This window comes from Runella sp. MFBS21 (assembly GCF_029433105.1).
Taxonomy (GTDB): domain Bacteria; phylum Bacteroidota; class Bacteroidia; order Cytophagales; family Spirosomataceae; genus Runella.
Map to the genome: position 1 here is coordinate 1 of NZ_JARNTW010000034.1, position 40,789 is coordinate 40,789.

Genomic DNA, 40,789 nt, shown 5'->3' on the forward strand with positions numbered 1-40,789 from the left:
GAAGGGACCATTAACTAAAAGATGGAGAGCATCAAAACGTGAGAAAAAGCAAAAAGTACAATTTTAGAAACTATTTCAGTGACCAAAAATGAATCCTAAATCTGTCAAGCTATTTCAGGGTGATACAGCTTTTTTAGGCTGATTTTGCGGAGGTGTACCGATTTAAACACTATCTTATTTCGGTACGCTTTTAGATATTCGTCTCCCCTTGATTTAAATAAGGACTTTGGGGAGCCCAGCCCCAAACACACAGTAGTCAATGTAGGTAATCAAAAGACCTTACCCTTCTTGCCCACTATTCAAAGGGGTGCATTTCAATTTTACGCTGCTTGTATTAGTAGCTGCGTGACAGAATTCTAATCATTAGACCTTTTACTGAATAATTTGTAATTCATCCGATTCAGATTGGTTTTATAGTACTCCAAAAGTTTTGCAGGCTCGTTTTTGGTTTCAGTGGACAACTTTTTGATTTTCAATATATGTTGATGTCATTTTGTTACCTGCGGCTTGACCCATCTGAATCATATTCCCGTCAATAGATGCATATACATGGCAATCGTTTTTTTCGCTTATCAGCCGAGGTGCCTTTTTTCAAGCTAGCGTGCATAATTTGCCCTTCAAGTTCTGTTCAAATTTTGGCAAAATCCTCCTTAGACTGTAAATCTGTTAGTTTGTCGTATTGTGTGTTAGTAAGGACAAGAAATTCTTTGCGAGTCATGTCAGTAAAAATTCATATTTTTACTGAAAAAGCGAAGTTAATCCAGCTAATACGTGAAGATATATGGTTTTTTTACCGGTATAGCGCGAAAAACGGAGTTTTAAAATGCACCCTTTTAAGGGGGTGAATCAATAAGTTTGTATCTAAAGTACTTACGCAAAATTAGGTGAGACTTTCCAAACGGTCCGCCGCGCGGTTTTGGGCTTATACTATTGATAATCAGAGGGGTTATAAACTTGGAAAGTCTATTTTTGCTCAATTACTTATACTATTCTTTAAATTAACGATGATTATTGGCATTGGCGGATGCAGTCGCTCAGGAAAAACAACCTTAGCCGAAACCTTAGTTTGGCACTATCGCACCCAAAATAAAACGGCGATTGCGCTTCATCAAGATGATTTTGTAAAAAAAATAAAAGAGCTTCCGCTGATTCAGAATCAAGCAGATTGGGAACATCCTGCTTCTGTTGACTTTGCGCTTCTCCAAAAAGCGATTATGTTTTTCAACGAATCGTTTGATGTGGTAATCTTGGAAGGAATACTCGTCTTTGCAGATGCTCAGATGAATCTGAATTATGATTGTTGTTTTTTTACCACTATCTCAAAAGAAACTTTCTATAAACGACGATTGGCCGAGACGCGTTGGGGAAAAGAGCCTGAGTGGTTTCTTGAACATGTGTGGGAAAGCTTCTTAAAATATGGTCAGCCGCCATTGAATATAGAAAATATGATGGTCTTAGATGGGGAAAATCCGTATCAAATGGAGAAAATAGAGGAATTTTTGCGACATATTGGCAATGGTCAGTAAATGAATAGTCATTTTGTCAGTAAAAAATGCAGTGGTATGTTGTTTGAACTATTCTAAGCAACAAGCCAACTAGCAAGATGAAAACGAAAATAGAAATTCCCCAAGATATTTTGACCGCCATAGATTTTGCCAATACCACAAATGGTGGCATGAGCGAACCTCAAGTTGTGGTTGCGCAACAAGAAGAAGGATATGATGTAAAAATAAAGGCAGCGGGCTTAGAAGCCGATAGCTTTCAGGTTGATGTGTTGAACAATCGATTGTGGGTGTATCATTTGTTGCCTCTATTTGCGGAGCGTCCAGATGGTATGGACAATCTACAGACTGTTCGTACGCTTGCCAATGTATTTTTACCTAATGATGTAGATTCAGAGCGCATTACGGCACGGTATGATTTTAAATCTCAACAGCTTCATATCCATTTACCTCATAAATATACCACCCGCAATTTCCGCCGACACATAGATATTGAATATTAAAACTAAAGAGGTCAAATGCTTAGCATTTGACCTCTTTAGTTTTTTGGGTTATGATATGTTATTTCTGTAGAATTTTGAACTCAACCCGACGGTTGACTTGCCGGCCTTCCTCGGTGGTATTGGGTACTTTAGGCTTCGATTCTCCATATCCTTTGCTTTGTACTCGGTCGGGTTCGATACCTTTTCCAATAAAATACTCTCTTACAGAATCAGCACGATCCTGAGAAAGTTTGATGTTGGCCGCATCACTTCCGACATCATCGGTATGCCCTCCAATTTCCAATACAAGCCCTGGGTTTTCGTTGAAAGTGAGCACCATACGGTCGAGTTCTGGGTTTGATTCTGGTCTGATTTCCGCTTTGCCAGTATCAAAAAATAAGTTGTTCAAAACCCCGACTTCATTTACTTGAATAGGCACAAGCGTGAGGTTGGTACCCGCTACTTCTCTATAATCTTTGACATTTGTTAAGTCAATGTTTTTTGCTTCCGCAATAAAATCCTTAGCCACCGCTCTCACACCATATTTCAAGCCTTTGGGCAGTACGATTTTGTATTCTCCCGTTCGTGGGTCAGTTTGGGCAGTTCCGACTTCCGTACCATCAGCCAAATTTTCGTAAATGATGCGAGCTTCGATAGGTTTTCCGGTTTTGGTATCTAATACTTTTCCGCTCAGCATTACGACTGGTTCGGGAGCAGGTACGATAGGAGGGGCGCTTGGTTCGTCGGATTTGATTTTAATCCTGACAATGTCTCCCTTGCCGAGCGTATTTTTTTTAGAAACCAAGTAGGCATAATCGCCCGCTGCCGTAATGGTATAATAAGCGTCATAACCATCCGTATTGATAGCGGGGCCTAGATTGACAGGTTTAGACCAAATTTTCCAAGATTTATCGATTCGTTTGGTATAATAAATATCATTGCTGCCTTGCCCGCCCGTACGGTCGCTCGAAAAATATAAGGTAGCCCCGTCGGAGGCCAAGAAGGGAGTAGTTTCCGTAAAATCATCCGTATTTACGTCTAAACCAAGGCTTTGTGGTTTGGTCCAAGTACCGTTTTTTTGAAGAAAACTCACATAAATATCATCTTTCGTGCTACGCTTTTTTTCGCTAAAAGCCATCAAAAGAGTTTTGCCATCATTCGACAAAAATCCACACATGTATTCGCCTTTGCTCATACTTTCGAGATTGGGAATATTGAGTTTTTGAGGTGCCGACCATCCATTAGCGGTACGTTTACTAAACGAAAACCCGCGTGTTTGATAAGCCCCTTTCTCATAAGCTCCCATAATGAGGAGGGTATTGCCATCGGGAGTGACGCTATATGCGCAGTTGTATTCTTCTTTGTTGAGAGGTTGGGTCATGCGGCGAGCCAGCCCCCATTGGTTGTTTGCTAATTCTGAATACCAAATGTCCTGACTTCCTTCGGGGCCGTGCGCATTTTGGGGGTGACTTACTCGGGCAAAAAACAAAGTTTTACCATCGGGAGAAATAACAGGGTTAATTTCGTTATATTCAGAATTGACGGAATTACCTAAATTTTCGATTTTAGGCTGAGAAAATCCCACAAAAGACTCAAAAAGTAAGACAAAAAGAAGTGAGCTTGGCTTCATTATAATTCACAAGTTAATGCATGATTTCACTTGAAAGAGCTAATTTCATACCATTTTAACGAATTTGCATTTAAAATTGATATTCTAATTGATTTTACTCCCAAACTTTGTGTAGAATCTAACTAATAGCTATGGAATCAATCCCATCTAAAGAGCCGACACCTGCGGCAGAATTGCCCCCCAAATATTATTTAGAATACTTTTTGTTTCTGGTCGAATTTGTTGAAAAGCTGTATGGTTCCATTTTAAATGAATCGGAAAGGCAACTCATTGATGATTTTCGAGCTTTGTCCGAAGATGCTCAATGTCTTTTTGTGAGGTTTAGCAATAGAAAAGGGCTCTTTTTTAGGACTGCCAAGCTGAAATATCCTGAAATAGAGGATATTCCTGCGGCATTGTATGAGCTAGAAGAGAAGGGTTTTATAGAAGCACTTACCCCCAAGCACGAGCCTTACGCGGAAGAGGTGGTAAATTTGTTTACCAAAGAAGAATGGGTAAAAATGGCTCCTCCTTCGGAGCTTTCTCTCAAACCCCTCAAAAAAGCAGATTTGATACGGTATCTGACGCATACTTATACGTTTGAATTGCTCGTAAATCGTATTGAAGATAATGTCATCAAAGTCAAATATGAGGTAGAGGTAATGATGCTAAAGTTCTTGTTTTTTGGCAACCGCTACGCCGATATGACCGAATTTGTGATAAGAGATTTGGGGAAGGTCAATTTTGAACGCTATCGAGACGACGCCTATACCGCACGCTTTGCTACTCGACAAGAGGCAGAAGACAAACTCATGGTATCTCTCACGGCGGAGCAGTTTTATGAAATGCAAGAAGAAGCCACACCAGCCGAAGAAATTTTTGATTGGTTTATGAATTGGCAAGCTTCGATTGGGCACTTAGGCGAAGTAGCACAGCCTTCTTATATAAAACTAATCAATAGAGTCGCAGCTTACCTCGAACGCCAAAAGCTTCCTGAGCAAGCCCTTACGGTGTATCAGCTTACTGACCATATTCCTTCCAGAGAGCGGCGGGTTCGGTTGCTACATCGTATGGGATTTGTAGAAGAAGCCATCGCGCTTTGTGAAGCCATAGCCCATGACCCTCAAAATGCCGATGAAAGATTTTTTGCCCTAGATTTTCAGGAAAAAATAAACAATGCCAAGAAAAAGGTCCGTAAGAGTGTTACGCGATTTTTGAAAGAATCAGATAGTGTAACAATCTCCCCTGATTTTCGGCATCGTGTGGAGCAGGGAGTCGCAGAGTATTTTGTCTTGAATGGTAAGCAAGCTCTTCATGCCGAAAACTACCCTTGGCGGGGATTATTTGGACTTATTTTTTGGGATATCATCTATGATACCAATGTACAAGCGATTCATCATCCGCTTCAACGAATGCCTTCTGATTTTTACCAACCTGATTTTTTTCGCAAAAGAGCGCCTCAAATTCGAGAAAGGTTATCACAACTTGAGTCTGTTGAGATGATAGCTCAAACTTTAGAAAGCACTTTTATCGAAAAGTTTGGGATTGCCAATGTCTTGGTAGATTGGAATGAAATTTTGCTGGAACTTGTAAAGCTAATAGCCCTTCACTTGACGCCCTTACAAACCCGGGCCATATTGCTAGAAATTGCCACCAATCTCCGAGAGAATACCCGTGGCTTTCCAGATTTGATGGTTTGGGATGAAAATGGATTAGAACTTGTAGAAGTAAAGTCACCTACCGATCACTTGTCGTCGCAGCAGCTACATTGGATGCAATTTATGGCAGATTTAGGAATCAAAGCACGTGTACTGAGAGTAGAGTGGGGAGATACAATAGAAACAGGAGACCTCTCTATTACCTAAAAAGAGACCTCCTGTGTTGTTATTTATACTTTCAAAAATACTTTTTTCTTGTACAAAAACCACAACATTAGCCACTCTACTATCACATACCCAATGGCGTAGAATACCTTTTGGTAAGGCTCAGAGAAGTACTTAACGATGCCTCTAAAGAGTCGCTCTGAAGTGTATTCAAAATCAATGAAATGTTGGGCCATGTAAATTAAAATGGAATTCATACCAATCACTGCCAGTATCCAAGCGTATCGATTCCAGCCTTGGATGTCGATAATCCAGTAAAAAATAGCTAACAGAATCAAGCTCCATCCGCCTACAGTCATCACAAAAGAGCTAGTCCAGAGGTTTTTGTTGATGGGAAAAACATAATCCCACAGTTTGCCGATGATGAGGAAAAGAATCCCGCCTATAAATAAGATGAGCACTTTTTGTTGGCGCGTAGTGGAGCGCTCATCTGCTCGAAGTAAGTTGCCTGCAAAGATACCAAGTAGGCCAGTGGCAATAGCAGGTATAGTCGAAATCAGTCCTTCGGGGTCATGAATATCACGATGCAAATGCCCCGGTATAAGCATATAATCTAAATAACTAACGGGATTGCACTCAATGGTCATATGACCAGCACCACATCCAGGCACTGGTACCAACATCACAAAAGCCCAATAGCCAAGCAAAAGTCCTACAAACCATATGTATTGGGTACGAGTATTGGTATAGAGATAAATAATCTGAGCAAACATCCCTGCTAAGCCTATACGTCCTAGCACACTCGGAAAACGCATGTCTTCTAAGGGTCTGATTTGAAGACCATTGTTGTAGATAATACCTAATAAAACCAGCGTCAATCCCCGTTGAATTACTTTACGAAGCAATTTGTTGCGGTCGTCGCCGCGTTCGAGACGAGAACCCAACGAATAAGGTGCCGATACGCCCGCCAAAAAAAGAAATAAAGGAAAGATAAGATCGTAAGCTCGAAATCCATTCCATTCGGGATGGGTGAGTTGCTCGGCCATAATGATAGCGCCTGTCCATCCAGTGGCTTTGGCGAGTAGGTGAAATATTTCTTCACCCCCTGCAATCCAAAACATGTCAAATCCCCGTAGGGCATCCAAAGAAAGCAACCGATGAGAACCTGTATCGGTAGAAGGTTTAGTCATAAAAGAAAATGATAGGTGGTTAAGAAAAGTACTTATTGAAGAACATCTGCATCGCTTTTTTAGTAATACGACAGATTTTGTATGAAATACTATCTACTAGCCTTCAAATTTTGAAGTTATATGAGAGCCATCACAATAGGGCTTATTGCTTGATTGTCCACAACGGCAAAATGCCGTCACTTTAGACTTCTTAGACTCATTGCCTTGGGTATCCTTGACGGTCAGATTCCCATATACAAGGAGTGGTCCATTGGGTAGCATTTCTACAACTGTATTACCTTCTACTGTAGCTTCACCTTCTATTTCTGCATTCATATAATAAGAAAGTGCTCCAGAAGGACATTTTTTTACTTGACCTATGATAGCTTCAGTAGTGTCTCCTTCGATAGTTACCCAAGGGCGTTTATGGCGGTCAAAAACAGTAGGAAGACCTTTAAAACAACGGGCGGAGTGAATACACATATGAGGTTGCCATACCACTGTTACTTCCTCGTTTGTGTATTTTTTGGTGATTTGATTTTCCATTTATCGTAGATTTTAAGTGAAAAAGAAAAGCCGTAAAAAACAACGAAATCTAATCAAATTCCACTTAAAATCTAGTAGCGACCGAAATTTAGGCGGGCATGCCCTCTTTCATACGTTCGGCGTTTTCAGCAATGCGAAGTTGCTCAATAAAATCGCCAATTTCGCCGTCCATTACGGTTGGTAAGTTATAAACAGTATATCCGATGCGGTGGTCGGTGACGCGGCTTTGTGGGTAATTGTAAGTGCGGATTTTGTCGGAACGGTCGCCACTTCCTACCAATGACTTACGCTGAGAAGATACTGCGTCATTTTGTTTTTTCAATTCCATTTCGTAGAGTTTCGAACGTAGCATATTCATGGCTCGCTCGCGGTTACCGTGCTGACTACGCTCTACCTGACAAACCACCACTATACCCGTAGGTTTGTGAGTGAGTTGCACTTTTGTTTCTACTTTGTTGACGTTCTGTCCACCGGCACCCCCTGACCGTGAAGTAATGATTTCGATGTCGGCAGGGTTGATTTCTACTTCTTCTACGTCTTCTACCTCAGGAAGCACCGCCACGGTAGCGGCTGAAGTGTGCACTCTCCCTTGTGATTCTGTTACAGGCACGCGTTGTACGCGGTGAGCACCCGATTCAAATTTGAGCTTACCATACACATCTTCGCCTTCAATACTCGCGATGATTTCTTTGTAGCCTCCCGTACTTCCTTCGGTAAAGTCCATGATTTCCATGCGCCAGCCCATGCGGTCACAAAAGCGCTGATACATTCTGAACAAGTCTCCCGCAAAAATCGCTGCTTCATCGCCACCTGTACCGCCTCTGACTTCAAGAATTACATTGTGGCTATCGTTAGGGTCTTTGGGAATCAACATTTCTTTCAGTGTGGCTTCCAGTTCTTCGGCCTGAGGCTGAAGTTCAGAAAGTTCGGCTTTGGCCAAGTCGCGCATATCTTCGTCGCTTTCGGTAGCGAGGAGTTCTTTTGCGCCTTCAATATCACTCAGTACTTTTTTATAAGCTTGGTATTTTTGGACAATTTTATCCAAGTCTTTGTATTCTTTGCTCAATTTTGAGAAGCGTTTTTGATCCGAAACTACTTCGGGCTGCACAATCTGCTGGGCTACTTCCTCAAAACGCTCTTTTATGGCCTCTAACTGTTCTAACATCGGTTGTCAATTGGTTAATTATGAATCAGTCAATGAAATACATCCCCAAACTGATTTAAACCACAAAGTTACGATTTTAACTCTATACTTAGATAGATTTTCAATGAGTGTGTTTTACTTTAAACAACACCTTAAGGTATATGGGAGAGGTATCATCTATTTTCTATTTTTTTAGACTTTTTTTAGTCATTATTTTTGAATAATAGTATGCTTGCATAATATTTTTTTCTACTTTTGACTTTCAAAAATATCCAATAGTATCCTTAAAATTGATAACTACATACATGAACCGGAGTATTAAAAAAGTAGCCGTCTTAGGCTCAGGCATCATGGGGTCGCGTATTGCGTGTCATTTTGCCAACATTGGTGTAGAAGTATTGTTGTTAGATATTATTCCCAAAGAATTAAATGCTGCCGAACAAGCCAAAGGACTTACCCTTGAGCATCCTGCTGTGCGCAATCGTATTGTGAATGATGCTTTTCAAAATACGCTCAAAGCTACGCCTGCGTCTTTGTATAGTCCCAAGTTTGCAAGTCGTATCAAACTTGGAAATTTTGACGACAATCTAGCCGAAATCAAAAACTACGATTGGGTATTAGAAGCCATTGTAGAAAGACTAGATATCAAACGCTCATTGTTTGAAAAGGTGGATGCGCTGCGCAAACCAGGTACTTTAATCACCTCCAATACCTCAGGTATTCCGATTCATTTGATGGCAGAAGGTCGTAGTGAAGATTTTCAAAAACATTTTTGTGGAACGCACTTCTTTAATCCACCACGCTATTTACGTTTGTTTGAAGTGATTCCAGGCCCCCAAACTAACTCTAAAATCATTGATTTTTTGATGCATTATGGAGAGTTGTTTTTGGGTAAAACAACAGTTTTGTGTAAAGATACGCCCGGTTTTATTGCCAATCGTCTAGGCATTCATGCCCTAGTTCAGACGGTGCGCATAGCCGAAGAAATGGGTTTGACGGTAGAAGAAGTTGATAAATTGACGGGTCCCGTAGTAGGCCGTCCCAAATCGGGAACGTTTCGTTTGTCGGATGTAGTGGGGCTTGATATCACCGTTAATGTATCAGGGAATTTAGCCAAAATACCCCACGATGAATCGCGGGCCGATTTTAATATCTCGCCTGTTATAGCTCAACTCATGGAAAGAAAATGGTTGGGAGATAAAACAGGACAAGGATTTTATAAGAAAACAAAAGATGAAAAAGGCAAAACGTTGATTTTAGCTTTGGATTTGAGCACACTCGAATACAAACCCTCGGTAAAAGTAAAGTTTGAGACGCTCGAAAAAACAAAGACTATCGACAATCTCAAAAAACGTTTTGGGGTGTTGCTCAAAGGCACCGACAAAGCGGGGGAGTTTTATCGGCGTACCTTTGCCAGTAGTTTCCGCTATGCCTCATTGCGTATTCCCGAAATCTCTGATGAGCTTTATCGCATCGATCAAGCGATTTGTGCAGGATTTGGCTGGGAACTTGGTATTTTCGAAACCTGGGATGCCGTCGGTGTACAAAAGATGGTAGAAATCATGGAGTCGTTGGAGGCTAAACCTGCTCAGTGGGTGTATGATATGCTAGCGGCTGGCAACGAAAGTTTTTATAAAGTAGAAAATAGCCGTAAGCTTTACTACGATATTCCTTCTCAGTCTTATAAACCTATTCCTGGTCAAGAGGCGTTTATCATTCTCGAAAACAAATCGCAAAATATCATTTGGAAAAATGCGGGCGCATCTATTTATGATTTAGGAGATGGTATTGCAGGAGTAGAATTTCACTCCAAAATGAACACTTTTGGGGCAGAAGTAGTAGAAGGGCTCAATCGTGCCTATGCGGTAGCCGAAAAAGATTTTCGAGGACTTGTGGTCGGAAATGAATCCAACGAAGCGTTTTCGGCAGGAGCCAACTTGGCGATGTTGTTTATGTTTGCTATCGAGCAAGATTATGACGAAATCAATCTGATGATTGCGCAGTTTCAGCAAACCATGATGCGGGCGCGGTATTCGTCGATACCCGTAGTGGTAGCACCTCATACCTTGGCTTTGGGAGGAGGATGTGAGCTGAATCTGCACGCCGACAAAGTAGTTGCGCATGCCGAAACTTACATGGGATTGGTCGAATTGGGTGTAGGATTAATTCCAGCCGGAGGAGGTACGAAAGAAATGGCCTTGCGCTGTTCAGATTTGTACCAAACTGGTGACCCTGAGTTGAATATCTTGCAAAATGCTTTTATGAATATCGCTCAAGCGAAAGTTTCTACTTCGGCCCAAGAAGCCGTAGAAATGAATTACATCAAAGCAGACCGTGACCAAATTGTACTGAATCGTAGCAGATTGATTGCAGAAGCCAAACAAGCCGCGGTTGATTTGGCCGAAAATGGTTATACTCAACCCAAGCATCGCACCGATATTAAAGTCCAAGGTAAAACGGGTATTGCCCTCTTTAAAGCGGGAATAGCTAGTATGCGTATGGCCAATTACATCACTGACCACGATGCCAAGATTGCGGATAAGTTGGCTTATGTGATTTGTGGGGGAGACTTGAGTTATCCACAGCAGGTGACAGAGCAGTATCTCCTTGATTTAGAGAGAGAGGCATTTCTTTCTTTAACAGGTGAGAAAAAAACCTTGGAGCGTATGCAAGGATTGCTTACCGGCGGAAAACCTCCAAGGAATTAATTCAGAAGATTTGAGTTTTTATACAGTCACGGTGCATTTGCGCCGTGACTTTTTTAATTTTGGGTAAATACACTTTGATATGAAAAACCTTTTACCAATACTCCAAAACATTGCTCAACACCTACCTGACCAACTTACCGATGCTGATAAAGAAACCTTGGAGAATATATACCAAAACTCTCTCCAAGACCTTGACCATCCAGAAGCCATGTTTGGTTTTGTATTGGCCAAAGCGATGCGTCAGCATTTATCAGGTGGACAGTCCAACGAACATATTTATCTTCAAAAATTTGAAATACCCCAAATTCGATTGTTCGAGTTATTGATTCAACAATTGCCCCTTGCTTCGCTTACTCAAACTTGCGCTAATGCGCTTTTAGTGTTGAGTTTGAAAAAATTTGAGAATCCTGTATTAATGGATATTGGTATTGGCACCGGAATGCAAATAGTGAATGTGTTGCAGGAGTTGGCAAAACAGCCTGATTGTCAGATAAAACAATTGACGGTGCTAGGGGTAGAGCCATTTGCGGAGGCACTTCAAACCGCCCAACACAATCTCACAAATCTATTACTTCCTTTTAAGGTCAACTTTGTTTCTCATCAGGCTTTGATTGAAAACATGACCTTTGTCCAAATAGAGACGTTATTACCCACACATTATGATACTTTGGTAATCAATGCCTCCTTTGCGTTGCATCATATACAGAAAGCAGCCGACCGCGAAAAAGTTTTTAGTTATATTCGGAAGTTATCACCAGAGGTTTTTATCTTGTCAGAACCCGTATCTGACCATTTTGAGCCTCACTATGGTACTCGTTTTCGCAATGCAGCACTTCATTATGGGTTAGTTTTTGAAGTGATAGATACATTGGAAATTACACCTAAAGAAAAAGCGGCTCTAAAACTTTTTTTTAGTCGGGAGATAGATGATGTATTGGGCCAAGCCGAAGAGCTCAGAGTAGAAAAACAATACGCTACTTCACAATGGCTACAACTTTTCAAACAAGCAGGATTTGTGCTCCAAAAGCCTCTTCAATCGTTTGAAACTCAAGAGATGCAGGAGGTAGTATTGAAGGTAGATTTATCTGAACATTATGCCGTGGTTTTCAAAAATGAGGAAATAACTAATGTATTTTATGCCCAGCCATTTTAACCCTAAACTTTCGCTATGATTTCTCGCCGCCAATTTTTACTTGCTACTTCTCTCGTGCCTTTTCTACAAAAAGAAAGGCAAATCATGACTATCAACGGGGCAATGAGTACTAAACAAATGGGAAAAACACTTATCCACGAACATCTGTTAGTAGATTTTATTGGAGCAGACCAAATCCACTCGGGACGCTGGAATCGGAAAGAAGTATTGGAGGTGGTATTGCCGTATCTATTGGAAGTAAAAAAACAAGGCGTAAAAACACTCTTTGACTGTACACCTGCATTTTTGGGAAGAGATGTAGTTTTACTGCAACAAGCAGCTCAAGCAAGCGGCCTTCAAATCCTAACAAATACGGGATACTATGGAGCAGTGGATAATAAATATTTACCCAAATGGGCATTTGAAGAAACCGCAGAGCAGTTGGCCGCACGATGGTGCGCCGAATTTGAAAAAGGAATAGAAGGAACTACCATAAAACCAGGTTTTATAAAAATAGGCGTAAATCCTGCTCCCCTTTCTGACCTTCATCGGAAGCTTATACGTGCAGCAGGGCTCACCCATCTCAAAACAGGGCTGACTATTTGTTCACATACTGGACCAGCCGTAGCGGCATTTGAAGAAATAGAACAACTACAACAGCTAGGGGTGCATCCTAGCGCTTTTGTGTGGGTACATGCCCAAAATGAAACAAACAAAAACTTTTATACCAAAGCCGCTCAAATGGGGGCTTGGGTAAGCTTAGATGGGATAGGATGGGGAGACTGGGAAAAATATGCTATATGGCTTGATTTGCTCAAATCCAACAAACTCTTGCATAAAGTGCTGATTTCGCATGATGCAGGCTGGTATAAGCCTGGAGAGGAAAGGGGAGGAGAGTTTGTAGGGTATAGCTCTATTTTTGAGAAATTATTTCCGATACTTAAGACAAAGGGATTTGACAATGGCGATTTTGAGCAATTGTTGGTTCACAACCCTGCTGAAGCTTTTAGCCTTAGAGTAAGAAAAATATAATAACGTCAGAATTCTTCCTCAAAAATCACCGTTTGGCTAGTGTTTTAGCCACTGATAAAGACTTTGTTTGATTACTTGGTAATACATAGTACCTTTGAATCAACAATAACAGCCAAAGAAACAAAAAAAACAGTCATTAAAACATTTTAAATACCTAAAGCCATGACAACGAAACAATTGCACAGAATCCCTTCGGAAAGTAAAATAGGTGGTGTAGCCGCTGGTTTAGCCGATTACTTTGGGATAGATATTACTTTGATGCGTATTTTGTGGATAGCGTCTTTTTTCGCTTTTATTCACGTACCTGTCATCATTATTTACATTGTTTTTTGGGCTATCATGCCTAAAGGTACTCGCCAAAATACTACATCTAACCTAGTAGAAGTGCCTCAGAGTTAAAAAAGAATCAATAAAAAAAGCCGAGCATTGCTCGGCTTTTTTTATTGATTCTTTAGTTTATTGACAAGCCATCCGGTCATTCGTTCGTGCTGCTCAGGATAAGTCCAGTGACCTGTTTCGAGAGCTAAGTACAAATCTTTGGGCGCTGAAATCACATTGTAAGCCGCATACATAGAAGTAGGAGGGCATGTCTCGTCATTGAAACCCCATGAATAATAACCAGGGACTTTGACTCTACGAGCAAAATTAACGACATCATAATAGCCAAGCGTGGTGATTTTTTCTGGTTTATTATTGTAGGCAAGTGCATTTTTGTCAAAGTAATGAGGCCATCCACCCGCTCTTCCTTTCAAATAGCCAGTTACATCCGATAAGGCTGGATAAAAAGCTCCCAACCATTTGACCCTATTATCAAGCGCCGCCGTAATGATAGACAAAGCACCACCTTGACTCCCGCCTGTTACGGCGAGATTAGTACCATCAAATTGTGGCAAACTTGTCAAGAAATCATTGGCACGAACACAGCCAAGATAGACGCGTTTGTAGTAAAAACGGTCACGATCATCAGAACCGTAGTTCATATAGCCATTAAAAGCACCTGCCCCCAAATCTAGATAAACAGAGGGGTCCATTGTAACTGGAATGCCATGAATCCCGATTTGTAACGTAATGATTCCTTTGGTAGCATTGGCAATGTCTCCTGCATACGCTCGTACCCCCGCGCCTGGAACATGCAAAAGTGCGGGATATTTACCTTCTTTTTTTGGAACACACAAAATCCCATACACCCGTGCTCCCATCCGGAAGTTTTGCAAATTGAGGTGATACACATTCACCGTTTCGGTACAGCGTTCGGGAAGTAGGGTCATTTTAGCATCCATGGGGATTTTGGCTAAATCTGCCTTAGCGGTTTCCCAAAAAGTATCAAAATCTGTAGGGTTTTCAACAGTGGGCTTGATAGTAAGAGGCTCAAAACCAGCCGTTGCCAGATTTTTGTATTCTTTACCGTCAATTTCTGCAATAGCAATACATCTTAAAAAACCACTTGTTTTCATTGTTCCCCCATCCAAGGTAATAGCCCCAGAAGGAAGTGTAATGGTTTCTTTTTTTGTAGGTTCCATTTTTTCTGGCCCAATTTCATAACGAATACGGGCATTTTTGACCAAGTTACCATTTTGAAGAACCGAAATCGTAAACTTGACATTTTCTCCTGTTTTGTAAGTCCAGTCAAAATGATCAGGAGCTACTATTACTTTATAGAGTTTTTCGGCAGGCTGTGCCCAAACGGTAAAGACACTGAGAAGGTAAATAAATGATAAACTAACTCTTTTCATGGGATATACGGATAAAGAAGTAAAAGATTAAGGAGCTGATAAACATAACCAAAAGACGAGGTCTCCATTTTTCTAAGCACAATTTGTACATTTGTCGCATTAAACCTAAAAAGAGTAACCTTGTCTTCTTCATCTATACGTATTGTGGTGCTGCCGGATGCTGGCGCCGAAAATCCTTTTCAATATGAGATGGTAAATTTTCTGAGGCAAAACCAAATGGAGGTTGTTATTGGTGAAAAATACGCCTTGGGAAGTACATATCAGGCCCTAAAAAAGCATAAGCCTACGTTTTTGTACTATGATTGGGTACACAGTTTTATTATTGGAAAGAGCTTTGGATGGTCGTTGCTAAAGTCGCTGGCTTTTGTTGTAGAGATTCTCATGGCCAAAAATATTTATAAAGTAAAGATTGTACACACGCTTCATAATCTTCAAAACCATGCGGGAATTTGGCTGGGCTTAGAACGAAAGATATATGGTTTTTTTCTTAGACAATGTAATCATATCAGAGTGTACTCAGAAGAAGTAAAACGCCAAGCCCTCTCTAAATTTGGGCTAAAAGAGCAGAGAGTATTAGTGATTCAAGATGTGCCGTATCATTATTATTATCCCAACCTAGTGGACAAACAAACAAGTCGAAAAAATCTTGGTATTGAAGAAGATAAGTTTGTGTATTTGTTTTTTGGAGAACTGAAGCCCTATAAAGGAATAAAAGATTTATTAACCGTGTATGGGGAGTTAGAAGAATCAAAAAATTGTCTTATAATTGCAGGGAAAAGTTACGATACCCAATACTGGGAACAGCTAACAGCAAAAGCGAAAGATAATACTAACATTCAATGGTTTCATCGTTTCATTGAAAAAGAAGAAGTACAGTTTTTTTTCAATGCTGCCGATGTAGTGGTTTTGCCCTTCATGCGAATCGACCATTCGGGGTCTATTGATCTAGCGATGTCTTTTAGTAAGCCCATTGTAACTTTGCGAACCGATGCCACGGAGCGTTTATTGGGCCACCAATTACCATTACTTTTTGATAACCACCGTTATTCCTTAAAAAATTGTCTACAAATTGTGAGAGAGAGCGATTTGGAGTCAATAGGAAGACGAAACTTTGAAATAGCTGATACCACAAATTATCAAGACCTTGTGAAGCTGTTTAAGCTGTAGGGAAGGTGTTGTTGTTTGATGTCTGTTGCTGCTAAGCCACACCGATTTTGTTAGTTGCAAGCCACACCATCAAATGATGCTAAAGACACCCAATCGTATGTTTACACATGATACCCTACAATTACTTTGTCCTAGGTCAGCTTCGTAGTGTGCGGCTCCAAATGCGAAGCATTCCTTACCGGTTAGGAAACAAGGTCCAATGCCCTATTTGTGGGCGTAGATACAAGGCTTTTATGCCATTTCGTTATCGGGCCAATGCTTATTGTCCAAGTTGCAAGTCTCTGGAGAGGCACCGTCTTGCTTACATTACTCTCAAGGAAAAGTTAGGCTTTTATGAAGCCCTTCCTAAAAAAGTACTTCATTTCGCCCCTGACATATGTTTATATGAGAGTATAAGGTCTCGACCTTATATTGATTATACTACGGCAGACAACATGACTACATTTACGAGTAGTATTACGGTGCGTCCAGATTATGTAATGTCTATCGACGACATTAAGTTTGAAAATGCTACCTTTGATGTGGTGATAGCGATTGGAGTATTGGTAATGGTCATTGACAATTCCAAAGCCCTTCAAGAGATACAGAGGGTACTCAAACCAGGCGGTTATGTAGTTTTACATGACCCTATTGATTACTCAAGAGCGCATTCCTTTTCGGATAAAGATATTTCTGCCGAAGAAAAACAGACGCTTTATCATGGACATGACCAGAGGTGGTATTATGGACAAGACTATGCGGATAGAATCAGAGCAGAAGGATTTGAAGTAGAGGAGATAACCGCCCAAAATGTTGATTATGAACGATATGGTATTCCTCCAAATGAGAGAATCTATGTTGCGACAAAGAAAAAATGAAGATTTTATTTTGTACAAATGCTTTTGAAAATGTAACCAATGGGCCGGTAAAGTTTGCCAATCTTATTTTGGAAATTAACGAAACTTTGCCAGCCCATGAGGTAAGAGTTCTGACAGAAGATGTGTCTGAAGAGCGGTTGGTGACTTTGAAATATGTTTATAAAGTAAGACTCAATATCCCCCGAATTTTAAAACCAATTGGGCAGATTTTGAGGTGGTTTGTTTACTACAACCACATAAAAAAAATTCAAAAAAGCTACGATTTTGATGTACTAGTATTCATCAATTCATTCAATGGAACATGGGCGAGTTTGGTTTCCACTAAGCCCACAGTAGGAATGATAAATGATGAAAAAAACATGCTCTCTACTTGGAAAAATTTCACTTTTAGTGCCTTATGGTTTAAAAGGTTTTTGTTTAAGCAATTTGAGCGGCTTTCAGCACATCATCACCAACTCATCATTGCCAACTCTCAGTTTCTAAAAAAACGAATTGAGACTACTTACAAAGTGTCCCCGGAGAAGGTCACAAAATTGTATAAGTCCATTGCGTTAGATGATGTTGAATTCAATCCTACCCGTAATTTTAAAGAACCCATCAAAATTCTATTTGTCAAAGCTGACTATTTAGTAGGCCAACTGCCACTTTTGGCCGAAGCCCTTAAACGCTTAGAGAAGTACCAATTTTTGTTGACAGTAATAGGGCCAGAACCTTGGTTTGAAGCGCATTTAAAGTCTTTTTTCTCCCAAATATTTCATGTAAAGTTAGAATACCTTGGTCCTCAGCCTCAAGACCGTGTCTATGCTTGCATGAGAAGTCATGATATTTTTTGTGTGCCTTCTTATACAGAAGCGTTTGGGGTAGCAAATATAGAAGCATTAGCGCATGGAATTTCGGTCATTAGCACATGGGTAGGGGGGATTCCTGAGGTAATAGACAATGGTAAAAATGGCTGGCTCATAGAGCCTTCAAATGCTCAGGATTTGGCCAATGCTATTGAAGAATGTATTCAAAATCCTACGCTTCGCTTAGAGAAAGCCCAAAATGGTAGGAATTTTATTCGAAAGTTTTCTAAAGACGAAATGTTACGCAACTTTGTAGAAATGCTCATGACTGTGGTAAAAGTATAGAGGAGTATCAAAAACAAAGAAAAGTATGCAGTGGCGTCATGTTTTTAAAAATCAGCAGCGGTGGGATTGGCACTTGGTCATGTTTTTTCTGAACGTATTTGCGGTTGTATATGGCTATGGACTACGTGGAGAGGCTTTTCAGGCCGCAAAAGTTTTGAGAGTGGGATTGGTAATGGTCTCACTAGGAAGCATTTTGTGGACTGGGCGCAATAAGAAATATTTATTTGACAGGCATAAAAGCTGGGTTCTATACATATTTTTGTTGCTATATTTTTTGGTGTCTCCTTTCAGTGTTGATTTTATACGTAGTTTACAACGACTCATTGCTTGGATTCCTTTTCTGATTTATATCAACTACTTTATTATTTATCTTTTTGAAAACTATTCTAAAGATGAGGCAAAAATTAAATTGCTTCAAATTTTTAGCCTAGCCTATTTCTTCCCTGTGCTAATTATGCTAAGCAATGGCGTCGCTTTTCAAACCGAAAATGCTTATGGTCAGAGTATTAGTAATTATAAGACAAATGTTTTGAGCTGGGCATGTACGGTATTTGTTATACTAAGTTTTGATTTGTATACTAATTACAAGATGCCTACTTGGCTTAAGTATACCTTTTTTGCAACGGGGGTGGTTACTTTGTGGGCGATTGTTTTGATGGGCTCTCGAAGTAGTTATGCGAGCTTAGGCCTTTCGACGATGATAGTGATTTGGCGGAGCAAGATTAGTTCTATCTACCTAAAAGGAGCTATCGGAGTTTGTATTGCAGGTTTTGCTTACTATATCATTACTAGCCCAAACTCAGTTGTAAATCTGCGTTCAGAGTACGCAACTATCCGAAATCAAAGAAAAGAGGTGCGGCTTGAATTGGCAGAGCATGCCTTTCAAATTTTTGAAAACAATCCCCGAGTCTTTTTTACTGGCTTTGGATTTGATAATTTTCAGGCAGGTTTGCAATATTATGCGGGTGTACAAACCGAATTAGCATCTCACAATTCTTATCTAGAAATCCTTTTTTCGGGAGGAGGTATCACGTTTGTTTTTTTTCTATGTTTTTTCGTTTTTAATGCTGCAATCAAATACTATAGGTTTGATAGTCAGTATTTTATATTTATGCCGCCTTTTCTTATTATTCCTTATTTTGAATCTAACCTCAATGCCGGACAGTTTCTGTTTTTTCCCTGGATGACTTTTTTGTTTTATTACTTACACGCCTCTTCCAATCAATATACATTGAGGCAAAATGGGTATGAAGAGCCCTTGAAAGAAGCTCATAGATGAAAAATCAAACCATGAGCTTCCTTGCTGACTATTTCTTTTCTTCTGTATTATCTCCTCCAAACAAACCTTTGATAAAGTCTGTTGCTTTGTCGATAGCTTCGCTTGCTTCTTCTTTCAAATCCTCAAATTTTTCTTGAGCTTCAGCCGCTAATTCTTCGGCTTTTAATTTTGCTTCTGCTAGAGCTTCTCCTGCCTCGGCTTTGAGTTCGGCGGCTTTTGCGGTGGCTTCAGCTTTGATTTCTTCTACATCAATGCTTTGAAGTTTTTCGGTGATTTCACCTTTAATTTCTTCATACTTTTCTTGAGCCTCAGAGGCTAGTTCTTGGGCTTTTGCTTTAGCTTGTTCGGCTGCATTTTTTAATTGGTCTTCCATTGGTTTTAAGTATTTGAGCGGTTAATAAAAGTATTATCACAAATTTAGACTAATACCAGTACGATTAGTAAGCAAAGATGTATTTTAATTTTCGCCTATAAATGTATATTTGTATAAAGCTAAAGTGAAGGATGATAAGAGTATGTTTTTTGAATTTGTTTTGAGAATCAATACTTTTGCAAGAAAATTGTCTAAAAACTAGATTTAACCCTCAAAAAAGCAATATAAAGTGGATATTTTCGAGAAACTACGTAACAACTGGGGGCCTATTGGAGCATCTGCCAAGGCCTTAAATAGCCATCATTATTTTTCTTTCCCTAAACTTGAGGGAGAACTTGGCCCTCACATGAGGTTTCGAGGAATGGACGTGCTTAATTGGAGCTTAAATAATTACTTAGGATTAGCCAATCACCCCGAAGTTCGTGAAGCAGATGCCAATGCTAGCGCTAAATGGGGACTTGCCTATCCTATGGGGGCTCGTATGATGTCTGGAAATTCAGATTATCATGAAGCATTTGAGAAAGAATTGGCGGAGTTTGTCGGAAAAAAAGATGCTTTTTTGCTCAATTATGGTTATCAAGGGGTGATGTCAGTGATAGAGTGTGTATGTGACCATCGGGATGTAATTGTATATGATGCCGAAGCCCATGCGTGTTTGATTGACGGTATTCGTTTACATAAAGCAAAAATGGGACAATACTACAAGTTTAACCATAATGATATGGAAAGCTTGGAGAAAAACTTGATTAGAGCCACCAAACTAGCCAATGAAAAAGGTGGCGGTGTATTGGTGATTACTGAAGGCGTATTTGGGATGTCGGGTAAAGTAGGTAGTCTGGATAAGGTAGTAGAGCTAAAGAAAAAATATAATTTCAGACTTTTGGTAGATGATGCTCATGGGTTTGGGACTATGGGCGAAAATGGAGGAGGTGTCGGTGAGATGTTCGGAGTTTCGGCGGAGATAGATTTGTATTTTTCAACCTTTGCCAAGTCTATGGCTGCGATTGGTGCTTTTGTAGCAGCAGATGACCCAGATATTATCATGTACCTTAAATACAATATGCGCTCCCAAACGTATGCCAAAGCCCTACCAATGCCGTATGTGGAAGCAGGGCGTAAACGTTTGGAGTTGATTAAAAACCATCCCGAACTCCGCGAAAACCTTTGGAAGATTGTAGCAGCTCTTCAAAATGGTTTACGAGAAAGAGGGTTTAACATTGGAGAAACTACGTCGCCAGTGACGCCGGTATTTATGCAAGGTCTGGAAGGAGGATTACCAGAAGTAACCAACATGGTGCGTGATTTACGCGAAAACATGGGGATTTTCTGTTCGATAGTAGTATATCCAGTGATTCCTAAAGGGCAGATTATATTGCGGCTCATTCCTACTGCAGCACATACCTTAGAAGATGTAGAGCGCACTCTCGAAGCATTTGATACCATGCGTGAGAAATTAGATGCAGGTGTGTATCGAGCCGATTTGGTGATAGAAGCCTAATTTTCATAGATTTTTTAGAAGCGGGTAGTTTTTGCACAAGACTCCCCGCTTTTTTTATGAATATATAAGGGGATTTTGGAAGGTAAGTACTTTTAATACAAAACTTATCATCTTATGAAATCCTTACTATCTTTTATGCTGATAGGGCTGTTGCACATCAGCTTTTGGAGTGCTGCTCAGCAGCCATTACGGTTAGGTGTGGTAGGGCTTACTCACGATCATGTTCATCAAATCTTACGAAGAGCTTCCCAAAAAGATGTAGAGATTGTAGGAATTGCCGAGCCTAATCAAGAGCTTGCCCTGCGTTATCTCAAGCGCTATCAACTTTCTGAGAAGTTGTGGTACCCCACTACAGAAGCCATGATTGCAGCTACTCGGCCAGAAGCGGTGTGCGCGTTCAATAGTATTTTTGAACACAGGCAAGTAGTGGAAATATGCGCGCCCAAAGGGATTCATGTAATGGTCGAAAAACCTTTGGCAGTCAGTGTAGCTCACGCTGACGCTATGATAAAACTAGCCCAAAAGCATAAAATCCATCTATTGACAAATTTTGAGACTACTTGGTATGCAAGTCATCAACGAGCCTTTGAGATGATTCATGAGCAAAAGGCTGTGGGAGATATCCGGAAGGTAGTGGTGCATGATGGTCACCGAGGCCCGAAAGAGATTGGATGTTCAAAAGAGTTTTTGGATTGGCTAACAGACCCTGTCATGAATGGAGGAGGAGCCGTGATTGATTTTGGTTGTTATGGTGCCAATCTCATGACTTGGTTGATGAAAGGAGAGCGACCCATTAGTGTATCGGCCATAACTCAGCAAATCAAACCCGATATTTATCCAAAGGTAGATGATGAAGCTACCATTATTGTGACTTATCCTAAAGCACAAGGGATTTTTCAAGCTTCTTGGAATTGGCCTTTTGACCGAAAAGACATCGAAGTTTATGGGCAGACAGGATACGTGGTTTGTGATAAAACTTTGCAACTAAAAGTAAGGACGGGAAATGAAGAAGAAAAGCGACAAATCGCTGCTTTGTCAGCACCCTACAATGACCCTTTTACTTATTTTGCGGCAGTAGTAAAAGGCGAAATCAAGCCTCAAAAAGACTTGTCATCTCCCGAAATCAATCGTATTGTGGTGGAGATTTTGGAGGCTGCTGTAAAATCAGCTAAAACAGGGAAGGTAGTGAAGCTATAGAAAAAATAAAAGTCGCTGATTTTTCAGCGACTTTTTGCTTTGTAGCGGGAACAGGACTCGAACCTGTGACCTCCGGGTTATGAGCCCGACGAGCTACCAACTGCTCTATCCCGCGATGTAATGGGACTGCAAAGGTAAGACCTTTTTCAGAAAAAACAACTATCTTTGCAAAAAAAATAAAAAAATATATCTCTGGTCATCAAAAAGAGATAGGTACTAATAGATTGAAATAATGGAAGCAGAGAATATATTGCCCCAAGTAAGTCCCAATCACCGTGCTGGATTTATCAGTATTGTGGGTAAACCCAACGTTGGAAAATCTACATTGATGAATGTATTGGTAGGAGAGAAGCTATCTATCATTACATCAAAAGCCCAAACGACTCGTCACCGTATTATGGGTATTTTGAATGGCGTTCATGAGGGTACTGATTTTCAATTGGTATATTCAGATACCCCTGGAATCATCAAACCTCAGTATAAGCTTCATGAGTCGATGATGGATTTTGTGCAAGGGTCTCTTGAAGATGCAGATATTGTGCTTTTTGTGGTGGATATTTTTGAAAAACATGACGAAGAAGATGTTTTGCAACGATTGGCACGTACCGAAGGTGCAGTGATTTTGGTATTGAATAAAACGGACTTGGCTACTCCTGAGCAAATCGAAGAAAAAATCGCTTTCTGGAAAGAAAAACTCTTTACGGCGGCTATTATTCCTATCTCTGCTTTAAAAGAAGAAGGTATCGATAAGTTGTTTGGAGCAATCATGGAATACTTGCCTGTGCATCCACCTTATTTTCCTAAAGATGAGCTGACTGATAAGCCCGAACGTTTTTTTGCGGCTGAGATTATTCGCGAAAAAGTCTTTTTGAATTATAAAAAAGAGGTGCCTTACAGTACAGAAATTTTAATTGAGGAGTTTAAAGAAAAGAAAGATATTATTGTCATCAGGGCGGTTATTTTGGTAGAAAGACAAAGCCAAAAAGGAATCATTATTGGTGACAAAGGCAGCATGCTCAAAAAAATAGGCATGGCTGCCCGAGAAGAAATGGAACAGTTTTTTGGTAAAAAGGTGTTCTTGGAACAATACGTAAAAGTTGAGCCTGATTGGCGCAACAAAATACAGAAGTTGAAGCAGTTTGGATACGAGAACTCCTAGAGGTAAGGTATCTAACAAAACTGCAAAACGCCAAACAGACACCCCACAGGGTGTCTCTACATTTTCATAACAATGTCAAATATAGTAGCAATAGTAGGACGCCCTAATGTGGGCAAATCAACGTTTTTTAATCGTTTGATTCAACAACGCCAGGCCATCATGGATGACCAAAGTGGTGTAACGCGTGACCGTCATTATGGGTATGCGTACTGGACAGAACAATATTTTACCGTCATCGATACGGGAGGATATGTAGTAGGCTCGGATGATATTTTTGAAGGCGCCATCCGTGAACAAGTAGAAATTGCGATGGATGAAGCCGACGTGATTGTTTTCATGGTAGATAGCATGACTGGCCTTACTGACCTAGATAAAGAATTTGCCAATGTGGTTCGCAAATCCAAAAAGCCAGTTTATTTAGTTGTCAATAAAGCCGAAACCCTAGAAAGAAGGCAAGCTTCTGCTGAATTTTATGAGCTGGGATTGGGTGAACCATACCCTATTTCGTCTCAAACAGGTCATGGTACTGGAGAGCTATTGGATGAGGTGGTAAAACATTTCAAAAACGCTGGAATAGAAGATCCCGATGCTGGAATTCCTAAAATTTCGATTCTTGGACGTCCTAATGTCGGAAAATCATCGTTTCTGAATGTTTTGACAGGAAAAGAAAGAAGTATTGTTACCGACATCGCAGGAACTACTCGCGACGCGATCAATACCCATTATAAAGCTTATGGCAAAGACTTTATTTTGGTCGATACGGCTGGGATACGTCGTAAGGCGAGGGTGAAAGATGCCATTGAGTTTTATTCAACTTTGAGGTCAGTCAAAGCCATGGAGGATTCGGATGTGGTGATTGTGATGCTAGATGCCAGCCGAGGATTAGAAGCCCAAGACCTCAATATTATCGGAATGGCCCACAAAGCCAAAAAAGGAATATTGATAATGGTTAACAAATGGGATTTGATAGAAAAAGATTCCAAAACGGCCGACAAACTCCGCAAAGAAATGCTTGAGAGATTAGCTCCGATGGATTATATGCCCATCATCTTTGCTTCGGTAGTAGACAAGCAGCGGATTTTCCAAGTAATGGAAAAAGCAATGGAAGTGTACGAAAACAAGACAAAGAAAATCACTACTTCTAAGCTTAATGAGATAATGCAGGTAGAGATCGAAAAATACCCGCCGCCAGCACACCGGGGCAAGCATATCAAAATCAAGTACATGATTCAGTTGCCAACGCCCTCACCTACGTTTGTATTTTTCTGTAATCACCCCAAATATATCAAAGAGCCTTACATGCGATATTTGGAAAATCGTATGCGCGAAAACTTTGATTTTGAAGGAGTGCCAATTACAATATTCTTTAGAGAAAAGTAAATTTCTTACATATCTATAAAATTAAAATCCCCTAATCTCTTAATGAGGTTAGGGGATTTTTAATAAACTACCTTAATTATTATTTGTTGATTTTCAACTCTTTCACTAGATCTGACCCGCCTAGTTTTTCGATACACCAAAGTACATAGCGGATATCGACGTTGATACAACGTTTGTATTTTTTGTCAAAAACAATGTCGCCCGACATTGCCTCCCAGTTACCATCAAATGCCAACCCAATCAATTCGCCTTTGGCATTGATAACAGGGCTTCCTGAATTCCCGCCCGTGATGTCGTTGTTGGTAATAAAGCCTACTGTAATGTCGCCATTCTCGGCATACTGACCAAAATCTTTGTTTTTATAGAGGTCCAAAAAGTTTTTGGGAAGGTCAAATTCATCATCACCAGGTTTGTACTTTTCTATAACGCCCGTCATGGTTGTTTTATAATTATAATGCACCCCATCACGTGGGTCATAGTCTTGTACATTGCCATAGCTCACACGTAGGGTGCTATTAGCATCTGGATATTCGACAAGGCTCGGATTCATTTCGCTTAGCCCTTTGATATACAAACGAGATAGTTTTTTATCAATTTCCTGAAAATCAGCATTGTATTTGGCATATTTCGAAAGGTAGTTTTTCCGAAAATCAGCAAAATATTTAAACGCCCAATCGTTTGATAAAGTCTCGTATTTAGGTGAGTCTAAGAATTTGTTGAAACGGTCTTTGTCCGTAAAAACACTTGTAAGATACATTTCTTGGGCAAACTTTTTAAACGATTCTTCGGGAGTACCCGCCGAAAACTTGTTTAAAATTTCTTTGATAATAGCCGGATGCTGATCTTTCGGAATATCATTATAAAAAGCCAAAAGAGTTTGGGCTACTATTTTTTGATCAGAAGGAAGGTTAAATGACTTAAAAAACTCTTCGCCTCTACTTCTGAAACGCTCAGTGATACCCTGGATTTTAGCGGGGTCTTTGAGTTGTTCTTCTGCCACGGCCATTGGTAAGGCTAATGCAGCAATATGAGCTCCTACAATCCCTTGATTCAAATAGGTAGAGTGGGTCGCGTATGGCTCATAAGACGCGTAAGCTACTTGCCATTGGTCAAAAATATCTTCATAGGCGGGCTTTCCTTTGGCCCAAGTTCTAAACTGATTTTCCAAAGCTACTTTTTGGTCGTACACTTTTAGACGAACTAGCTGTTGGGTCTGACCGATAAAATACTTCCAATAATTGGCGATACTAGCATATTCCGAGGCCAAAGCAAGTTTGGTCGCGACGTCTTTATCCATTTCTTCTTTCCAAGCTTTCAGCCTAATATCGCGATTTTTGATGATGCCTGGGTTGACTTTGTCGATAGCGAGCTTGATACCCATCGAAGTTTCATAACGATTGGTGCGTCCAGGAAAACCAAATACCATCGCAAAATCGCCAGGTTTGATACCTTTTAAAGAAATAGGTAAGAATTTTTTTGGTTTGTAAGGGACATTGTCTTTGGAATAATCCGCCCCTTTATTGTCTTTGTTGGCATAAATCCTAAATACCGAAAAGTCACCTGTATGGCGAGGCCATTCCCAGTTGTCGGTATCGCCACCATATTTACCGATGCTTTGGGGAGGCGTCCCTACCAATCGGATGTCAGAAAATTTCTCAAACACAAACAAATAATAGGCATTTCCTTTGGCAAATTCTTTCACAGAAGCATTGTAGGAAGTCCCGTCAGTGGCTTTTTGAGAGATTTCATTGCCGAGTTGATTCACTTTTGAGGCTCTTTCTTTTTCGCCTAGCCCTTCAAGTTTTGGTAAGATTTGTTCGGTTACGTCCTCCATTCTTACCAAAATATCAATATAAAGCCCTTCTACGGGGCGTTCTTGGGCATTTGATTTTGCCCAAAAACCGTTGTCTAGTATATTGTCAGCAGGAGTAGAAAGCGTAGCAATGGCATCATAGCCACAGTGGTGATTGGTAAAGAGAAGCCCTTTGTCAGAAACAATTTCGCCAGTACAAAACCCTCCCCCCATTCTGACTATTGCATCTTTAAGACTGGCATTGTTGATGTCGTAGATGTCTTTGGCGGTAAGTTTGAAGCCCTGTTTTTTCATTTGTGCTTCATTTTTCCCAATCAGAGAAGGAAGCCACATCCCTTCGTCGGTAGGGTCAGAAGCAAAAGACACACTTGCTCCTAAAAGAAAAGAGAAAAGTGTAAGTTTTAATTTGTTCATAAAGAATGATTATTGGATTGTTGAAAAGTAAATACTTGAGAAATTAATGAAATAAAATCCCAAGTAGTATTCCTCCAAATACAATGATATAAGGAGGGGTTTTGGTTAGTTGTAATACGAGAAAAGTCCCTATAATAGTAAAAACCGCCGTAGTATCCGTGGCGGTTGGGATAAACATCCTGATGGCTGCCGCCGCCGTAAGCCCTACACTAGCGGCGTTGATTCCTTCAAGTGATGCTCTGACTCCCCTGTATTTTTTGAGTTCGTTCCAGAATCGATAAACAAAGAAAATAAGAAAGGTGCCTGGCAAGAAAATACCCATCGTAGCTCCGAAACTTCCCCATAGCTGTCCCGATACACCTTCTGTACGCATAGATAGTGCACCAATGTAAGAGGCCACCGAAAAAACAGGGCCAGGTACAATTTGTGCAAAAGCCATACCTGACAGAAACTCCTGCCGTGTGAGATATTGCTTAAACTCCACAAATTCGGTGTAAAGCATGGTGTTTAGTACTTGACCTCCTCCAAATACAAGACTGCCGTTCCGATAAAAATTCTCGAACAAACGGATAGGAAGAGAGTGGGTAATTGCCCCTAAAATCGCTGCAAAAACCAATACCCCCAGCCATAAGAAAAAATTAGCCCATTCGATATGAATGGGAGCTTTGTCCATTTTGGTGTGTTTTTGGTATTGCAAGGATGTGGCTAACCCGCCAAGTACTATCACTACAGGAGTCATGTAAGGCGAAGGAAAACTATATGCTATGACTGTCGAAATTACCAATATAATCCAGTGAGAGGAGGTTAGGATAACCTTAGCGCCAATATTAAACCCTCCATAAACTAGAAAAGCAATGGCCATAGGCTCCACAAATCGCATAAAAGCGATGGATATATGTTGATTTTGGAGGTAATTAATTCCAAACCCTAGAGCTGTCATGGCAATCACTGCTGGTAGGGACCATACCAAAAGCGTCAAGTAAGCTAAATTAGGACCACCTATCTTAAAGCCTAGCGCCGTAATGGTCTGAGTAGAAGTAGGGCCGGGTAAAATTTGGCAAAGCGATTGTAATTCTAGAAGTTCGGCTTCCGTCAGATAACGTCGTTTTTTGACAAATTTGTCCAAAAACATAACTAAATGCACTTGTGGCCCCCCAAAACAGGTCAAAGCCAGTATCGCCACATCTTTGAGAAAGATGAGGTACCGAATCCGTTTGACGGGAGGGTGCAATACTGGTTGAAACACGATAAAAGAAATAAGTGTGATGGAGTGCGACTACGTCATTAGCTAAAAGTATTAATATATGATTTTCTAAGCTTTTTTTAGACCAAGTTCGATGAGGCGTTCGTTCAGAAACTCACCAGCGGTCATATCTACGTACATTTTGGGATGAGATGCATCCACACAACTTTCCAAACAAGTCAAATGCATATCGGCACGTGGGTGCATAAAAAAAGGAATAGAATAACGAGACGTGTTCATTTTTTCACGTGGAGGATTGACAACCCGGTGAATCGTAGATTTGAGATGGTGATTGGTAAGGCGGTCAAGCATGTCACCTACATTGACCACAATTTGATCTGGAAGAGCTGTGATGCCAATCCATTTTCCATCTCTGCGAAGTACCTCTAGGCCTTCGGCACTTGCACCCATAAGCAACGTAATAAGGTTGATGTCGCCGTGAGCGGCTGCTCGCACGGCTCCGTCAGGTACGGTAGTAGGATCTAAAGGAAAATAATGGAGGGCCCTCAAAATACTATCACCATTACGAACTTTATCTTCAAAATAATTTTCGTCTAATCCTAAATAAATGGCAATCGCCTTGAGGAGAGTTTTACCCGTATTTTCAAAAATTTTGTATACCTCAAGACCATAAACTTCAAACTCGGGAGTTTCGGTAGGAAATACATTGTGTGGCATATCGCCTTCGGGTTGGGGCTGCCCTATATGATAAAATTCTTTAAGATCAGCTACTTTAAAGCCTTTGGCTTTTTCTTTACCCTTTCCAATATACCCACGTTGACCGTGTAACTCAGGAAATTCATATTTACGTTTTATTTCATCGGGTTTTTTAAAAAAAGCCTGAACAGAATCGTAGAGTTTCAATCTTAGGTCTTCGGTCAATCCATGATTTTTGATACAAACAAAACCGATATTGTTGAAAGCGGCTCCTAAATCTTGCACAAATTTAGCTTTGAGCGTATTGCTACCGGAAGTAAAATCAGAAAGATCTAAGGATGGAATTTCGTCTAGAAGTGTACTTTGTTGCATGGTTCTCAGATGTTGATAGTATAGATTTTAAACAGTAATACTTGGGCCACAAAAAGCCCAGAGCCAACCATCCTAAAATCAAAAAGAATTGTGTAATGCAAAGTTTGAAAAAACAAACGGTTTATTCAAACATGAAATAAATACTAACGGTATGAGAAGTAAGACGGCGAATACTGCTACCTGCGGTATTTTGGTTGAGATTGACGATTCCGTGCGAAAAACGAATCTCAGGAGAGAATTTGGTATAAGCCAAAAATTGCTCGAAACCAAAACCATAATCAATGCTCAAATCAACGCTTTTGGCATTGAGGCGGTCAGAACCTTGCTGGAGCCGTCGCCTTACATTGGTTTCTAAACCCAACGTGACACCTCCAATCATGTACATACGGGAGTTTTTACGACGTTGAGATTTGTATTTTAACAGAAGAGGAATCTCAAACCAAGTAGCTTCCCGCAATTCTTTGCGCTTAGTACCTCCGGCGTATTCGTATTCAAGAACTCGGTCATAAAGAGCTACCGTAGGAGTCGTACGAATATCCCAGTGCTCGTTGAGGTAGGCATTTACCACAAAACCCATACGAAAGCCGGCTGTTCGAGGAGAAGTGATTCGACTTGTGGTATCTTGAGTGAGGAAATCGTCTCCATGCACAAAATGAAATCGAGTCAAAGGTAAGCCCATCAAATATCCAAAGTGGATGGGTTTATCATCATAGTATTCTAGATTTTTGCGGAAATATTGCATCGTTTGGGCCTGACTGGGAATCAAAGGACCTAAGCCCAATAATAAAACGCCTATCAGCAAGCCATTACGTTGAGTAATAAGAAGGCGAGTTTGGAAGGCCATTCTTATTTTTTTCCTACATAAATCGAACAAATCCCAAAAGTGAGTGGTATACATTTTGTGTGTTTAAAGCCCGCCTGTTCGTAAATTTTCAAGAAGTCATTTCCATCAGGAAACGCTTGCACCGACTCGGGAAGGTAAGTATACGCTGAAGTATCTTTTGACACCATTCGTCCTATAATCGGTAAAATGTAACGAAAGTAAAAGTTGTATAATTGTTTGAAAGGGAAAGTTTTCGGTTTTGAAAATTCCAAAATCACACAAGTTCCGCCAGGCTTCATGACTCTATACATATCTGTCAGCCCCAAAAGCAAATTTTCGAAGTTACGAACGCCAAAAGAAGCCGTAAGGGCATCGAAAGAATTGTCGCTAAAAGGCAAATGAGCAGAATCTCCTGTACGAAGTTCTATAACATTTTCCTTGCCAAGTTTTTTGATTTTTTCTCTACCTACTGCCAGCATCCCTTCTGAAATATCGACACCTACGATTTTTTTAGGGTTGAGCTTGAGCGCTTCAATGGCAAAATCTCCCGTACCAGTGGCAATGTCAAGAATAGTTTGGGGCTTTTCTTTCTGAAGAAGCTTGATGGCTTTTTTGCGCCAATAAATATCAATTCCTGCACTAAGGAGATGATTGAGAAGGTCATATTTAGGCGAAACATTGTCAAACATTTCGGCAATTTGCTCACGTTTGCCCGTGGTTTTATCTTTATAAGGAACTACTGTCATGGTTGCGAAGCCAGAAAACAATGATGAAACAATTGAACACAAGGAGATTCTTGTATACTCAACAATAAGCATTGAGGCTACAAAGTTAAGAATCACATTATCTCAAACGCTTTGTGAGACTCAATAGTTTTGTGTAAAATTGTTATTTCTAATCAAAATGCTACGTTTGGACTCTCTTGCGGGAGGGTTGGTAAGCTTACTATCCTACAAAACCTGATGTTTGAGAAAATTGAAGAACTTCGTCACTATCTCTACAAGTACATCGAAACACGTGTAGAGCTTTTAAAAACAGAAACCCAAGAGCATATCGAAAACATCATCATAAAACTCGTCTATTTAGTAGTGATGTTGATACTTGGTTCTTTGACTGGTATTTTTGTGTTTATTACAATAGCAGTAGCAATCAACGAATGGCTTGATAGCCGATATTGGGGTTTTTTGATTGTGTTTGGGTTTCTTTTATTGACTACGCTTCTATGGGTGAATGCTGGAAAAGCCGTTCAGCAAATGGTTAGAAAAATGCTTCACTGGGTATTTAAGTATCAATAATCTTCAGCACTTTAGCAGGATTGCCTCGTACGACGGCAAAATCAGGGATATTTTTGGTAATGACGCTTCCGGCGGCTATCAAGCAGCCTTTCCCAATGGTGAGATTGGGGCATATAATACTCCCCGCACCTACCAAAGTACCTTGCCCTACGGATACATTTCCACACAAGGTAGCTTTAGGAGCAATGTGTACAAAATCACCGATTCGGCACTCATGATCGATAGATGCCGCAGTATTTACAATCACGTGTTTGCCTACGTGAGTGTCGGCTTGTATTACTGACTGATGCAAAACGATGGTTCCTTCACCGATTTGGACGGTCGGGTCTACAATTGCTGAGGGGTGTATCGTATTTCCAAAAGAATGTCTAATCATCATGGCTACTTTTTGACGGATTTTGTTGTTGCCAATGGCCACAATAATACTTTCCTGACTTTCATATTCAGCTTTATAGCTCCCAACCACCGGAATATCCCACAGGCTAGTCTTTGATAAATCATCGTCAAAAATCCCCATAACAGGGATGTGATTGGCCGTCAGGCAACTGATGATAACTTTAGCGTGACCGCTAGCTCCGTACAAAAGCATAGTTTTTAATTGTTTCCAGTAAATTTATCGACAGTTGCCGAATTAGCCGCATTTATATCTTTTGCGCTAAAAACATTTATGACGGTAAGCCAAAGTATTTTAGTATCTAGTTGAAAACTAAGGTTTTCGATATACCATACATCATACTCAAATTTCTGTGCCCAAGAGATGGCATTTCGGCCATTGACTTGTGCCCATCCTGTAATGCCGGGTTTTGCATCGTGTCGTTTTTGTTGTTGCTTACTGTAAAGAGGCAAGTATTCGGTAAGCAAGGGACGTGGGCCAATCAACGACATCTCTCCTCGAAGCACATTCAAAAGCTGCGGAAGCTCATCCAGAGAAGTTTTGCGCACAAATCTGCCAATAGGAGTAAGACGCTGGGCATCCGATAAAAGCTCTCCTTGAGGATTACGGAGATCGTTCATGGTTTTAAATTTTACAATTCTAAATATTTTGCCATGAAGACCGGGGCGAAATTGGAAAAAGAAAGGTTTGCCTTGGTTGTAAATGCTAAGTAAAATAATAACCCAAAGCAAAATCGGAGAGAATAGGATAAGCACTACAAGTGCAATGGTTTTATCAAGAAGAGGTTTGAAAAAATATTGATAATTCATACCACAAAATTACTTATTTCGTCTCTTGCTCCAAACGGCGATAAAGCGCTAGTTTGCTATGCCAAACATCGGTAGGAGAAAAAAAGGTTTTTACCCGTGCTTGAGCAGCAAGACCATGAGTTTCTACGATATGCTTATTTTGAAGATAAAACATCATTTGGGCGGCTAACTCATCTACTGAGCCTTTTTTGAAAAAAATCCCTGTTTGGTTCTCTACGACGGCGTCTTTCAGGCCCGTTACGTTAGATACCACGGCAGGCTTTTTCATAGCGGCTGCTTCTAGTACTACATTGCCGAGCCCTTCGCGGTGGCTGGGGAGTACTAAAAAATCTATCAAGCTGAAATAATAAGCCACATCTTGTTTCCATTCTACCCACACAATACTAGACGTAGTTTTGAGAAGCGTCTTCAAATAAGGCGAAATAGACTGGCGCGTATCCAAAGACCCTACAATTAGGAGTTTGGCTAAAGGGAAATGCTGTTCAACAATCCTCCAAGCTTGATATAGTTCGTCTATTCCTTTTTCGGGACTAAGACGCCCTACAAAACCCACCACAGGGCAGGAGATGCTACCAAAAAGCTCATTTTTGAGAGTGGTTATAGTAGTGGTGTCAATGAGGTCAGGATTAAATTCTACTTCTGTATCGATGCCGTTGCAGCTACCATGATGCATTACTGAGACTTTGGTGGGAGAAACTAATTTTTTTTGGATGATCAAATCTCGTAGCGATTGGCTCACCGTAATGACATGATTGGCTAGTAAACAGCTTATTTTTTCAGCAGAAAAATAAATTTCTTTTGCAGGAAACGATGCAGTTTCGAGAGGTAAGCCGTGCATTTCATAAATACGAATGGGGACCTTGGCATTTTGTGCGGCTATCATGGCCAAAAATGCAGCGATAGGAGTATTGGCGTGAACAATAGTAGGGCGTATTTTTTTGAAAAAATAAGTCAATTCATTCACACTCTTTAAATGCTGACAAATCGCAGTAGGATGGCGGCTAAAAGAAAGCCCCCATGTCATAACTTCGTATGTAGCGCCAAAGTCTTGAAGTATGTAGCTATCGGCACAAAACACATGCACTTCGTATTTATTTTGTTTCCAAAATGCACATTGCCCTTTCAAGAAGCGTAAAGATAGAGGGTCGGTATAAACCAAGGCAAGACAGGACATCAGCAAAAGGGTTTACTAATTAGACTGTCTTGCCTGTATTAAGTCATCTTTAGGTTTGAATGACACCTACATTAAAAGCCTTGGTGACAGGAGCATGATTGGCAGCTTCAATTCCAGCAGAAATGATACGTCGCGTATCAAGCGGATTGATGATTCCGTCGGTCCAAAGGTGAGCAGCTGCATAATAAGGCGAAAGTTGGGCATCATAACGCTCCGTAATTTCGGTCAGAAGCTCATTCTCTGCTTCTGATGATAGGGATTTGCCTTTGGCTTTGAGAGTAGCTACTTGTATTTGGAGCAATGTCTTTGCAGCAGAAGCTCCACTCATGACCGCAAGCTTAGCGGTAGGCCAAGCATATATCAGCCGTGGGTCATAGGCTTTGCCACACATAGCGTAGTTGCCCGCACCATAAGAGTTGCCAACAATAAACGTGAACTTAGGTACAACCGAATTGGCGACGGCATTTACCATCTTGGCGCCATCTTTGATGATTCCCCCTTGCTCGGAGCGACTACCAACCATAAAGCCCGTAACATCGTGTAAGAAAACCAAAGGGATTTTTTTCTGATTGCAATTCATGATAAAACGCGCCGCTTTATCTGCCGAATCCGAATAAATCACGCCTCCCATTTGCATTTCGGGAGCCGTATTCCCGCCCTTTTTAGCTTTTACTATTTTTCTTTGATTGGCTACAATCCCCACAGCCCACCCGTCTACTCTAGCGTATCCGCATAGCAGCGTTTGGCCATACGACTTTTTATATTCTTCAAATTCGGAATTATCTATGATACGTTCGATAATCTCGCGCATATCATAAGGCTTATTGCGGTCTGCGGGCAGTATTTCAAATATTTCTTGAGGGTTTTTGAGAGGAAGAAACGGGCTAATTCTATCAAACCCCGCTTTTACATCATGCCCTATTTTATCAAAGATTTTTTTGATGGCATCCAGGCAAGCGATATCGTTAGGGTATTTGTTGTCAGTTACGCCCGAGATTTCGCAGTGGGTGGTAGCACCTCCTAAGGTTTCGGCATCTACATCTTCGCCAATAGAAGCTTTTACGAGATAAGGACCCGCTAAAAAAATAGAGCCCGTTCCTTCGACAATAAGCGCTTCATCAGACATAATAGGTAGATAGGCCCCACCCGCTACACAGCTTCCCATGATAGCCGCTACCTGCAAAATCCCCAAAGAAGACATGATTGCATTGTTGCGAAAGATTCGACCAAAATGCTCTTTGTCCGCAAAAACATCGGCTTGAAGAGGGAGATAAATCCCCGCACTATCTACCAAATAAATAATAGGTAGGCGATTTTCAAGGGCGATTTCTTGGGCTCGGAGATTTTTTTTTGCGGTAATAGGAAACCAAGCGCCTGCTTTGACCGTGGCGTCATTTGCTACTATTACGCACATGCGCCCCGATACCCTTCCTATACCTATCACTACGCCCCCTGAAGGGCAGCCCCCTTCTTCTATATACATACCATCTCCCACAAACGCCCCTATTTCGACAAAATCACTCTCCGAATCAATCAAGTAATTGATTCGTTCGCGAGCGGTAAGTTTACCTTTAGCTTTGTGCTTTTCAATATTTTTTTGGCCTCCACCTAGTTTAACTTGTTCAAGTTTTTGATGGAGCTGCTCAAGGAGCTGTTGGTGGAATTCAGAATTGGTCATAGCTGATGAAGATTTTTGGAAAGTTAAAAATGATGATTTTTATGGATAAACCATAAAAATAAGGCACTTAATATCAAATGTGTAACCTAGCTTTTGTTAGGAAAGCTAATGTGATATTTCGGAGAGAATATTTAATAAAAGCGAAGCAGAATTGTGGGCTGCTACTTTTTTAAAATGGGCAAAGTTTTCTTGGGCATTACTGTTGGCTTTGTCACTCATACTTCTGATAATCAAACAAGGAACTTGTTGTTGCCAGCATATTTGAGCTACGGCTCCTCCTTCCATCTCAGTAGCATCAGCGTTGAAAAGAAGGCGTAGCATCTGCCCTTTTTTTTCTGAATTTACAAATAAATCCCCCGTAACAATAGTGCCCACTATGACGGAAGGAATAGTTGCTTCCATGGAGATTTTTTCTAACAGCGTTTTCTTTGCAGCTATTTGAGCTTTGGATAAAAGTTCAGAATCTGCTTCAAAGTAAAGTGGATTTAACTGGGAATTGATGGGGTTACGGGTATTTCGGACGAGGGTGGTATCATTATTGATGTATCCAAAATCATATTGAATTGTTTTTTTACCAATCACCATGTCGCCAGGTTTTAAATCAGGATGAAGGCCCCCCGCAATGCCTGTAAATATAACTTTCTGAGGCCGGAAATGTTGTAATAAAAAAGCAGTGGTCATCGAGGCATTAACTTTTCCGATTCCGGTCTTGACGACTACGACGCTTTGCTTACCGATTTTTCCAGTAAAAAAATGTATTCCATGAATAACCTCGTCTTTGGGTTTTTGGATAGATTGTCTCAAAAGTTCAATTTCCTCATCCAGTGCTCCTATCAAAGCAATAGTTGGTTTGGACTGATAAACTTGAGCATTGGAGACAAATACTGTACCCAAACAAAAGACAAAAATGAGTTTCTGGTATAAAAAAGAACGAAATAACATTGGGAAAGGCTTGATTAATTGCTTATTTAGACACAAAATTGCAAAAAACTATGTTGGTGATTGTCTTATTTTTGTGATTCCATACAATAACCCACTTTAACTTACGATGAAAGATACTGCTGAAAGAAAGCGTATTCATGCGCGTGCTGATAATAAAGGTTGGAAAAAATGGGGCCCTTATTTGGCTGAACGCCAGTGGGGAACTGTTAGAGAAGACTACAGCTATTGGGGCGATTCTTGGGGGTTTATTTCTCATGAAATATCTCGCTCATATACCTATCGTTGGGGGGAAGATGGTATCGGAGGTATCTCCGACAACAAAGGTCACATCTGTATGGCTTTTGCCTTCTGGAATCAGCAAGACCCTATTATCAAAGAAAGATTTTTTGGATTGACAGGCCCAGAAGGTAATCACGGAGAAGATGTGAAGGAGATATACTATTATTTGGATAGTACTCCTACTCATTCCTACATGAAAATGCTCTATAAATATCCTCAACAAGCTTTTCCCTACGCCAAGCTTGCGGAAGAAAATAGAAAAAGAAATCGACTTCAGCCTGAATTTGAGATTTTGGAGACGGGCGTTTTTGACAACAATCAGTATTTCGATATTTTTATAGAATACGCAAAAGCGGACGAAAACGACCTGCTTGTTAAAATCACTGCTCATAACCGCTATTCCGAAGAAGCACCACTTACGATACTTCCTACGTTATGGGTTCGGAATACTTGGTCGTGGGGATATGACCAATTTGATTATAAACCTATCCTCAATGGCATTGCCAATCGGCAAATCGAAGTCAATCATCGTTTACTAGGCAAATATAAACTCTACTTTGAGGGGGTAGATGAGTTGTTGTTTTGTGAAAACGAAACCAACATTGAACGAATCTTTGGTAAACCTAATGCGTCGCCTTATACTAAAGATGGTATCAATAACTATATTATAACAGGGAAAAAGCAATTTGTCAATCCCAATCAGATAGGTTCAAAAGCAGCAGGCCACTATAATCTAGTAGTACCGCCGCAAGAGAGCGTTACAGTGAGGCTTCGGTTTTCTAACCAAACCCATAACTCTAATCCTTTTGCTGATTTCGACGAAATTTTTGCCCTAAGAAAACAGGAAGCTGATGAATTTTATGACGATCTTCAGCAAAATGTAAAAGATCCCGAATTGCGGACCATTCAACGTCAAGCTTTTGCGGGAATGCTCTGGAACAAACAGTTCTTTTATTACAATGTAAATGAATGGCTGAAAGGTGATCCCAAAATGCCTTTTGATTTTAAGGGACGAGCATACCCACGCAACCTCACCTGGAAACATATGTATACTGCCAATATCCTCTCTATGCCCGACAAATGGGAATACCCTTGGTTTGCGGCATGGGATTTGGCGTTTCATACGGTGACATTAGCAAGATTGGATCCTTATTTTGCCAAGCGTCAATTGGCGGTTATTCTTAGAGAATATTACATGCACCCCAACGGACAGCTGCCTGCTTATGAATGGAACTTTTCCGATGTCAATCCTCCTGTTCATGCTTGGGCTACTTGGAAAGTGTATGAAATAGATAGAGAGCTAAACGGACAGGGAGATGTCGCATTTTTAGAACGAATTTTTCATAAACTACTCCTCAACTTTACATGGTGGGTCAATCGAAAAGACGCAGAAGGAAATAACGTGTTTTCGGGTGGCTTTTTAGGGCTAGACAACATTGGGGTATTTGATCGTAGTGCAGAGCTACCTACAGGAGGTTATCTTGAGCAAGCCGACGGTACTGGATGGATGGCCATGTATACTCTCAATATGTTACGGATTTCGTGCGAAATTTCGTTGGTGCGTCCTGTTTATCAAGATATGGCTTCCAAGTTTTTTGAGCACTTCTTGCATATAGCTGCGGCCATGAAGTCTTTAGGAGATCAAAAGATTAGTCTTTGGGATGAAGAAGACCAATTTTACTATGATGTGCTTCATACGCCAGACGGAAAGAGTATGTTATTGAAACTACGCTCTATGGTAGGGCTTATTCCGTTGTTTGCCGTAGAAATCTTGGATGATGATTTGCTGGAGAAGCTTCCAGATTTTAAAAGACGGGTCGAATGGGTATTGACCAATCGCCCCGACCTCGCATCTTTGATTTCGCGTTGGCATGAGCCAGGCAAAGGTGAGTCTCATTTATTGGCATTATTGCGAGGCCACCGCATGAAAATGCTCCTAAAACGAATGTTTGATGAAACAGAGTTTTTATCTAAATATGGCATTAGAGCTCTTTCAAAATACCACGAGACGCACCCCTATGAGTTTTTTGTTAATGGAGAGGTCTTACGTGTCAAGTATACGCCAGCCGAATCTGATAGCAGTATTTTTGGGGGCAATTCAAACTGGAGAGGACCTATTTGGTTTCCTCTTAATTTCTTAATTGTAGACTCTTTACTAAAATTCTATAATTATTATGGAGATGATTATGAAATAGAATACCCCACAAACTCTGGCAATGTCATGACAATCAGAGAAGCGGCGATTTGTGTGGCAAAACGTTTGATAGATATCTTTCGTAGAGATTCAGCAGGAAATATCCCAGCCTTTTATTCGCAAAAAACTTTTCAAGATGATCCCCACTTTAAGGACTTGTATCTGTTTTATGAGTATTTTAATGGAGACAATGGTGATGGTCTTGGAGCAGCACACCAAACTGGCTGGACTGGATTAGTAGCAGATCTAATAGAATATACCTCGGTTTATGAAGATGTAGCTGAAAAGAAGATCTCTACCGAAGAGCTATTATGATTTAAACAATATCCCAATTAATACCTCCAACCCTACATTTAAATAATTTGTAGAAAGAGAGGTATTTTTCATTTATAGTCATTTCATTCAAAAGAATATTAAGATAAAGCTAAAAAAATGGAAAACTTGGTTGAGCAGTTCAATGATTATCGAGCACGTATGAACGAAAGAATCATGGACTCTGATAATCTTATTATAAAACGACTCTTTAACCTAGATACAAATGCGTATGCAGCAGGTCATCTAAACGAAGCTACTAAAGAAATGTTGGGCTTAGCATGCTCTATGGTATTAAGATGTGATGATTGTGTAAAATATCATCTAGGCAAATGCAAAGAATTGGGTGTTACAACAGCACAAGTACAGGAAGTGTTTTCGATTGCCACTTTGGTAGGAGGTACTATTGTAATCCCTCATCTTCGTAGAGCAGTTGAATATTGGGATGCTTTGTCGCAGTAATCATAAAGATTTTTGATGTATTTTAAATGGATATGTACTAATGAAAAACCAAGAAATAGACGAACAGTTGGAAAAAGACTGGGAAGGTTTGTTAGAAACCCTGGAGCACACAATCGGAAAAAAGCCCGCCGATCTAAATGGTGTGTTATTTTTGATTGGCGTGCATGAATTAGGAAAAGGGCCTATTTCCTTTACAAAAGAGCAAAAACAAGATTTAATGCACATCGCAGTATGTAAAGTTTTAAGCTTATCGGGCTTTTATGAGTTAGAAGGCTTAGATAAAGATGGGTGGCCACATTGGCGGTCGGTAGAAAAGGTACCTCATTTTAATCTTCTTTCCCAGGAATCTTTGCTTAAAATTCATGTCATCAAGTACTTCAAAGAAGAAATAAAACTAACCTAGCCTTAGGTTAAGGCTTAACAGCTAGGATGTTATAGCTTTTTTCAAAAAAAAGGTGTTTAAATATTTGGAAAGGGGGTGGCGGTTGTGTTATCTTTGCACTCCCAAAACGGAAGAGCGGCGGGGACGAAGAGAGAGAACGAGAAGGTTTAAAAAGTTTTGAAAAAAAAGTTTGGAAAATATTTGGAGATTAGGGATTAAGTTCAGACCTTTGCAACCCGAAAGAGAGAGAGGGAATAATTTCCGAAGAAAATTTTGAAAAGTGAAAAAAAAGTAAAAAATAATTTGGAGATTAGAAATAAAAGGTAGACCTTTGCAACCCGAAAAAGAGGGAGGAGAAATAGAAGAAAAGGGATACTAGCTTTGAGAGAAGCACAAAGTTTAGCAGCGAGCTAAACGGGAGTTCATTGACAGAATGGTGAGAGAATAAACGACAATGCGTGTAACAGTAGAATTAAGCGACGCAAGTCGATAGAATAGAATTTACGATGGAGAGTTTGATCCTGGCTCAGGATGAACGCTAGCGGCAGGCCTAATACATGCAAGGCGAAGGGGCAGCAATGTCACTGTCGTACGGGTGCGTAACACGTATGCAACCTACCTATCAC

35 protein-coding genes, 1 tRNA gene and 1 rRNA gene are annotated in these 40,789 nt (G+C 40.4%); 20 read left to right on the forward strand and 17 right to left on the reverse strand.

The genetic code is table 11. From position 1 onward, the window contains the following. Positions 1-1,004 precede the first annotated feature (1,004 nt). Together P1X15_RS31105 and P1X15_RS31110 are read left to right on the forward strand one after the other, a co-directional pair. Positions 1,005-1,526, forward strand: a complete 522-nt coding sequence (locus tag P1X15_RS31105) for a hypothetical protein (RefSeq protein WP_277342009.1) — start codon at positions 1,005-1,007, stop codon at positions 1,524-1,526. Between the two features lie 77 nt (positions 1,527-1,603). Next, positions 1,604-2,005: an Hsp20/alpha crystallin family protein gene (locus P1X15_RS31110; protein ID WP_277342010.1), complete on the forward strand. Its 402-nt coding sequence runs from the start codon at positions 1,604-1,606 to the stop codon at positions 2,003-2,005. Positions 2,006-2,063: 58 nt separating this feature from the next. On the opposite strand, the gene P1X15_RS31115 is transcribed toward P1X15_RS31110, so the two are convergent. After that, the gene (locus tag P1X15_RS31115; RefSeq protein ID WP_277342011.1) at positions 2,064-3,614 is read right to left on the reverse strand and encodes an OmpA family protein; all 1,551 of its coding nucleotides are present in this window, start codon (positions 3,612-3,614) and stop codon (positions 2,064-2,066) included. Between the two features lie 131 nt (positions 3,615-3,745). On the opposite strand from P1X15_RS31115, the gene P1X15_RS31120 reads away from it, so the two are divergent. Then, on the forward strand, positions 3,746-5,458 hold the full coding sequence (locus P1X15_RS31120; RefSeq protein ID WP_277342012.1) for a VRR-NUC domain-containing protein: 1,713 nt from the start codon (positions 3,746-3,748) through the stop codon (positions 5,456-5,458). Positions 5,459-5,481: 23 nt separating this feature from the next. On the opposite strand, the gene P1X15_RS31125 is transcribed toward P1X15_RS31120, so the two are convergent. The 3 genes from P1X15_RS31125 to prfA form a co-directional block, all read right to left on the reverse strand. Continuing rightward, positions 5,482-6,606 carry an acyltransferase family protein gene (locus P1X15_RS31125; RefSeq protein ID WP_277342013.1) on the reverse strand — a complete coding sequence of 375 codons (1,125 nt, stop codon included), beginning with the start codon at positions 6,604-6,606 and terminating at the stop codon, positions 5,482-5,484. 96 nt (positions 6,607-6,702) lie between these two features. Continuing rightward, on the reverse strand, positions 6,703-7,131 hold the full coding sequence (locus P1X15_RS31130) for a (4Fe-4S)-binding protein (protein WP_277342014.1): 429 nt from the start codon (positions 7,129-7,131) through the stop codon (positions 6,703-6,705). Between the two features lie 88 nt (positions 7,132-7,219). Next, entirely contained in the window at positions 7,220-8,296 is a 1,077-nt protein-coding gene (gene prfA, locus P1X15_RS31135) for a peptide chain release factor 1 (RefSeq protein WP_277342015.1), read from the reverse strand. Positions 8,297-8,580: 284 nt separating this feature from the next. Between prfA and P1X15_RS31140 the strand changes: the two genes are divergently transcribed. The 4 genes from P1X15_RS31140 to P1X15_RS31155 all read left to right on the forward strand — a co-directional run bounded on the left by P1X15_RS31140 (position 8,581) and on the right by P1X15_RS31155 (position 13,546). Further along, the gene (locus tag P1X15_RS31140) at positions 8,581-10,983 is read left to right on the forward strand and encodes a 3-hydroxyacyl-CoA dehydrogenase/enoyl-CoA hydratase family protein (protein WP_277342016.1); all 2,403 of its coding nucleotides are present in this window, start codon (positions 8,581-8,583) and stop codon (positions 10,981-10,983) included. Positions 10,984-11,062: 79 nt separating this feature from the next. Continuing rightward, the gene (locus P1X15_RS31145; RefSeq protein ID WP_277342017.1) at positions 11,063-12,136 is read left to right on the forward strand and encodes a GRAS family protein; all 1,074 of its coding nucleotides are present in this window, start codon (positions 11,063-11,065) and stop codon (positions 12,134-12,136) included. Between the two features lie 15 nt (positions 12,137-12,151). Next, positions 12,152-13,147 carry a phosphotriesterase gene (locus P1X15_RS31150; protein ID WP_277342018.1) on the forward strand — a complete coding sequence of 332 codons (996 nt, stop codon included), beginning with the start codon at positions 12,152-12,154 and terminating at the stop codon, positions 13,145-13,147. A 162-nt stretch (positions 13,148-13,309) separates the two neighbouring features. Beyond that, complete coding sequence (locus tag P1X15_RS31155; RefSeq protein WP_277342019.1) at positions 13,310-13,546, forward strand: PspC domain-containing protein; 237 nt, start codon at positions 13,310-13,312, stop codon at positions 13,544-13,546. A 41-nt stretch (positions 13,547-13,587) separates the two neighbouring features. Here P1X15_RS31155 and P1X15_RS31160 read toward each other — a convergent pair whose 3' ends face one another. Then, on the reverse strand, positions 13,588-14,880 hold the full coding sequence (locus P1X15_RS31160; protein WP_277342020.1) for an acetylxylan esterase: 1,293 nt from the start codon (positions 14,878-14,880) through the stop codon (positions 13,588-13,590). A gap of 120 nt (positions 14,881-15,000) precedes the next feature. On the opposite strand from P1X15_RS31160, the gene P1X15_RS31165 reads away from it, so the two are divergent. From P1X15_RS31165 to P1X15_RS31180, 4 genes are all read left to right on the forward strand, one after another. Further along, entirely contained in the window at positions 15,001-16,047 is a 1,047-nt protein-coding gene (locus P1X15_RS31165) for a glycosyltransferase (RefSeq protein ID WP_277342021.1), read from the forward strand. A gap of 107 nt (positions 16,048-16,154) precedes the next feature. Then, positions 16,155-16,904 carry a class I SAM-dependent methyltransferase gene (locus P1X15_RS31170; protein ID WP_277342022.1) on the forward strand — a complete coding sequence of 250 codons (750 nt, stop codon included), beginning with the start codon at positions 16,155-16,157 and terminating at the stop codon, positions 16,902-16,904. Then, positions 16,901-18,034 carry a glycosyltransferase family 4 protein gene (locus P1X15_RS31175; RefSeq protein ID WP_277342023.1) on the forward strand — a complete coding sequence of 378 codons (1,134 nt, stop codon included), beginning with the start codon at positions 16,901-16,903 and terminating at the stop codon, positions 18,032-18,034. The genes P1X15_RS31170 and P1X15_RS31175 overlap by 4 nt, the downstream gene beginning before the upstream one ends. A 25-nt stretch (positions 18,035-18,059) precedes the next feature. Continuing rightward, positions 18,060-19,313: an O-antigen ligase gene (locus tag P1X15_RS31180; RefSeq protein WP_277342024.1), complete on the forward strand. Its 1,254-nt coding sequence runs from the start codon at positions 18,060-18,062 to the stop codon at positions 19,311-19,313. 28 nt (positions 19,314-19,341) lie between these two features. On the opposite strand, the gene P1X15_RS31185 is transcribed toward P1X15_RS31180, so the two are convergent. Continuing rightward, on the reverse strand, positions 19,342-19,686 hold the full coding sequence (locus P1X15_RS31185) for a hypothetical protein (protein WP_277342025.1): 345 nt from the start codon (positions 19,684-19,686) through the stop codon (positions 19,342-19,344). A 229-nt stretch (positions 19,687-19,915) separates the two neighbouring features. Between P1X15_RS31185 and P1X15_RS31190 the strand changes: the two genes are divergently transcribed. Both P1X15_RS31190 and P1X15_RS31195 read left to right on the forward strand, forming a co-directional pair. Continuing rightward, complete coding sequence (locus P1X15_RS31190) at positions 19,916-21,184, forward strand: pyridoxal phosphate-dependent aminotransferase family protein (protein WP_277342026.1); 1,269 nt, start codon at positions 19,916-19,918, stop codon at positions 21,182-21,184. Positions 21,185-21,298: 114 nt separating this feature from the next. After that, positions 21,299-22,381 (forward strand): Gfo/Idh/MocA family protein, encoded by a 1,083-nt coding sequence (locus P1X15_RS31195; protein ID WP_277342027.1) that lies wholly within the window; start codon positions 21,299-21,301, stop codon positions 22,379-22,381. A gap of 42 nt (positions 22,382-22,423) precedes the next feature. On the opposite strand, the gene P1X15_RS31200 is transcribed toward P1X15_RS31195, so the two are convergent. Beyond that, positions 22,424-22,496 (reverse strand) — tRNA-Met (locus P1X15_RS31200). 117 nt (positions 22,497-22,613) lie between these two features. On the opposite strand from P1X15_RS31200, the gene era reads away from it, so the two are divergent. Together era and der are read left to right on the forward strand one after the other, a co-directional pair. After that, positions 22,614-23,540, forward strand: a complete 927-nt coding sequence (era, locus tag P1X15_RS31205) for a GTPase Era (RefSeq protein ID WP_277342028.1) — start codon at positions 22,614-22,616, stop codon at positions 23,538-23,540. A 72-nt stretch (positions 23,541-23,612) separates the two neighbouring features. Next, the gene (gene der, locus P1X15_RS31210) at positions 23,613-24,920 is read left to right on the forward strand and encodes a ribosome biogenesis GTPase Der (protein ID WP_277342029.1); all 1,308 of its coding nucleotides are present in this window, start codon (positions 23,613-23,615) and stop codon (positions 24,918-24,920) included. A gap of 79 nt (positions 24,921-24,999) precedes the next feature. Here the strand turns inward: der and P1X15_RS31215 are convergent, their stop codons facing one another. From P1X15_RS31215 to ubiE, 5 genes are all read right to left on the reverse strand, one after another. Then, positions 25,000-27,147 (reverse strand): S46 family peptidase, encoded by a 2,148-nt coding sequence (locus tag P1X15_RS31215; RefSeq protein ID WP_277342030.1) that lies wholly within the window; start codon positions 27,145-27,147, stop codon positions 25,000-25,002. 43 nt (positions 27,148-27,190) lie between these two features. Further along, positions 27,191-28,393: a chromate efflux transporter gene (gene chrA / locus P1X15_RS31220; RefSeq protein WP_277342031.1), complete on the reverse strand. Its 1,203-nt coding sequence runs from the start codon at positions 28,391-28,393 to the stop codon at positions 27,191-27,193. A 66-nt stretch (positions 28,394-28,459) separates the two neighbouring features. Beyond that, positions 28,460-29,419, reverse strand: coding sequence for an isopenicillin N synthase family oxygenase (locus tag P1X15_RS31225; protein ID WP_277342032.1), 960 nt, complete (start codon positions 29,417-29,419; stop codon positions 28,460-28,462). 121 nt (positions 29,420-29,540) lie between these two features. Continuing rightward, positions 29,541-30,263 carry an outer membrane beta-barrel protein gene (locus P1X15_RS31230; RefSeq protein WP_277342033.1) on the reverse strand — a complete coding sequence of 241 codons (723 nt, stop codon included), beginning with the start codon at positions 30,261-30,263 and terminating at the stop codon, positions 29,541-29,543. Between the two features lie 2 nt (positions 30,264-30,265). Continuing rightward, positions 30,266-30,988, reverse strand: coding sequence for a bifunctional demethylmenaquinone methyltransferase/2-methoxy-6-polyprenyl-1,4-benzoquinol methylase UbiE (gene ubiE / locus P1X15_RS31235; RefSeq protein ID WP_277342034.1), 723 nt, complete (start codon positions 30,986-30,988; stop codon positions 30,266-30,268). 216 nt (positions 30,989-31,204) lie between these two features. Between ubiE and P1X15_RS31240 the strand changes: the two genes are divergently transcribed. Continuing rightward, positions 31,205-31,537 carry a phage holin family protein gene (locus P1X15_RS31240; RefSeq protein WP_277342035.1) on the forward strand — a complete coding sequence of 111 codons (333 nt, stop codon included), beginning with the start codon at positions 31,205-31,207 and terminating at the stop codon, positions 31,535-31,537. On the opposite strand, the gene P1X15_RS31245 is transcribed toward P1X15_RS31240, so the two are convergent. The 5 genes from P1X15_RS31245 to P1X15_RS31265 all read right to left on the reverse strand — a co-directional run bounded on the left by P1X15_RS31245 (position 31,524) and on the right by P1X15_RS31265 (position 36,534). Continuing rightward, complete coding sequence (locus P1X15_RS31245) at positions 31,524-32,126, reverse strand: acetyltransferase (protein ID WP_277342036.1); 603 nt, start codon at positions 32,124-32,126, stop codon at positions 31,524-31,526. The two genes, P1X15_RS31240 and P1X15_RS31245, sit on opposite strands and share 14 nt — an antisense overlap. Before the next feature lie 5 nt (positions 32,127-32,131). Further along, the gene (locus tag P1X15_RS31250; RefSeq protein WP_277342037.1) at positions 32,132-32,740 is read right to left on the reverse strand and encodes a sugar transferase; all 609 of its coding nucleotides are present in this window, start codon (positions 32,738-32,740) and stop codon (positions 32,132-32,134) included. 13 nt (positions 32,741-32,753) lie between these two features. Next, entirely contained in the window at positions 32,754-33,914 is a 1,161-nt protein-coding gene (locus P1X15_RS31255; RefSeq protein ID WP_277342038.1) for a glycosyltransferase family 4 protein, read from the reverse strand. A gap of 49 nt (positions 33,915-33,963) precedes the next feature. Beyond that, a complete protein-coding gene (locus P1X15_RS31260; protein ID WP_277342039.1) occupies positions 33,964-35,592 on the reverse strand; it encodes an acyl-CoA carboxylase subunit beta in 1,629 nt (542 codons plus the stop codon). 105 nt (positions 35,593-35,697) lie between these two features. Continuing rightward, positions 35,698-36,534: a 5'-methylthioadenosine/adenosylhomocysteine nucleosidase gene (locus tag P1X15_RS31265; protein ID WP_277342040.1), complete on the reverse strand. Its 837-nt coding sequence runs from the start codon at positions 36,532-36,534 to the stop codon at positions 35,698-35,700. 106 nt (positions 36,535-36,640) lie between these two features. On the opposite strand from P1X15_RS31265, the gene P1X15_RS31270 reads away from it, so the two are divergent. The 4 genes from P1X15_RS31270 to P1X15_RS31285 form a co-directional block, all read left to right on the forward strand. Then, entirely contained in the window at positions 36,641-39,322 is a 2,682-nt protein-coding gene (locus P1X15_RS31270) for an MGH1-like glycoside hydrolase domain-containing protein (RefSeq protein ID WP_277342041.1), read from the forward strand. Between the two features lie 117 nt (positions 39,323-39,439). Beyond that, positions 39,440-39,781, forward strand: a complete 342-nt coding sequence (locus P1X15_RS31275) for a carboxymuconolactone decarboxylase family protein (protein WP_277342042.1) — start codon at positions 39,440-39,442, stop codon at positions 39,779-39,781. A 40-nt stretch (positions 39,782-39,821) separates the two neighbouring features. After that, positions 39,822-40,184 (forward strand): hypothetical protein, encoded by a 363-nt coding sequence (locus P1X15_RS31280; protein ID WP_277342043.1) that lies wholly within the window; start codon positions 39,822-39,824, stop codon positions 40,182-40,184. A 482-nt stretch (positions 40,185-40,666) separates the two neighbouring features. Beyond that, positions 40,667-40,789: ribosomal RNA gene (locus P1X15_RS31285) — 16S ribosomal RNA — on the forward strand; the annotation flags it as partial.

Coding starts and splice junctions, on each gene's coding strand:
- P1X15_RS31105 (WP_277342009.1), top strand. CDS start 1,005: ATGATTATTGGCATTGGCGGATGCAGTCGCTCAGGAAAAACAACCTTA.
- P1X15_RS31110 (WP_277342010.1), top strand. CDS start 1,604: ATGAAAACGAAAATAGAAATTCCCCAAGATATTTTGACCGCCATAGAT.
- P1X15_RS31115 (WP_277342011.1), bottom strand. CDS start 3,614: ATGAAGCCAAGCTCACTTCTTTTTGTCTTACTTTTTGAGTCTTTTGTG.
- P1X15_RS31120 (WP_277342012.1), top strand. CDS start 3,746: ATGGAATCAATCCCATCTAAAGAGCCGACACCTGCGGCAGAATTGCCC.
- P1X15_RS31125 (WP_277342013.1), bottom strand. CDS start 6,606: ATGACTAAACCTTCTACCGATACAGGTTCTCATCGGTTGCTTTCTTTG.
- P1X15_RS31130 (WP_277342014.1), bottom strand. CDS start 7,131: ATGGAAAATCAAATCACCAAAAAATACACAAACGAGGAAGTAACAGTG.
- prfA (WP_277342015.1), bottom strand. CDS start 8,296: ATGTTAGAACAGTTAGAGGCCATAAAAGAGCGTTTTGAGGAAGTAGCC.
- P1X15_RS31140 (WP_277342016.1), top strand. CDS start 8,581: ATGAACCGGAGTATTAAAAAAGTAGCCGTCTTAGGCTCAGGCATCATG.
- P1X15_RS31145 (WP_277342017.1), top strand. CDS start 11,063: ATGAAAAACCTTTTACCAATACTCCAAAACATTGCTCAACACCTACCT.
- P1X15_RS31150 (WP_277342018.1), top strand. CDS start 12,152: ATGATTTCTCGCCGCCAATTTTTACTTGCTACTTCTCTCGTGCCTTTT.
- P1X15_RS31155 (WP_277342019.1), top strand. CDS start 13,310: ATGACAACGAAACAATTGCACAGAATCCCTTCGGAAAGTAAAATAGGT.
- P1X15_RS31160 (WP_277342020.1), bottom strand. CDS start 14,880: ATGAAAAGAGTTAGTTTATCATTTATTTACCTTCTCAGTGTCTTTACC.
- P1X15_RS31170 (WP_277342022.1), top strand. CDS start 16,155: ATGATACCCTACAATTACTTTGTCCTAGGTCAGCTTCGTAGTGTGCGG.
- P1X15_RS31175 (WP_277342023.1), top strand. CDS start 16,901: ATGAAGATTTTATTTTGTACAAATGCTTTTGAAAATGTAACCAATGGG.
- P1X15_RS31180 (WP_277342024.1), top strand. CDS start 18,060: ATGCAGTGGCGTCATGTTTTTAAAAATCAGCAGCGGTGGGATTGGCAC.
- P1X15_RS31185 (WP_277342025.1), bottom strand. CDS start 19,686: ATGGAAGACCAATTAAAAAATGCAGCCGAACAAGCTAAAGCAAAAGCC.
- P1X15_RS31195 (WP_277342027.1), top strand. CDS start 21,299: ATGAAATCCTTACTATCTTTTATGCTGATAGGGCTGTTGCACATCAGC.
- era (WP_277342028.1), top strand. CDS start 22,614: ATGGAAGCAGAGAATATATTGCCCCAAGTAAGTCCCAATCACCGTGCT.
- der (WP_277342029.1), top strand. CDS start 23,613: ATGTCAAATATAGTAGCAATAGTAGGACGCCCTAATGTGGGCAAATCA.
- P1X15_RS31215 (WP_277342030.1), bottom strand. CDS start 27,147: ATGAACAAATTAAAACTTACACTTTTCTCTTTTCTTTTAGGAGCAAGT.
- P1X15_RS31225 (WP_277342032.1), bottom strand. CDS start 29,419: ATGCAACAAAGTACACTTCTAGACGAAATTCCATCCTTAGATCTTTCT.
- P1X15_RS31230 (WP_277342033.1), bottom strand. CDS start 30,263: ATGGCCTTCCAAACTCGCCTTCTTATTACTCAACGTAATGGCTTGCTG.
- ubiE (WP_277342034.1), bottom strand. CDS start 30,988: ATGACAGTAGTTCCTTATAAAGATAAAACCACGGGCAAACGTGAGCAA.
- P1X15_RS31240 (WP_277342035.1), top strand. CDS start 31,205: ATGTTTGAGAAAATTGAAGAACTTCGTCACTATCTCTACAAGTACATC.
- P1X15_RS31245 (WP_277342036.1), bottom strand. CDS start 32,126: ATGCTTTTGTACGGAGCTAGCGGTCACGCTAAAGTTATCATCAGTTGC.
- P1X15_RS31250 (WP_277342037.1), bottom strand. CDS start 32,740: ATGAATTATCAATATTTTTTCAAACCTCTTCTTGATAAAACCATTGCA.
- P1X15_RS31255 (WP_277342038.1), bottom strand. CDS start 33,914: ATGTCCTGTCTTGCCTTGGTTTATACCGACCCTCTATCTTTACGCTTC.
- P1X15_RS31260 (WP_277342039.1), bottom strand. CDS start 35,592: ATGACCAATTCTGAATTCCACCAACAGCTCCTTGAGCAGCTCCATCAA.
- P1X15_RS31265 (WP_277342040.1), bottom strand. CDS start 36,534: ATGTTATTTCGTTCTTTTTTATACCAGAAACTCATTTTTGTCTTTTGT.
- P1X15_RS31270 (WP_277342041.1), top strand. CDS start 36,641: ATGAAAGATACTGCTGAAAGAAAGCGTATTCATGCGCGTGCTGATAAT.
- P1X15_RS31275 (WP_277342042.1), top strand. CDS start 39,440: ATGGAAAACTTGGTTGAGCAGTTCAATGATTATCGAGCACGTATGAAC.
- P1X15_RS31280 (WP_277342043.1), top strand. CDS start 39,822: ATGAAAAACCAAGAAATAGACGAACAGTTGGAAAAAGACTGGGAAGGT.